At 72.2% G+C, this 55792-nt stretch carries 57 protein-coding genes and 1 riboswitch (1 of these 58 cut by a window edge); of the genes, 32 read left to right on the top strand and 25 right to left on the bottom strand.

Features of this window, described 5'->3' with window-relative positions:
* Both Aau02nite_RS20970 and Aau02nite_RS20965 read right to left on the bottom strand, forming a co-directional pair.
* Positions 1 to 486, bottom strand: the start of a protein-coding gene (locus tag Aau02nite_RS20970; protein ID WP_212990222.1) for an epoxide hydrolase family protein. The gene continues 699 nt to the left of window position 1, outside the view; only the first 486 of its 1185 coding nucleotides appear in the window; the start codon lies at positions 484 to 486; the stop codon falls past the left edge of the window.
* 11 nt (positions 487 to 497) lie between these two features.
* Entirely contained in the window at positions 498 to 1103 is a 606-nt protein-coding gene (locus Aau02nite_RS20965; RefSeq protein WP_212990221.1) for a TIGR03086 family metal-binding protein, read from the bottom strand.
* Between the two features lie 52 nt (positions 1104 to 1155).
* Here Aau02nite_RS20965 and Aau02nite_RS20960 point away from each other — a divergent pair, with 52 nt between their 5' ends.
* Positions 1156 to 1587 (top strand): MarR family winged helix-turn-helix transcriptional regulator, encoded by a 432-nt coding sequence (locus tag Aau02nite_RS20960; RefSeq protein ID WP_246595318.1) that lies wholly within the window; start codon positions 1156 to 1158, stop codon positions 1585 to 1587.
* Between the two features lie 17 nt (positions 1588 to 1604).
* Here the strand turns inward: Aau02nite_RS20960 and rnhA are convergent, their stop codons facing one another.
* The gene (gene rnhA, locus Aau02nite_RS20955) at positions 1605 to 2066 is read right to left on the bottom strand and encodes a ribonuclease HI (RefSeq protein WP_212990219.1); all 462 of its coding nucleotides are present in this window, start codon (positions 2064 to 2066) and stop codon (positions 1605 to 1607) included.
* Positions 2067 to 2455: 389 nt separating this feature from the next.
* Here rnhA and Aau02nite_RS20950 point away from each other — a divergent pair, with 389 nt between their 5' ends.
* The 18 genes from Aau02nite_RS20950 to Aau02nite_RS20870 all read left to right on the top strand — a co-directional run bounded on the left by Aau02nite_RS20950 (position 2456) and on the right by Aau02nite_RS20870 (position 20792).
* Positions 2456 to 3370, top strand: a complete 915-nt coding sequence (locus Aau02nite_RS20950; RefSeq protein ID WP_212990218.1) for an ABC transporter ATP-binding protein — start codon at positions 2456 to 2458, stop codon at positions 3368 to 3370.
* Positions 3371 to 3398: 28 nt separating this feature from the next.
* Entirely contained in the window at positions 3399 to 4166 is a 768-nt protein-coding gene (locus Aau02nite_RS20945) for an ABC transporter permease (RefSeq protein ID WP_212990217.1), read from the top strand.
* 80 nt (positions 4167 to 4246) lie between these two features.
* On the top strand, positions 4247 to 5083 hold the full coding sequence (locus Aau02nite_RS20940; RefSeq protein ID WP_212990216.1) for an ABC transporter ATP-binding protein: 837 nt from the start codon (positions 4247 to 4249) through the stop codon (positions 5081 to 5083).
* On the top strand, positions 5080 to 5901 hold the full coding sequence (locus Aau02nite_RS20935; RefSeq protein WP_212990215.1) for an ABC transporter permease: 822 nt from the start codon (positions 5080 to 5082) through the stop codon (positions 5899 to 5901). Before Aau02nite_RS20940 ends, Aau02nite_RS20935 begins: the two co-directional genes overlap by 4 nt.
* The gene (locus tag Aau02nite_RS20930; RefSeq protein WP_212990214.1) at positions 5898 to 7043 is read left to right on the top strand and encodes a sensor histidine kinase; all 1146 of its coding nucleotides are present in this window, start codon (positions 5898 to 5900) and stop codon (positions 7041 to 7043) included. The genes Aau02nite_RS20935 and Aau02nite_RS20930 overlap by 4 nt, the downstream gene beginning before the upstream one ends.
* Before the next feature lie 32 nt (positions 7044 to 7075).
* On the top strand, positions 7076 to 7693 hold the full coding sequence (locus tag Aau02nite_RS20925) for a response regulator (protein WP_212990213.1): 618 nt from the start codon (positions 7076 to 7078) through the stop codon (positions 7691 to 7693).
* Positions 7694 to 7789: 96 nt separating this feature from the next.
* Complete coding sequence (locus tag Aau02nite_RS20920) at positions 7790 to 7945, top strand: NADH-ubiquinone oxidoreductase-F iron-sulfur binding region domain-containing protein (protein ID WP_212990212.1); 156 nt, start codon at positions 7790 to 7792, stop codon at positions 7943 to 7945.
* The gene (locus Aau02nite_RS20915) at positions 7942 to 8157 is read left to right on the top strand and encodes a ferredoxin (protein ID WP_212990211.1); all 216 of its coding nucleotides are present in this window, start codon (positions 7942 to 7944) and stop codon (positions 8155 to 8157) included. Before Aau02nite_RS20920 ends, Aau02nite_RS20915 begins: the two co-directional genes overlap by 4 nt.
* A gap of 578 nt (positions 8158 to 8735) precedes the next feature.
* The gene (locus Aau02nite_RS20910; protein WP_246595317.1) at positions 8736 to 9929 is read left to right on the top strand and encodes a sugar transferase; all 1194 of its coding nucleotides are present in this window, start codon (positions 8736 to 8738) and stop codon (positions 9927 to 9929) included.
* Entirely contained in the window at positions 9896 to 10252 is a 357-nt protein-coding gene (locus Aau02nite_RS46555) for a sugar transferase (RefSeq protein WP_246595316.1), read from the top strand. The genes Aau02nite_RS20910 and Aau02nite_RS46555 overlap by 34 nt, the downstream gene beginning before the upstream one ends.
* Before the next feature lie 75 nt (positions 10253 to 10327).
* The gene (locus Aau02nite_RS20905) at positions 10328 to 11194 is read left to right on the top strand and encodes a phosphatase PAP2 family protein (RefSeq protein ID WP_212990210.1); all 867 of its coding nucleotides are present in this window, start codon (positions 10328 to 10330) and stop codon (positions 11192 to 11194) included.
* Positions 11191 to 12132, top strand: a complete 942-nt coding sequence (locus tag Aau02nite_RS20900) for a glycosyltransferase (protein ID WP_212990209.1) — start codon at positions 11191 to 11193, stop codon at positions 12130 to 12132. The genes Aau02nite_RS20905 and Aau02nite_RS20900 overlap by 4 nt, the downstream gene beginning before the upstream one ends.
* 179 nt (positions 12133 to 12311) lie before the next feature.
* Complete coding sequence (locus tag Aau02nite_RS20895) at positions 12312 to 14246, top strand: delta-60 repeat domain-containing protein (protein ID WP_212990282.1); 1935 nt, start codon at positions 12312 to 12314, stop codon at positions 14244 to 14246.
* A 136-nt stretch (positions 14247 to 14382) separates the two neighbouring features.
* Positions 14383 to 16065 (top strand): hypothetical protein, encoded by a 1683-nt coding sequence (locus tag Aau02nite_RS20890; RefSeq protein ID WP_212990208.1) that lies wholly within the window; start codon positions 14383 to 14385, stop codon positions 16063 to 16065.
* Positions 16066 to 16072: 7 nt separating this feature from the next.
* Positions 16073 to 17014 carry a glycosyltransferase family 2 protein gene (locus Aau02nite_RS20885; protein ID WP_212990207.1) on the top strand — a complete coding sequence of 314 codons (942 nt, stop codon included), beginning with the start codon at positions 16073 to 16075 and terminating at the stop codon, positions 17012 to 17014.
* A 3-nt stretch (positions 17015 to 17017) separates the two neighbouring features.
* Positions 17018 to 18382, top strand: a complete 1365-nt coding sequence (locus tag Aau02nite_RS20880; RefSeq protein ID WP_246595315.1) for an O-antigen ligase family protein — start codon at positions 17018 to 17020, stop codon at positions 18380 to 18382.
* Entirely contained in the window at positions 18379 to 19908 is a 1530-nt protein-coding gene (locus tag Aau02nite_RS20875; protein WP_212990206.1) for a lipopolysaccharide biosynthesis protein, read from the top strand. The genes Aau02nite_RS20880 and Aau02nite_RS20875 overlap by 4 nt, the downstream gene beginning before the upstream one ends.
* Before the next feature lie 2 nt (positions 19909 to 19910).
* Entirely contained in the window at positions 19911 to 20792 is an 882-nt protein-coding gene (locus Aau02nite_RS20870) for a sulfotransferase domain-containing protein (RefSeq protein WP_212990280.1), read from the top strand.
* On the opposite strand, the gene Aau02nite_RS20865 is transcribed toward Aau02nite_RS20870, so the two are convergent.
* Positions 20789 to 21976 carry an aminoglycoside phosphotransferase family protein gene (locus tag Aau02nite_RS20865; RefSeq protein WP_212990279.1) on the bottom strand — a complete coding sequence of 396 codons (1188 nt, stop codon included), beginning with the start codon at positions 21974 to 21976 and terminating at the stop codon, positions 20789 to 20791. The two genes, Aau02nite_RS20870 and Aau02nite_RS20865, sit on opposite strands and share 4 nt — an antisense overlap.
* An 81-nt stretch (positions 21977 to 22057) precedes the next feature.
* Positions 22058 to 23572, bottom strand: coding sequence for a glycoside hydrolase family 16 protein (locus Aau02nite_RS20860; protein ID WP_212990205.1), 1515 nt, complete (start codon positions 23570 to 23572; stop codon positions 22058 to 22060).
* 388 nt (positions 23573 to 23960) lie between these two features.
* Between Aau02nite_RS20860 and Aau02nite_RS20855 the strand changes: the two genes are divergently transcribed.
* Positions 23961 to 25142 carry a hypothetical protein gene (locus Aau02nite_RS20855; RefSeq protein ID WP_212990204.1) on the top strand — a complete coding sequence of 394 codons (1182 nt, stop codon included), beginning with the start codon at positions 23961 to 23963 and terminating at the stop codon, positions 25140 to 25142.
* Between the two features lie 264 nt (positions 25143 to 25406).
* Positions 25407 to 25486, top strand: a riboswitch (cyclic di-GMP riboswitch).
* Positions 25487 to 25500: 14 nt separating this feature from the next.
* Positions 25501 to 28494: a Calx-beta domain-containing protein gene (locus Aau02nite_RS20850; RefSeq protein WP_212990203.1), complete on the top strand. Its 2994-nt coding sequence runs from the start codon at positions 25501 to 25503 to the stop codon at positions 28492 to 28494.
* 59 nt (positions 28495 to 28553) lie between these two features.
* On the opposite strand, the gene Aau02nite_RS20845 is transcribed toward Aau02nite_RS20850, so the two are convergent.
* The 5 genes from Aau02nite_RS20845 to Aau02nite_RS20825 form a co-directional block, all read right to left on the bottom strand.
* A complete protein-coding gene (locus tag Aau02nite_RS20845; protein ID WP_212990202.1) occupies positions 28554 to 29636 on the bottom strand; it encodes a hypothetical protein in 1083 nt (360 codons plus the stop codon).
* Positions 29637 to 29754: 118 nt separating this feature from the next.
* The gene (locus Aau02nite_RS20840) at positions 29755 to 30813 is read right to left on the bottom strand and encodes a hypothetical protein (RefSeq protein ID WP_212990201.1); all 1059 of its coding nucleotides are present in this window, start codon (positions 30811 to 30813) and stop codon (positions 29755 to 29757) included.
* 67 nt (positions 30814 to 30880) lie between these two features.
* A complete protein-coding gene (locus Aau02nite_RS20835) occupies positions 30881 to 32842 on the bottom strand; it encodes an ABC transporter ATP-binding protein (RefSeq protein WP_212990200.1) in 1962 nt (653 codons plus the stop codon).
* A 61-nt stretch (positions 32843 to 32903) separates the two neighbouring features.
* The gene (locus Aau02nite_RS20830; RefSeq protein ID WP_212990199.1) at positions 32904 to 34640 is read right to left on the bottom strand and encodes an ABC transporter ATP-binding protein; all 1737 of its coding nucleotides are present in this window, start codon (positions 34638 to 34640) and stop codon (positions 32904 to 32906) included.
* A gap of 3 nt (positions 34641 to 34643) precedes the next feature.
* Positions 34644 to 35267 carry a TetR/AcrR family transcriptional regulator gene (locus tag Aau02nite_RS20825; protein WP_246595314.1) on the bottom strand — a complete coding sequence of 208 codons (624 nt, stop codon included), beginning with the start codon at positions 35265 to 35267 and terminating at the stop codon, positions 34644 to 34646.
* Between the two features lie 237 nt (positions 35268 to 35504).
* Here Aau02nite_RS20825 and Aau02nite_RS20820 point away from each other — a divergent pair, with 237 nt between their 5' ends.
* The 5 genes from Aau02nite_RS20820 (at position 35505) to Aau02nite_RS20800 (ending at position 39713) form a co-directional block, all read left to right on the top strand.
* Positions 35505 to 36029: a PadR family transcriptional regulator gene (locus Aau02nite_RS20820; RefSeq protein WP_212990198.1), complete on the top strand. Its 525-nt coding sequence runs from the start codon at positions 35505 to 35507 to the stop codon at positions 36027 to 36029.
* Positions 36026 to 36706, top strand: a complete 681-nt coding sequence (locus Aau02nite_RS20815; RefSeq protein ID WP_212990197.1) for an ABC transporter ATP-binding protein — start codon at positions 36026 to 36028, stop codon at positions 36704 to 36706. Before Aau02nite_RS20820 ends, Aau02nite_RS20815 begins: the two co-directional genes overlap by 4 nt.
* The gene (locus Aau02nite_RS20810) at positions 36703 to 38919 is read left to right on the top strand and encodes an FtsX-like permease family protein (protein ID WP_212990196.1); all 2217 of its coding nucleotides are present in this window, start codon (positions 36703 to 36705) and stop codon (positions 38917 to 38919) included. The genes Aau02nite_RS20815 and Aau02nite_RS20810 overlap by 4 nt, the downstream gene beginning before the upstream one ends.
* Positions 38920 to 38926: 7 nt before the next feature.
* Positions 38927 to 39433 (top strand): DinB family protein, encoded by a 507-nt coding sequence (locus Aau02nite_RS20805; RefSeq protein ID WP_212990195.1) that lies wholly within the window; start codon positions 38927 to 38929, stop codon positions 39431 to 39433.
* A gap of 85 nt (positions 39434 to 39518) precedes the next feature.
* A complete protein-coding gene (locus Aau02nite_RS20800; RefSeq protein ID WP_212990194.1) occupies positions 39519 to 39713 on the top strand; it encodes a hypothetical protein in 195 nt (64 codons plus the stop codon).
* A gap of 54 nt (positions 39714 to 39767) precedes the next feature.
* On the opposite strand, the gene Aau02nite_RS20795 is transcribed toward Aau02nite_RS20800, so the two are convergent.
* Complete coding sequence (locus Aau02nite_RS20795) at positions 39768 to 40046, bottom strand: YggT family protein (RefSeq protein WP_212990193.1); 279 nt, start codon at positions 40044 to 40046, stop codon at positions 39768 to 39770.
* A gap of 83 nt (positions 40047 to 40129) precedes the next feature.
* Between Aau02nite_RS20795 and Aau02nite_RS20790 the strand changes: the two genes are divergently transcribed.
* The 3 genes from Aau02nite_RS20790 to Aau02nite_RS48080 are packed head-to-tail and all read left to right on the top strand — an operon-like array spanning position 40130 to position 41718.
* On the top strand, positions 40130 to 40852 hold the full coding sequence (locus Aau02nite_RS20790; RefSeq protein ID WP_246595313.1) for an MBL fold metallo-hydrolase: 723 nt from the start codon (positions 40130 to 40132) through the stop codon (positions 40850 to 40852).
* 9 nt (positions 40853 to 40861) lie between these two features.
* Positions 40862 to 41410 (top strand): GNAT family N-acetyltransferase, encoded by a 549-nt coding sequence (locus Aau02nite_RS20785; RefSeq protein ID WP_212990191.1) that lies wholly within the window; start codon positions 40862 to 40864, stop codon positions 41408 to 41410.
* Between the two features lie 14 nt (positions 41411 to 41424).
* Complete coding sequence (locus Aau02nite_RS48080) at positions 41425 to 41718, top strand: SDR family oxidoreductase (RefSeq protein ID WP_212990190.1); 294 nt, start codon at positions 41425 to 41427, stop codon at positions 41716 to 41718.
* Here the strand turns inward: Aau02nite_RS48080 and Aau02nite_RS20775 are convergent.
* The 6 genes from Aau02nite_RS20775 to Aau02nite_RS20750 form a co-directional block, all read right to left on the bottom strand.
* Positions 41611 to 42363 (bottom strand): DUF2306 domain-containing protein, encoded by a 753-nt coding sequence (locus Aau02nite_RS20775; RefSeq protein WP_212990189.1) that lies wholly within the window; start codon positions 42361 to 42363, stop codon positions 41611 to 41613. The genes Aau02nite_RS48080 and Aau02nite_RS20775 overlap by 108 nt on opposite strands.
* Before the next feature lie 72 nt (positions 42364 to 42435).
* A complete protein-coding gene (locus Aau02nite_RS20770; protein WP_212990188.1) occupies positions 42436 to 43092 on the bottom strand; it encodes a response regulator in 657 nt (218 codons plus the stop codon).
* Positions 43089 to 44204: a sensor histidine kinase gene (locus Aau02nite_RS20765; protein ID WP_246595312.1), complete on the bottom strand. Its 1116-nt coding sequence runs from the start codon at positions 44202 to 44204 to the stop codon at positions 43089 to 43091. The genes Aau02nite_RS20770 and Aau02nite_RS20765 overlap by 4 nt, the downstream gene beginning before the upstream one ends.
* A gap of 55 nt (positions 44205 to 44259) precedes the next feature.
* The gene (locus tag Aau02nite_RS20760; RefSeq protein WP_212990187.1) at positions 44260 to 45291 is read right to left on the bottom strand and encodes a zinc-dependent alcohol dehydrogenase family protein; all 1032 of its coding nucleotides are present in this window, start codon (positions 45289 to 45291) and stop codon (positions 44260 to 44262) included.
* Between the two features lie 4 nt (positions 45292 to 45295).
* On the bottom strand, positions 45296 to 46159 hold the full coding sequence (locus Aau02nite_RS20755; RefSeq protein WP_212990186.1) for a hypothetical protein: 864 nt from the start codon (positions 46157 to 46159) through the stop codon (positions 45296 to 45298).
* A 58-nt stretch (positions 46160 to 46217) separates the two neighbouring features.
* Positions 46218 to 46796, bottom strand: a complete 579-nt coding sequence (locus Aau02nite_RS20750; RefSeq protein WP_212990185.1) for a DUF1684 domain-containing protein — start codon at positions 46794 to 46796, stop codon at positions 46218 to 46220.
* A gap of 110 nt (positions 46797 to 46906) precedes the next feature.
* Between Aau02nite_RS20750 and Aau02nite_RS20745 the strand changes: the two genes are divergently transcribed.
* The gene (locus Aau02nite_RS20745; protein WP_212990184.1) at positions 46907 to 47239 is read left to right on the top strand and encodes a hypothetical protein; all 333 of its coding nucleotides are present in this window, start codon (positions 46907 to 46909) and stop codon (positions 47237 to 47239) included.
* Here Aau02nite_RS20745 and Aau02nite_RS20740 read toward each other — a convergent pair.
* From Aau02nite_RS20740 to Aau02nite_RS20720, 5 genes are read right to left on the bottom strand one after another with little or no spacing between them, the layout of a single operon-like run.
* Complete coding sequence (locus Aau02nite_RS20740) at positions 47227 to 48279, bottom strand: ABC transporter ATP-binding protein (protein ID WP_212990183.1); 1053 nt, start codon at positions 48277 to 48279, stop codon at positions 47227 to 47229. The two genes, Aau02nite_RS20745 and Aau02nite_RS20740, sit on opposite strands and share 13 nt — an antisense overlap.
* Positions 48276 to 49067: an ABC transporter permease gene (locus Aau02nite_RS20735; protein ID WP_212990276.1), complete on the bottom strand. Its 792-nt coding sequence runs from the start codon at positions 49065 to 49067 to the stop codon at positions 48276 to 48278. The genes Aau02nite_RS20740 and Aau02nite_RS20735 overlap by 4 nt, the downstream gene beginning before the upstream one ends.
* Entirely contained in the window at positions 49064 to 49867 is an 804-nt protein-coding gene (gene modA, locus Aau02nite_RS20730) for a molybdate ABC transporter substrate-binding protein (protein ID WP_212990182.1), read from the bottom strand. Before modA ends, Aau02nite_RS20735 begins: the two co-directional genes overlap by 4 nt.
* Complete coding sequence (locus Aau02nite_RS20725; RefSeq protein WP_212990181.1) at positions 49864 to 50262, bottom strand: TOBE domain-containing protein; 399 nt, start codon at positions 50260 to 50262, stop codon at positions 49864 to 49866. Before Aau02nite_RS20725 ends, modA begins: the two co-directional genes overlap by 4 nt.
* A gap of 58 nt (positions 50263 to 50320) precedes the next feature.
* Complete coding sequence (locus Aau02nite_RS20720) at positions 50321 to 51271, bottom strand: phosphotransferase family protein (protein WP_212990180.1); 951 nt, start codon at positions 51269 to 51271, stop codon at positions 50321 to 50323.
* A gap of 103 nt (positions 51272 to 51374) precedes the next feature.
* Between Aau02nite_RS20720 and Aau02nite_RS20715 the strand changes: the two genes are divergently transcribed.
* Positions 51375 to 52376: a hypothetical protein gene (locus Aau02nite_RS20715; protein ID WP_212990179.1), complete on the top strand. Its 1002-nt coding sequence runs from the start codon at positions 51375 to 51377 to the stop codon at positions 52374 to 52376.
* A 32-nt stretch (positions 52377 to 52408) separates the two neighbouring features.
* Here Aau02nite_RS20715 and Aau02nite_RS20710 read toward each other — a convergent pair whose 3' ends face one another.
* The 3 genes from Aau02nite_RS20710 to Aau02nite_RS20700 are packed head-to-tail and all read right to left on the bottom strand — an operon-like array spanning position 52409 to position 54713.
* The gene (locus Aau02nite_RS20710) at positions 52409 to 53206 is read right to left on the bottom strand and encodes an ABC transporter permease (protein WP_212990178.1); all 798 of its coding nucleotides are present in this window, start codon (positions 53204 to 53206) and stop codon (positions 52409 to 52411) included.
* Positions 53206 to 54138, bottom strand: coding sequence for an ABC transporter ATP-binding protein (locus Aau02nite_RS20705; protein ID WP_212990177.1), 933 nt, complete (start codon positions 54136 to 54138; stop codon positions 53206 to 53208). The genes Aau02nite_RS20710 and Aau02nite_RS20705 overlap by 1 nt, the downstream gene beginning before the upstream one ends.
* A complete protein-coding gene (locus Aau02nite_RS20700; RefSeq protein WP_246595311.1) occupies positions 54138 to 54713 on the bottom strand; it encodes a helix-turn-helix domain-containing protein in 576 nt (191 codons plus the stop codon). Before Aau02nite_RS20700 ends, Aau02nite_RS20705 begins: the two co-directional genes overlap by 1 nt.
* Before the next feature lie 95 nt (positions 54714 to 54808).
* On the opposite strand from Aau02nite_RS20700, the gene Aau02nite_RS20695 reads away from it, so the two are divergent.
* Positions 54809 to 55696 (top strand): siderophore-interacting protein, encoded by an 888-nt coding sequence (locus tag Aau02nite_RS20695; protein WP_212990176.1) that lies wholly within the window; start codon positions 54809 to 54811, stop codon positions 55694 to 55696.
* Positions 55697 to 55792 lie beyond the last annotated feature (96 nt).

Raw genomic sequence — 55792 nt, 5'->3', positions numbered from 1 at the left:
TTCCACTGTCCAGCCGGGCTCGGCGGGACGGTCGCTGAAGCCGTACCCGGGCAGGGACGGGCACACCACGTGGAAGGCGTCCGCCGCCTCGCCGCCGTGCGCGACCGGATCGGTGAGCGGGCCGATCACCTTGGCGAACTCCACGACCGAGCCCGGCCAACCGTGCGTGAGCACCAGCGGCACGGCCCCGGGATGCGGCGACCGCACGTGGACGAAGTGGAGGCCGAGCCCGTCGACGGTCGTCCGGAACTGGGACAGCCGGTTGAGCCGGGCCTCGGCCGCTCGCCAGTCGTAGCCGTCGGCCCAATACCCGCACAGCGCCTGCAACTCCGCCAGCGGCACGCCCTGGGTCCAGCCGCCGACGGTGGCGGGCTCCGGCCAGCGGGTCCGCCTCAGCCGCCCGCGCAGGTCGGCCAGGGCCTCGTCGTCGGCGCGAATCGCGAACGGCGTGATCACGCCGGCCGCTCCCGCTGGGTGCTGATCCATGGTCGGGAACGCTAGCGGCGCGGTACGACATTCCGGCCCGGATCCCGCCCGAGCAGGGCGAGGATGCGATCCAGCGGATCCGGACCGGGGTCCGGCACCGGCGGCGCGAAGGCCGCTCCCGGCGCCAGCCGGGACTCCCCGGTGGGCACGGCCTCCGCAACGGGCAGGGCCGCGGCGAGCACGTCCGGCGGCAGCTCGTACGCGAGGCCGAGCGACCGCGCGACGTCCCAGCCGTGCACCACGTAGTCGACGAGGTGGAACCCGATCGCGAGCCTGCCCGGGATCGGCCGTGGCGTGATCTCGGGCAGCAGGAAGCCCCGATCGAGGACGTCGGGCTGGGCGAAAGCCGCGATGACCGCCTCGGCCGCCTCCGCGTACTCCCGGGCGGGGTCGTCGCCCGGCGGACGGGGCTGCCAGGTGTCGAGGTCACCACCGTGGCCTGCGGCAGCGGCGGCGAAACCGCGGTGCTGGACGGTCATGTGGGCGAGCAACCGGCCGAGGTCCCATGCGGCGCATGGTGTCGGTAGCGACAGGTCGGGCGGGCGCACCTGCGCGACGAGGGGCACGGTCGCTCGGACAGCCCGCGCATGGGTGGCCCGCAGCTCGATAGTATGCATATGCTTACGATCTGCGTGCGTACATGATTTGTCAAGGTGTATGTTCTCGGCCGTGCCCGATCCGGACCGTGACCGCCCCGACCTGGGCGCGATGGTCGTGCGGCTCGGCCGCGCGCTGGTCGCCGCCGAGCGGCCCGTGCTCGCCGCCCACGACCTGTCGATGTGGGGCTACATCGTGCTCAGTGCCCTGGCCGACCAGCCGATGCGCACCCAGGCGGCGCTCGCGCGCGCCATCGGCGCGGACAAGACGCGGATCATCGGGACTCTCGACGAGCTGCAGGAACGCGCCCTGATCGAGCGCGAGCCGGACCCCGAGGACCGACGGGTACGGCTGCTGCGGCTGACGCCGGCCGGGCGGCAGCTGTACGCCTCCGTGAGAACCGGGATCCGCGCCGCGGAGGAGCAGTTGCTGAGCGAGCTGACGCCGGCGGACAAGCGGGTCTTCCTGCGGGTTCTCCAGCAGTTGAGCCCCGAGCCCGACTGACGGGCCGGGCCGGGTGTTCAGCGAGCGGCGAGCGCCTCCTGCAGCCCCCGCGCGGCGAGCCGGTCGGCGCGCTCGTTCTCGGGGTGGCCGGCGTGGCCCTTGACCCAGTGCCACTGCACGTCGTGCCGGGACACCGCCGCTTCGAGCCGCTGCCACAGGTCGACGTTCTTGACCGGCTGCTTGGCCGAGGTCAGCCAGCCGTTGGCCTTCCACCGGGGCAACCACTTCGTGATGCCGTCCCGCACGTAGATGCTGTCGGTGTAGAGCAGCACGGCCAGCGGTGCCCGGTTCAAGCTCTCCAGCGCCTGGATGGGGGCCATGAGCTCCATCCGGTTGTTGGTCGTGGAGGACGCCTCGCCGCCGCAGAGGTCCTTCTCGCTGGAGCCCCAGCGCAGCACGGCACCCCACCCGCCGGGTCCGGGATTGGGGATACAAGCGCCGTCGGTGTAGATCTCCACCGCAGTGGCCGAGCCAGTCATGCGGAGCACCCTACCGACCGGCCCGGGCCCGGCTGCGCCACAGGCCACGCCGGGCGGCAGGCGGAAAAGCGGGAGGCTCCCACCGCAGCGAGTGAGCGTCAGGCCGCCGATCCGGTGCCTGCGTGACGCCGCAGGCTTGCCGGGGGGAACCGGTACCGGACCGGCGGCCTGCCCCCGCAGTGCCCGAGAGCGGTGGGAGCGCTCCCAGGATCAGCGTAGCGAATCGTCCGCCCGGTGCAAAACGGTTCGGAAACACTCACATTCCTCGCCGACCAGTTGCTCTGCGACCTGCGGTTCTTGCTCCACAAGAGGCCGGCCCGGCGCGGTCTGGGCCACACCGCTGTGGACGGGCGGGAGCCGCGGACCGGCCAGCCAGTACAGTTCCGCCCATGCGTGAAGCTGCCGTCGAGGTGCAGGACGTCGTCGTGAAGTACGGCGATGTCGTTGCCGTCGGTGGCGTTTCGCTGACCGTCCCGCGCGGCGCGATTCTGGCCCTGCTCGGCAACAACGGCGCCGGCAAGACCAGTCTGCTGCAGGTCTGTGAGGGCTTCCGGGCACCCGACGCCGGGTCCGCCCGCGTGCTCGGGCTCGACCCGGTCGCCGATCATGACGACCTGATGCCGCGCCTCGGCATCATGCTGCAGTCCGGCGGCGTCTACCCGTGGGCGACCGCCGGCGACATCCTCCGGCTCTTCGCCTCCTTCGCGGCGCACCCGCTCGACACCGACATGCTGCTCGACCGGCTCGGGCTGCGGAAGTTCGCCAAGACCACGTTCCGCCGGCTCTCCGGCGGCGAGCAGCAGCGGCTGTCCCTGGCCGTCGCGCTCGTCGGGCGGCCCGAGCTGGTCTTCCTCGACGAGCCCACCGCCGGGATGGACGTCGGGGCCCGGCAGACCACCTGGGAGCTGGTCGAGAGCCTGCGCGCCGACGGTGTCTCCGTCCTGCTCACCACGCACCTGCTCGACGAGGCCGAGAGCCTGGCCGATCACGTGGTCATCATGGACAACGGCGTGGTCGCGGCGACCGGCACGCCGGCCGAGCTCACGGCCGCGGCCGGGATCGACCTCCTTCAGGTCCGCGCGGACCCCGCCCTCCCGGTCGCCGACCTCGCCGCCCGCCTGGACGCCGAGGTCACCGAGGACAACCCGGGTGAGTACGCGATCGCCGGCTCTCTCGACACCGAGGCCATCGCCGCGGTGCTCGGCTGGTTCGCCACGGCCGGCGCGCAGGTCACCGCGGTCAACACCCGCCGCCGTACCCTCGAAGACGTCTACCTGGCCCTGACCGCCGGAGCCACCCGATGACGCCCGTGACGAATCCTGGAGCTGGGCGATGAGCACCGACGCCGGCACGTTCACCCCCGCCCCCGGCCGGGCACCCATGCGGGCGATCCTGCGCCAGCAGGTCCGCATGGAGTTGCTGCTGACCGCCCGCCGTGGTGAGGCCGTGGTGCTCGCCATGGGCGTGCCCCTGCTGGTGCTGCTCGGGGCCGGCCTGACCCGGGCCACCAACGTGCCCGGCGACGACCGCCTCGGTTTTGTCGTCCCCGGCGTGCTCGCCCTGACGGTGATGTCGACGGCTTTCACCGGGCAGGCGATCACCACCGGCTACGAGCGCAGCTACGGCGTGCTCAAGCGCCTCGGCGCCTCCCCGCTGACCCGCCCCGGCCTGCTCTTCGCCAAGACCGCCGCGATCCTCTGCCTGGTCGCGGTGCAGGTGCTCGTCCTCGCCCTGGTCGGCGTCGCGGCCGGCTGGCGGCCGGAGCTCTCCCAGGTCCTCCCGGCCATCGGCGTGACCGTGCTCGCCACCGCTGCCTACTGCGGCCTGGCCCTGCTCCTCGCCAGCGTGTTGCGGCCCGAGACGACCACGGCCGCGGCCACCCTGATCTACGTGCTCATGCTCGCCGCGGGCGGGATCATGTTCGCGGCGCCCGACCTGGGCCCGGCGGGACATTTCCTGCTGCCGCTCGCGGCGCACGCCGAGGCCCTGCGTAACACCCTGACGAACGGCACCGCGGTGCCGGCGAGCATCTGGCTCAGCCTCACCCTCTGGGCCGCGGTCGCCCTCACCACGGCCGCCCGCAAGTTCCGCTGGGAGTAGCTGTCCGTCGATCGGTGGACACGGGGTGACAGCCGGGCGGTCGTCCCGGGCGGACCCCCTGCTTCGCCAAGCTCGTAGGCATGACAGCGATCGAGGTCACCAGCCTCCGCAAGACCTACGGTTCCCGTCCCGCGGTCGCGGGCATCGATCTCTCCGTGCCGCACGGCGAGGTCTTCGCCCTGCTCGGCCCCAACGGCGCCGGTAAGACCACCACCGTCGAGATTCTCGAGGGGCACCGGCGGCGGGACTCCGGTGAGGTACGGGTGCTCGGCCAGGATCCGGCCACCGGCGGGCGGGCCTGGCGGGCCCGGATCGGCATCGTGCTGCAGTCCGCCACCGACGCCGCCGATCTCACCGTGGCCGAGACCGTACGGCACCTCGCCGGGTTCTATCCCCGGCCCCGGTCCGCCGCCGAGGTCATCGAGCTGGTCGGGCTCTCCGCCCAGGCCAAGGCCAAGGTCCGGGCCCTGTCCGGGGGGCAGCGCCGCCGCCTCGACGTCGCGCTCGGCATCGTCGGCCGGCCCGAGGTCGTGTTCCTCGACGAGCCCACCACCGGCTTCGACCCGCAGGCCCGGCGGCAGTTCTGGCAGCTGGTCCGGGCGCTCGCCGCCGAGGGCACCACCATCCTGCTCACCACCCACTACCTCGACGAGGCCGAGGCGCTCGCCGACCGGCTGGCCGTCATCGCCGCCGGCGCCCTGGTGGCCGAGGGGACGCCGGCCACGCTCGGCGGCCGGGCCGGCGCCGGCGCCACCGTCGAATGGACCGGCCCGAACGGGCGGGAGTCCGAGCAGACCACCGACCCGGCCCCGCTGATCGCCCGGCTCACCGCGGCCGGCGTCGACCTGACCAGCCTCACCGTCACCCGCCCCAGCCTCGAGGACACCTACCTCACCCTGATCGGAGAGCAGCGATGACGACCACCGACACGGCCCTTCCCTCGACCGCGCGGATGGGGGTCAGCCGCGGCTGGGTCGAGACTCTTCAGTTCTTCCGCGACCGCACCGCGCTGATCTTCAGTTTTCTCTTCCCCGCCCTGCTGCTTCTGCTCTTCGGCACGATCTTCGCCGATGACTACGACCATCCCGGGCTCAGCGCCGCCCGGATCTTCTCGGCCAGCATGATCGCGTACGGGATCGTCGCCACCTCGTTCATCACCATGGGGGTCGGGATCGCCACCGACCGGGAGGACGGCACGCTCAAGCGGCTCCGGGGCACGCCGGTCACCGCCACCGCGTACTTTCTCGGCAAGCTGATCATGGTCGCCGTGCTGACCGCCGCCGAGGTGGTCGTGCTGCTCGCCGTCGGCGTGATCCTCTTCGATCTGTCGCTGCCCACCGACGCCGGGCGCTGGTTCACCTTCGGCTGGCTCTTCGTGCTCTCCGTCGTCGCCTGCGGGCTGCTCGGGATCGCCGCCAGCGCCCTGGTCCGCTCGGCCCGGACCGCCGGCGCCGTGCTCAATGTGCCGGTGGTCGCGCTGCAGTTCATCTCCGGCGTGTTCATCCATCCGATCACCCAGCTGCCCGACTGGATGATCACGGTAGCCTCGATCTTTCCGGTGAAGTGGATGGCGCAGGGCTTCAAGTCCGTCTTCCTGCCGGACACCGCGGCCGGCTTCGAGGCCGGCGGCGCCTGGGAGCACGGCCGGATCGCCTTGGTGCTGCTCGCCTGGTGTGTGATCGGATCAGTGCTGTGCCTGGTGACCTTCCGCTGGACGAACACCCGCGACGCATGACCGCGCCGGCGGGTGGCCCGGGCGAGCCCATCGCCCGGCACTCCCGGGCCTGGGTGGTCTTCTACGCCGTCGTCGCCCTCGCGGTGGCGGCGTCGGTGCTCGGCCAGTCCGGGACCGGCCCCGGGCTCCGGGCCGTCGCCGTCGGCGCGATAGCGGTGGTCGCCCTGCTCTACGGCTTCTGGGGGCGGCACGGGCGGGCCGGCCTGCCGTTCGTCGTCGTCGTGCTGGTCGTGTTCGCCGCCGGCACGGTAGCGGTCTCCACCGTGAGCTATCTGCTCTTCGCCCTCTGCCCGCTGATCTTCATGACGCTGGAGATCCGCGCGGCGGTCGTCGCGGTCGTCGGCGCGAACCTGCTGCCGCTCGTGGCCGGATTTCTCCGCGGTGGTGCCGACTGGTCCTTCATCACCCACGTCGGCCCGATCTTCGTGATGACGGCTGCCGTGGCGGTCTGGCTCGGGACCTGGATCGACCGGGTCATCCAGCAGAGCAGGGAACGCGCCGCGCTCATCGCCGAGCTGGAGAGCAGCCGGGCCGAGGTGGCCCGGCTGTCGCACGAGGCCGGGGTCGCCGCCGAGCGGGCCCGGCTCGCCGGCGAGATCCACGACACCCTCGCGCAGGGCTTCACCAGCATCATCACCCTGCTGCAGGCGGCCGATCCGGCGCTGGCCGACGAGCGGCTCGCGCTGGCCGTGCGGACCGCCCGGGAGAACCTGGCCGAGTCGCGGGCCCTGGTCGCGGCCCTGGCGCCGGCCGCGCTGGCGACCGGCTCACTGCCCGATGCGGTACGCCGCCAGGTGAGCCGTTTCGCCGAGGAGACCGGCATCCCGGCGACCTTCCGCCTCACCGGGGACACCCGGGGGCTGCCGACCGTGGTGGAGGTCGTGCTGCTGCGCGCGGCCCAGGAAGCGCTGACCAACGTCCGCCGCCATGCGGACGCGCACGAGGTGGCGGTGCTGCTCGCCTTCGGCCCGGACAGCGTCCGGCTGGTGGTGCGGGACGACGGCCGGGGATTCGACGCCGCGGCCGTGTCCGGCTTCGGGCTGCCCGGCATGCGGACCCGGGCCGAGCAGGTGAACGGCACCCTGACCGTGCACAGCGACCCCGACACGGGCACCCTCGTCGAGGTCGAGGTGCCGGCATGAGAGGGGCAGGCGTGAGCGGTGGAGGTGGCGGCGTGATCCGGCTGATCCTGGTCGACGACCATCCCGTGGTGCGGCACGGCATCCGCGGCATGCTGGAGGCCGAGCCCGACCTGACCGTGGTCGGTGAGGCCTCGTCCGGGCCCGAGGGCGTGGCGCTCGCCGCCGAGCTGCGGCCGGACATCGTCCTGATGGACCTGCGGATGCCCGGCGGCGACGGTGTCGAGGCGACCGCGCGGATCGTGGCGACGATGCCGGGCGTACGGGTGATGGTGCTGACCACGTACGAGTCGGATCGTGACATCCTGCGCGCGATCGAGGCCGGCGCCGGCGGATATCTGCTCAAGGACGCCTCGCCGGCGGAGCTGGCCGAGGGCGTCCGGGCCGCGGCCCGCGGGGAGACCGTCCTCGCGCCCAGCGTCGCCTCCACCCTGGTCCGGCAGGTCCGCAGCCCGGCGCCGCCGACGCTCTCCGCCCGGGAAGCGGAGGTGCTGCGCCTGGTGGCCCGGGGACTCACCAACGCCGACATCGGCCGGGAGCTGTTCATCGCCGAGGCGACCGTCAAGACCCACCTGCTGCGCGCCTTCGCGAAGCTGGACGTGGCCGACCGCACCGCCGCGGTGACCCGGGCGATGAGCCACGGCCTGCTCTGACCGGGAACCTCGCCCACCCTTCACGACGTCACCCCGGCTGGCCACGACGCTGGACGACCTGGCCGGGCACCGGACCCGGCCCGGCCTGCGGCCGAGGTGGGCAGGCTGGCCGCCCTGGTCACCGGTCGCGGCGCCTGCCGCCACCCGGACGGTACGGCCCGCATGATCACCGGTGCGCTGCGCGCGTTCGAGGCCGACGTGGCCGCCCACCTGGCGGGCCACTGCCTGGCCACCGAGGGGGTACGGCGATGAGCACCACCCGGCTGCACGTGGACTGGACGGCCTGCGACGGCCGTGGGCTCTGTGCCGAGCTGCTGCCCGGGCTGCTGGCCGAGGACGACTGGGGCTATCCGGTGGCCCGCGGCGGCGAGGCGGAACCGGCTGTGCCCCGGCACCTCGAGGATTCCGCCCGCCATGCCGTGGACCGCTGCCCGGCGCCGGCACTGCGGCTCGTGCGGCGCTGAACTGCTTCCCGCGCCGCCGTTCCGCACCTCGTTCGGAATGGTCGGTGGTGATCTTTTTCCGACGGGACTCAGTGGATCATCCATTGTCAAGTGGGCCGAACGACGGGCGTGTCTCACATTCGGCTGGTTCTGTCCAACCCGGATGATCGACTAAGCTCAGCCGGACATCGAGGATCGCAACTACGTCGCGCACGCGCTCCGCGCCCGCCGTGTTACCGTGCGATGCCGCAGACGTGCTTATCGGACAAATCATGAGCGCCAATGCGGGGAAACCGGACAATGGTCGGCCGGTGGTCGCCCGGTGACGTCACTGTGGGTATGCCTGTTATTTTGTCCGATGTAGAACCGAGTTCACCGGCAATGCACGATGTTGCCGCCCGCTCCGGTATCCGAAAACTTGGTCCCGCGATCGTAAAGATTGCGACCCGGGGGTCGGTATTTCCCCGGCCGTCGTCTAGCGTTCACCGCCTGAGCGTCCTTGCGCTTTGTTGTTGTGAGGCCAAGGGGTGGGGGGCGTCGTAAGTGGGGTGCACGAAATTGCCGAGTGGGCGTGGGGTCTCACACCGGGCAGGGGCGTCGTGACAACGACGGAAACAACGGCGGACAGCGCCGCGAGCGGACCGATTCCGGCACCATCGACGTATGCGGGAGTCACCGAACGGGATCTCGGTGTCTCCGACGGGCGCGGCCACGCCGACCGCTGGGTCTGGGAGGCGCGTTACGTCAAGCTGCTCCTGGTCATCGACTTCGGCGCGACCCTGGTGGCCACACTGGCCGCCTTCGTGCTGCGGTTCCAGGGCGCGCCGTACGCGGACTGGTATCTGGTGCTGTCCGCGCTCATCCCGCCCGTGTGGGTGGGTCTGCTGGCGCTGACGCACGCCTACGAACGGCGGGTGCTGTTCGTCGGCGGCGAGGAGTATCAACGGGTGCTGCGGGCCGGCGTCCGGCTCACCCTGGGCATCGCGCTGGCCTCCTATGTCGCCAAAGCGGACATCGCCCGGGGTTACCTGCTGATCGCCCTCGTGCTGACCACGGTGTTGTCGCTGGCCGGTCGATTCGTGCTGCGCAAGGTGCTGCACCGCTCCCGCCGGCGCGGGGCCTGCATGCACCGGGTGCTGGCGATCGGGCACGCCTCGGCCGTCGCGCAGATGACCCGTCAGCTGCACCGCCGCTCCCACCACGGATTCCAGGTCATCGGTGCCTGCCTGCCCGCGGGGCAGCTGGCCGATGCGGCGCACACGGTGGACGTGCCGGTGTTCGGCGCCCTGGGCGCGGCGGCCAATTCGGCTGCCGCCGCCGGTGCCGACACGGTGATGGTGATGTCCTGCCCGGAGCTCGACGGCCCGATGCTGCGCCGGCTGGCCTGGGAGCTCGAACGCGACGACATCGACCTGATCGTCTCGTCGTCGCTGGTGGACACCGCCGGCGACCGGATCACCGTGCGCCCGGTCGACGGGCTGCCGATGATGCACATCGAGCATCCCCGGCTCTCCGGCGGCCGGCGCCTGATCAAATCCATGTTCGACGTGTCGGTGGCCGCGCTGCTGCTGGTGCTGCTCGCGCCGCTGTTCCTGCTGGTCGCGCTGGTCATCCGGCTGGACACCGGTGGCCCGGTGTTCTTCCGGCAGGTCCGGGTGGGCCGCGGCGGTGAGTCGTTCCGGATGTACAAGTTCCGCACCATGCACACCGACGCCGAGGCGCGCTTCGAGGCGATGCGGCAGCAGAACGAGCACGCCGGGTGCTGTTCAAGATCCGTGCGGATCCCCGGGTGACCCGGTCCGGGCGGATCCTGCGCCGCTACTCCCTCGACGAGCTGCCTCAGCTGATCAACGTCCTGCTGGGGGAGATGTCGCTGGTGGGGCCGCGCCCGCCGCTGCCCAGCGAGGTCGAGCAGTATCCGCAGGACATGCGCCGGCGGCTGGTGGTCAAGCCCGGCATGACGGGGTTGTGGCAGGTGAGCGGGCGGTCGGATCTGTCCTGGGAGGACTCGATCCGGCTGGACCTGCGGTATGTGGAGAACTGGTCGCTCACCGTCGACCTGGTGATCCTCATGCGGACCGCGATGGCGGTCATGCGGGGCTCAGGAGCCTACTGACGCCTCGCGCGGGGGGCGCTGTTCGACAGCTTGTGCAGGTATGCGGCCGGGACGCCGCAGGATGGGGACTGTTCGGTGGTACTGCTGTATTTCATCGCCGCGTTCGCGGTCATCGTGCCGGCGGTCGCCGGCCCCTTGCTCGCGTACGGGCCGGGCCGGCGGCTGGCGCGCGGCCGGCTGGCGGCGAAGACCCACCAGGCCGTCGCCGGGCTGGTGGTGACGCTCGGGCGGCCGATGACGGCCCTGGTGTTCGTGCTCTTCTGGGCCGCCGTGATCGTCGCCGTCTTCTGGCCGGTCGGCATCCTGGCGCACCGGCTGGAGAACGTCATCGACTGGCCGGTCCTGCTCTGGGTCACCGACCGGCGCAGCCCCGGCTTCGAGGACTTCAACTGGTGGTACACGGCCCTGGGCGACCGTGACCCGCTCAAGATCGTGGTGGTCGTGGCGGCGGTGCTGTTCGCCCCGTTCTGGCGCAAGCGGTTCTGGATCCCGCTGGTGGCGATCCTGGCGAGCTTCCCGCTGGAGCAGTACGTGCAGGCGATCCTGGCCGGCATGGTCAACCGGGGGCACCCGCCGACCGGGCTGGGCTCGTACCCGTCGGGCGGCATCGCCCGGGTGGTCATGACCTTCGGGGCGATCGCCCTGTTCATCGCCCTGACGTGGAAGTTGCGCCGGCGCTGGCACGTGCTGCTGGGCACCGTCGTGCTGATCATGGCGACGTACGAGGGCTACTCGCGGATCTACACCCAGAAGCACTGGCTCACCGACGTCATCAGCGGACTGCTGTTCGGCCCGGCGCTGTTCCTGGGCTACGCCCTGGCCGTCGGCATCCTGGCCGGCCGGTATCCCCGCCCGGTCCCGCCGCCGGCCGCCGCCGAGGCCGAGGTTCCCGTCGAGGCCGCTCCGGCAGCCGCGCCGGTCGTCTCGGCGACCGCGCCGTGACGACGCTGCTCGTCGCCTCGACCGGGGGCCACCTCGCCGAGCTGCACGACCTGACACCGCGGCTCGGCGTGGGGGAGCGCCGCTGGGTGACCTTCGACAGTCCGCAGAGCCGGTCCCTGCTGGAGGGTGAGGACGTCGTCTTCGTGCCCCCGGCCACCAGCCGGGACCTGGTCGGTGCGGTCAAGGACCTGATCGTCGCGGAGCGCATGTTCCGCAGCCGGCGCTATGAGCGGGTGATCAGCACCGGCGCCAGCGTGGCGCTGGCGTTCTTCCTGCCCGCCACCCGGGCCGGGGTGCCGTGCTCCTACATCGAGAGTGCGACCCGCACGGAGGGGCCGTCACTCACCGGCCGGCTCGCCGCTCGGGTGCCGCGCACCCGGCTCTACACGCAGTATCCGGCCTGGGCAGACGATACCTGGCAGTACGGCGGGTCCATCTTCGACGCTTTCGAGGCCGAGCCGCTCGCCGAGCCGCGCCCGGTGAGCAAGGTCGTGGTGACCCTGGGTACGCACGAGCGCTACACGTTCCCGCGCCTGCTCAACCACCTCGTGACCCTGTTGCCGCCGGAATGGGACGTGCTGTGGCAGGTGGGCTCGACCGTTGTCGATAAGATGCCCGCCGGTGCCCGCAAACAGGTGCCGATCACCGAGATGCGCCAGGCCCTCGCCGAGGCGGACGCGGTCATCTCGCACGCCGGGGTGGGCTCCGCGCTGGCGGCGATGCAGGCCGGAAAGCGCGCGCTGTACGTCCCCCGGCGCAGAGCCTTCGGTGAGCACGTCGACGACCACCAGGTCGCGATGGCCCGTGAGCTGGAAGGCAGGAAACTGGTCGTGGCCCGGGAGGCACCGCAGGTGAGCCTGGCGGACCTGGCCGAAGCCGCGGCGTGGAGTGTCCGGGCGAGTCCCGGCGTGGCGCCGTTCCGGCTGGCTCCGTCGTGATCGCCCACACTTCGTCCATCCTCTGTGCCCCTGGACTTTCCGAACAGGCAACGTCTCCGTCCGGACGGTCGATAGCGCACTGACGCCCACCGCACGAGGCTGCGTCAATCTTTAAGTTCTCATTAGGAGGGCCCGTGTCCCTAAAGCGTCGACTACGGTCGCGGCCGGCCGCCAGGATCCTGGCGTCCACCGCGGTGCTGAGTCTGACGGTCGCTCTGACCGCCGTACCGGCCTCCGCCGTGTACGTGCCCCCGAACGACCCCGCGACCATCGTCTCGGCCAACCCGGTGGACTACACGCCGCACGCCCAGAACGGCAGCATCCGCGCGTTCGCGCAGATCGGTAACACGGTCTACGCCGGCGGATCCTTCAGCGGCATCAAGCCCGCCGGCGCGAGTACCTGGTCGCCGGCGAGCAACCTGGTGGCCTACGACGCCGGCACCGGCGCGCTCCGTGCCGGCTTCACCCCGGTGCTCGACGGTGCGGTGCAGACCCTCGCGGTCAGCCCGGACGGCAAGCTCATCGTCGGTGGCAACTTCAGCACCGTGAACGGTGTGTCCCGCAAGAACCTCGTCGAGCTGGACCCGGCCACCGGCGACACGATCACCAGCTGGGTCGGCCGGGCCGACGGCGGTGTGGTGCGCCGGGCCATCGTGCACGAGAACCATCTGTACATCGCGGGTGCGTTCCACTGGATCAACGGCACCGAGCACGGACTGCTGGCCCGGCTCAACGCCACCACCGGCGCGATCGACAGCACCTTCCAGATCGACGCGAGCGGGGCCCGGCCGTACGCCAACAGCACCGAGCTGGTCTGGGGCCTCGCGGTCGCGCCCGACGGTGACACCGTCGTGGCGGTCGGCAACTTCACCGAGGTCAACGGAAACGCCCGGAACCAGGTCGTCATGATCGACACCGCGGGTACGCCCACCGTCGCGGACTGGAACACCGACCGGTACGTGGCCGCCTGTTACAGCAGCTCGTTCCCGTTCTACGCCCGTGACGTCGACTTCAACGACGACGGCAGTTACTTCGTGATCATCGCCGACGGTGGCCGTGGCGACGCGTACTGCGACACCACCGCCCGCTGGGAGACCGCGGACCGGGGCAGCAACGTCCAGGCGACCTGGGTCGACGTCACCGGCACCGACTCGGTCACCTCGCTGGAGGTCGCCGACGGCGTGGTCTACGTCGGCGGGCACTTCCGCTGGCAGAACAACGCCAACGGCAACGACACGCAGGGCCCGGGTGGCGTCAGCCGTTACGGCATCGCCGCGCTGGACCAGCAGAACGGCGTACCGCTGAACTGGAACCCGACCCGCTCGCCGGGCGGTCAGCTGCCGGCCGGCGGGACCAACTGGGGCCCGATCATGTGGGAGCTGTGGAAGGGCCCCAACGGCCTGTTCGCCGGTTTCGACTCCGACGGCCTGGGCAACGAGTACCACGGCCGGCAGGGCTACTTCCCGGACGCCGGTGGGCGCACCATCGCCATCCAGGACGCCCCGCAGGCCGCCTCCGGTTACCTCTACCTGGGCGCCGGCAACGGCCAGGTGACCAAGGTGTCGTACGGTGTGTCCGGAGTGGGCACCCCCGCGACGGTCAGCCAGCCGCAGCTCACCAGCGCCAAGTCGGCGTTCGTGGTCGGCAACAAGGTGTACTGGGCCAAGACGGACGCGAGCGCGCCCAGCGGCAGCCTGCTGAACATCTCCATCCTCAGTGGCTCCGGCGCGATCGGTGCCCCGTGGGTGAGCAGCGGCTACAACTCGTGGTACGCGGCGGCCAGCATGACCGGCGCGTTCTACTCGCAGGGCCGGATGTACTACACGACCTCGTCGAGCAACGCGCTGTTCTACCGTTACCTCACGCCGGACGGCTACGTCATCGGGTGCACCGCCTTCACGCTGCCGACCTCGGGCATCGACTGGCGCACGGTGCGCGGCATGACCTGGGTGGCCGGCAAGCTGGTCTACGGTTCCACCGACGGGACACTCCGGACGGTCAACTTCGACCCGGCCGCGACGACCGCGGTCGACGGCTCCACCGCCAATGTGGTGGCGGCGCCGACGGCCGAGGCGACGTGGTCCAACCCGACGCTGTTCTTCGCCACTTCGTAACACGGATTGTCGTCGGAGCGACGACTCTCTGTTGCGTAACCTTCCCCGGCCGCGCGAGGATGCCGGCCGGGGAAGGTTTCGGTGCGACTCAGATGTACCGACACACAACTGCAGACATGTCGGGGAGAGACGACTCATGGATGTGACTGATTCCGTCGCCGCGAGCCGGCAGCGGGTCGTCGGCTTCGCGGACGTCGTACGGATTCCGCTGCGCCGGTGGCGCATCGTGCTGACCGCGACCGCGGCCGTCACGCTCGCGGTGCTCGCGTACCTCTTTTTCTTTCCGGCGACGTATCGCGCGACAACGGTTGTCGTGCTGCGTCCCGTGGTCACCGACCCGTTCACCCTGCCGTCCAGCGGCGCGGACCGGGCCATCAACATGACCGCCGAGAACGGCATCGCGCTGGGCAACGACGTCATCGACTCGACCGCGCGGATCCTCAACCGTGACCCCGAGGCGGTCCGGGAGTCGCTCACCACCGAGGTGCCCACGGGCGGCCAGGTGCTGCGCTTCCAGTACGCCGGGGACAGCGAGCGCAGCGCCATCACCGGGGCGAACACCGCGGCCGAGACCTACCTGCGCGTCCGGGAGGACATCTACAAGCAGCAGCGGGCCGGGCTGATCCTCTCCTACGACAACACCATCAAGCAGGTGACGGGCCAGCGGCTGGCGGTGCAGAAGGCGCTGCCCAACCAGAAGAGCAGCACGGACACCGCGTCGCCGCGTACCCAGGCGACGCTGGACCAGGTGAGCGCCCTCAACGACCAGATCGCCCAGCTGGCCAACGCGCGCGCCAAGGTGTCCTCGGCCGATCTGAGCCCCGGTTCGATCACTGCCGCGGCCCGCTCGCCGATTCCGTCCAGTCACGACGCCGGCCTGCTCTACCTGCTCGGCGCGGTGCTCGGCGGTCTGCTGCTGGGCATGGTCGCCGCGCACGCCCGGGAGGCCCTGGACCGCCGGGTCCGGTCCGTCGACCAGGCCGCCGACCTGATCGGGCTGCCGGCGCTCGGCGTGGTCCGCGCGGTCGGCCGGCACCACGACGAGGCGGCGGCGGCCGACGCCCGGTACGTCTCGTTGGCCGTGCTGAAGTGGATCGACCGGCACCCCGACCGCGCACTCGTCGTGCTCTCCGGCCGCAACGACGAGGGCCGCACGACGGTGACCGGAAATCTGGCGGTCGCGCTGGCCGAGGCCGGCCAGGACGTCACGCTGGCCGCGCCGCCGGAGAGCCATGAGGAGCTGAAGCGGGTGCTGTTCGCTGCGCAGAAGCGCACCCCGCCGCGCCCCCGCACGTTGTCGCCGTCCGCGCCGGCCGGGGTGAACGGTTCGGCTACCGCCGGTCGGCTCGGCATGGGCGGCACCGCGGCCACCCCGGCGCCGGGCGTCACCCGGATCGCCGGCTCCGGCCTGCGTACCGCGGACGCGCCCACCCAGGTGCAGACCACCTCCGCCGATCCCGAGGCCACCCTGATCATGGAGGCACCGGTCCGGCAGACGCCCGTGGTCGCGGCGGGCCCCAACACAGCGGGCAGCGGCGCGGCTGACCCGGACAGCCGGCTGCTGGTCGTGCTGATCGGTGGCGGCGTCGTCCGGCTGTGCGCCCTCGGCGAGGAGCCCGACTCCGGGGTGGTGGTCATCGACGCACCCCCGTCCGACACCGACGAGCGCGGCGTACGGGCCGCGCAGACCGGGGTGGCGGTGCTCGTGGTGGCCCGCGACCGTACCCGTAACGGCGAGCTGACCCGGCTGGTCGACCGGCTGCGCTCCGCCGGGGCCCAGACCGTCGGCTTCGTGCTCACCGGAGGCCGAGGTGCCTGAGAACGCCATGTCCGACAGCGCAGGGGAGCAGGCCGTGCCACCGACGTACCCGGAGATCAGCGTCGTCGTCGCCACCCGCGACCGGCCCGGGCTGCTGGAACGCGCCGTGGCCAGCATCCTCGGCCAGGACTATCCGGGCCGGGTCGAGTGCGTCGTGGTCTACGACCACGTCGAGGTGCGCGACCTCGACGTGCCGGTCGGCCCCGACCGGGCGCTGAAGCTGATCGCCAACACCCGCCGCCAGGGGCTGCCCGGCGGCCGCAACAGCGGCGTGGAGGCGGCGACCGGCGAGCTGCTGGCCTTCTGCGACGACGACGACATCTGGCTGCCCACCAAGCTCAGCCGCCAGGTCGAGGAGCTCGCCGACCCGGCCGTCGGCGCGGTGAGCTGCGGGCTGCGGCTGCGCGGACCGGGCATCGACAAGGAACGCGTGCTGGACCGCGACCGGGTCGTGCACGAGGAGCTGCTCGCCGACCGGGTGATGGAGGTGCACTCCAGCACGATGCTGGTGCGCCGTTCCACGTGGGCCGCGGCCGGTGAGGTCGACGAGGGCATTCCCGGCGGCTACAGCGAGGACTACGAGTGGCTGCTGCGGGTGTCGGCCCACACGCCGATCGCGGTGGTCCGGCAGGCGCTGGTCATCGTCGACTGGCACGGTGGCTCGTTCTACTTCGGACGGTGGGCGACCATCGTCGAGGCCCAGCGCTACCTCATCGGCAAGCACCCGGAGCTGGCCACCAGCCGGGCCGGGATGGCCCGGCTGCGCGGGCAGATCGCGTTCGCGCTGGCGTCGGGCAACCGGCGCACCGAGGCGGTCAAGGAGCTCGCCGCCGTCGTCCGGCTGAACCCCCGGGAGAAGCGCGTGCTGGTCACGGTGCCGGTGATCCTCGGTCTGATGACCGGCGAGCGGGTGCTGCGGATGGCCCAGAAGCGCGGCAAGGGGATCTGAGCGGTGGCCAGGACGATCGTGCGCGGCCGGCGGCTCGCGCGGGCGACCGCGCCGGCCCGGGCCCGCGCGGTCGCCCTGGTCGAGCCGGGTGTGCTCGAGCCCGGCGCCTGGGCGGTACGCCAGGCCAAGCTCCCGGTGTGGCCGATCGCCGGCATGTTCGCGCTGCTGCCGCTCTGGTGGGGGCTCGGGGTCTTCTACTTCGTCTGGCCGCTGTTCGGCGCGGTGCTGCTGACCCTTCTCACGTCGCGCGGCAACATCCGGCTGCCCACCGGCACCGTGCTCTGGCTGATCTTCCTGGGCATCGTCACGGTCAGCGCCACCCGCCTGGACCATGTCACCAACCTGCTCGTCTTCGGCCTGCGGCTCGGTCACCTGATCACCGGTCTGCTGGTCGGGATCTATGTCTACAACCTGATTCGTGACGGTGTGCCCTGGGCCAGGGTGGCCAACCCGCTGGCGATCTTCTGGCTGTCGATGGTGGCGCTGGGCTGGCTCGGGGTGCTGCTGCCGACGTTCAGCTCCCCGAGCCCGTTCGAGCTGGTGCTGCCGCACGCCGTGCAGGCCGAGCGGTACATCCTCGACATCACCCACCTGGACTCGACGGAGTTCAACAAGTTCAGCCGTAACCCGATCTACCGGCCGGCGGCGCCGTACCCGTACACGAACAACTGGGGTACGGCGTACAGCTTCCTGGTGCCGTTCGTGCTCGCATACCTGATGTCGGTGCGTCGCGGCCCGATGCGCATCGTGCTCCTGGTCTCCCTGCCGTTGTCGCTGGTCCCGGCATTCCTGACGCTGAACCGTGGCATGTTCATCGGCCTGGGTGCCGGGGTTGCCTACCTGCTGTTCCGGGAGGTGCTGCGGGGCCGGGTCCGGCTGCTGCTGCCGGTCGTGGGCATCATGCTGATCGGCTGGATCGTCACGCTGTTCATCCCGGTCTTCGACCTGATCACCAACCGCACCTCGAGCACCGACACCACCTCGGACCGCTTCGACCTGTACGTGCAGACCTGGGCCGCGGTCGTGCGCTCGCCCCTGCTGGGCTTCGGGCAGCCGAACTCGGTCGACACCACGCACGCGTCCGAACCGCTGGGCACCCAGGGCATGATCTGGCAGCTGCTCTACAGCCACGGCATCCCGGCGACGATCTGCTTCTACCTGCTGCTGCTGGTGATCGCGCGCCGGCTGGCGGCCGCCGTGACACCGGCCGGGCTGTGGCTCAGCGCGCTGCCGATCATCGCGGCGATCGTGACGCCGTTCTACTCCTACATCGACCCGAACATGTCGGTGCTGTTCTTCGCCCTCGGCCTCGGCCTGGCGGCCGTGGACGGACCGGTCAACCGCAGCGTGAAGGAGGTGCCGGCATGACGACGGTCGCCGCGCCCGGTCCGGCCGACACCGAGGTACGCCGTAGCACCCGCAGCGGAGCCGTCGGTCTGGTCGGCGCGGCCGTCAACGGCGCCTTCGGTTTTGTGCTCACCACCGTCATCGTCCGGGCCTTCGGCGCCGACGGCTCCGGCGCGCTGTTCAGCGTCATCGGCCTGGTGACCATCGCCGGGGCGATCTGCTGCCTCGGCGCGGACACCGGCCTGATGTGGGCGATCCCGCGGCGCCGGCTCGGCCCGCAGGGTGACGCGGCCCGGCTGCTGCCGCTGGCTGTGCTGCCGACGTTCGGTCTCGCCCTGGCGGTGGCCGGGGCCGGGGTGCTGACGGCCGGCCCGGTCGCGCGGGCGCTGCTCGACGACCCGGACGGCGCCGCGCTGATCCGTCTCGCGGCCGTCGGCGTGCCGCTGGTGGTGGCTTCCACCGTGCTGCTCGCGGCCGTCCGGGCCACCCGCTCCGTGTCGGCGTACGTCGGCGTGCAGTTCCTGTTCGTGCCGATCGCCCGGCCGGTCCTGATGATCGCCGCGGTGCTGACCGGCGGCGGGCTGCTGCTCGGCTTCGGCGGCTGGCTGCTGCCGCTGGGTGCGGCGCTCGTGCTGGCCCTGGTCCTGGTCGTCCGCCCGCTCGGCCTGGGTGCGGGTGCGAGCCTGCGCTCCGGCCGCGCCGACTGGCGGACCTTCTGGGGCTTCGCACTGCCCCGGGCCGCCTCGGTGGCGATCGACGCCGGCAGCATGTGGGTCGGCGTCCTGCTCACCGGTGCCCTGGCCACCCAGGCGGAGGCCGGTGTGTTCGCCGCCGTCGGCCGGTACGTGCTGGCCGGTCTGCTGATCATGCAAGGGCTGCGGGTGGCCATCGCGCCGCAGCTGTCCCGGCTGCTCGGTGCCGACCGGCGCGCCGACGCCGCCCGGGTCTACCGGCGGACCACCCTGTGGATCGTCGCGCTCTCCTGGCCGGCCTACCTGGTCCTGGCGGTGTTCGCGCCGGCCTTCCTGGCGCTGTTCGGCCGTGAGTTCTCCGCCGGTGCCACCCCGATGGCCGTCCTGGCCGTGGCGATGCTCGTCAACGTCGGCGTCGGGCTGGTGCAGACCGTGCTGCTGATGAGCGGCAACAGCCGGGGGCACCTGCTCGCCACCGTCGCCGGGCTGCTGCTCAACGTGGTCGCGTGCGTGGTGCTGATCCCGCGGCACGGTGCCCTGGGGGCGGCGGTCGCCTGGTCGCTCGGCATCGTCTGCGAGAACGTGCTGGCCGCGGTCCTGGCCCGGCGGGCGCTGGGCGAGCCGCTGTTCGGCCGTACCCTCGTGCTCGCCGCCGGCGTGGCGATCGCCGCGACCGGCGCCGCGGCCGGGACCGGTGTCCTGATCGCCGGCCGTGGCCTGCCCGGCCTGGCCGTCACCCTCGGCGTCATCGCCGCCGCCGGCCTCACCGCCCTCGCCGACCGCCGCGTCCGCGCGGCCCTGCACAACGTCCGGGCACAGCTCCGGCCGGCACCGACTCAGGAGGTCTCGTCGTGACCGTGAAGGACCGGATCAAGAGCGTCGCCCCCCGCGGCGCCAAGGAACAGGTCCGCGAGCTGCTGGTCCGCTACGGCGAACGCACCAGCGACCAGCGGCCGCTGCCGGACTTCCTGGTGATCGGCACGAAGCGCGGCGGCACCACGTCGCTGTGGCGGTATCTGATCCAGCACCCGCTGGTGCCGCGGCTCTTCCCCGCGTGGAACACCAAGACCTCGCACTACTTCGAGGAGAACTGGCCGCGCGGTGAGGCGTGGTACCGCTCGCACTTCCCGACGGTGAAACAGCGGGCGGCGCTGCATCGCAAGCACGGCGCTCCGCCGAAGGTGGGCGAGGCCGCCCCGCTGTACATGTTCCATCCCCTGGTGGCGTCCCGGGTCGCGCAGCTGATGCCGCGGGCCCGGATGGTCGTGCTGCTGCGGGACCCGGTGGAACGGGCGTACTCGCACTGGAAGGAACGGCGTACCGAGGGCGTGGAGCCGCTGGACTTCGCGGCGGCGCTGGCGGCGGAGGAGTCGCGGACGGCGGGGGAGCGGGAGAAGCTGCTCGCCGACCCGAACTACTTCAGCGAGTCCTACGACTGGTATTCGTACCGGGCGCGGGGCCGCTATCTGGAGCATCTGACGCCCTGGCTGGACCACTTCGACCGGGAGCAGCTGCTGTTCGTGGCGAGCGAGACGCTGTACCGCGAGCCCGCGGCCACGTACGCGCGGATCCTGGACTTCATCGGGCTGCCGCCGTACGACCTGGGCGCGTACGACGTCTTCAACGACCGGCCCAGCAAGGGTATGGACGACGACGTCCGGGCCGAGCTGACGGCGTACTACCGCCCGCACAACGCGGCCCTGGCCGAGCGGCTGGGTATGACCTTCGACTGGAGCTAGGGCAGCCGCTCGCCGAGGATGTCGAGCAGGGCGGGGTGCAGCTTCGGGTTCCAGCCCGCGCCCCCGCCCGACAGCTCGTACGTCCGCAGCCACAGCTCCACCAGGTAGGCGTCCGCGACGAACCGCTGCCGGACCGGGTCGGCCAGACCCAGGGCGGCCCCGTGGCGCCGCAACGCCTCGTCCACGGCCGCCGCACACTCGGCCGCGGGCCGTCCGCGCGTCGACAGGGTCGTCTGGAACGCCTGATGGGCCAGGTCGAAGCCGATCGGCACGCCCGGCGCGCTGTTCTCCCAGTCCCAGACCAGCAGGCCGCCCTGGTGCCGGGCCATGTTCCACGGGACCCAGTCGCCGTGCCAGTGGCCGAACTCCAGCGTCAGCTCCGGATCGAGCTTGTCGATGACGGCGTGGATGCGGGGATCGGCGCCCTCCGCCCGCGCCCGCCAGCCGGCCAGCAGTGCCGTCACGGGCTGTGCCGCGGTGGCGGGTGATCCCCACCGGGCGACCGCCAGCATCGCGTCCAGGCGGGGAGTGTCGGGTTTGCTGATCCGGCGTACCCGGCGGGGCATCGGCTCGATGACGGCGATCTCCCGACCGTTCCACCGGGTGTGCAGGATCAGCCTCGGTGCGGGCGGGAAGCCGTTACCGGCCGGCAGCTCCGTCAGGGTGGCGGCCTCCGCGCGGACCATGGCCCGGGTGCCGTCGTTCCAGCCGATCTTCGCGTAACCGCGGGGCCGGCCGTCGGCGTCGAAGAGCTGCAGGGTGGGCTTGTGGTGCGGGTCGGGCGGCCGGATGCCGATCGCCGCGTGCAGCTCCGCCTGCCCGAGTTGGTCGGCCAGGAACGAGGAGAGCAGCAGCTCACGCTCCGGGGCGTGCACGGAGAGGACGGGCGCCCGGGTCAGGCCGAGGGCGCCGACGCGGGCCAGCAGACCGACGGCGGCCCGGCCGGCCCGGACCTTGGGCGGCCGCAGGGCGTTGTACGCCAGCAGGGACGCCGCGGTGACCTTGCGGGAGGCCAGCGGCAGCAGGAAGCGGGCGTGGTCCAGGGACGGGATGACCGCGTACCGGACGGTGGCGGCCGGGTCGTCGCCGACGGTGACCCGTAGCCGGGGATCACCGAAGATGGCGCGGGTGACCCAGCCCAGCCCGTCCTGCCGGCCCCGGGGATCGGGGTCCGTCCCGACCAGCGGATCGGATGGGGTCCGCTGACCCGGGACGGACGTCCGTGTTGACTCGTTGACCACGGCGTCGACGATAGGCGATACGTGTCAGCGCTGATAGACCCGCACGTAGTCGACGACGAAGTCGGCGGGGAACTGCGTGCTCGCGTCCGGGTTGCCCAGCCAGCCACCGACCTGGAAGTTCAGGCGCAAGTTGTACGGCTTGTGGAAAGCCTTGTCGAACCAGGGCGTCGTGCTGCTGTCCCGGGTCCACACCAGCTTGCCGTCGATGTACCACTTCAGCGACTTGGCGTCCCATTCGGTGGTGTACGTGTGGAAGCCGTCGGCCGGGTGCGCGCCGCCCGGCATGGCGATCCGGGTGTCCTGCTTGACCGGCGTGTAGTCCCAGAAGATGGCCGCGGTGGACTTGTCGTGCCAGCCGGGACCGCCGGGCAGCTCGGTCACGTCGATCTCGCCGTTGCCGCCGTCGTCGGGGCGCAGCCAGAACGCCGGCCACAGGCCCTTGGAACTCTCGGGCTTGTTCGGCGACTTGGCGCGGATCTCGAAGCGGCCGTACTTGAACGACGCCTTGCCCATCGTGTCCAGGTAGGACTGGGTGTACTGGCGGGTCTGCGAGCTGCAGGTGGAGGACTGCTTCAGCGCGCGTAGCGTCAGATTGCCGCCGCTGACGAAGGTGTTCTTCGGGTCGTCCACGTTGCAGCCGATGTCGATCGACCGGCCTTCACCGTCGCGCAGGTTCCACTTCGACTTGTCGATGCCGCCGGAGGTGAAGTCGTCGTTGAAGACCAGGCGCCAGCCCTCGGGCGTGGCCGGCGTGGTGGGGGCGGCCGGTGGCTTGCTGGTCGCCGGCGCGGTGGTGGCGGCCGTCTTCGTCGGGCTCGGCGCCGTGGTGGTCGGCGCGGCCGTGGTCGGCTTGGTCGAGGGCGCCGGGGGCAGGGCCGTGCTCGGCGTGCTCTTGCCCGGCGTGGGCTTGGCCTGCGTCTTGTACGACAGGACCAGCTCGGGGTGCAGGTTGTCCTTGGAGTTCTCCCGCGAGGCCCAGTAGACCCGGGTGTTGAGGCTCTCCTGGGAGAGCGCGAACGTGTACGTGCCGTTGCGCTGCACCGAGGCCGAGACGTCGAACTCGTTGTAGCCCTTGGCCACCTTGTCCAGTGCCTGCACGCTGCCGACGGCGGCGAGCCGGGCCGGGCTGCTCGCCGCGGCCAGGTCGCCGGGGACGGTGCGGGCCAGGATCCGGGCGGCGAAGTCGTGCCAGGCGTAGACCCGCAGGGTCGCCTTCACCTGCGTGGCATTGGCCGGGAGCTTGTCCACGGCGAACTGCAGCGTGGCGTCACGGCGGCCCCTCGGATTGCCGTCGCACAGAGACGGGCAGCTCGCCAGGGTGGTCTTGCCGGTGGTGTCGCCGTCCTGCGGCACCTGGGTGACGGTGGTGTCGGCCACCGGCCGCAAGGTGAGACCGTCGTCGTCGCCCGCGAAGACGGGCACCAGTGTCCCGGCGGTGACGGCCAGCACCGCGGTGCCGATGATGGTGAGCGATCGGGTGCTGCGAATCCCCCGCCGCGGTGCCGGTGCATGGGCCGGCACGTGCGCCCTGCGCAACATCAACTGTCTACTTTCCTCGGAGTATTCCCTTGTGGTGGATCGACGACCGAGCGTAACGGGAAGACCTCGAAGATCACATCTCCGCAAAACCGCGCCTAATGCCAGCTTAAGACTCCACTAATGCGCGGCCGCCCATTGTCCCGGTGTCCAAATCGGTCGTGTCCGCACATGTCCACCCGCTGCGGCCTGCGCGGACGTCGTGGTCCCGGTTGGCATGAATGCGGGTCAACCTGCCGTTGTGTGGCCGCCGACCGCGCGGAACCGGACGATTCACCCCGGCGGTAGCGTGTTGACGAAATCACGCGCCCGCGCCGGCCATTCCTCGAGCACGTCGTCGTGAGCCGGCACCCGGCCGTGCCGGTGGCGGGGGCGCCCTAGGCTCGGCGCCATGCTCCGCCGGATCGCCGCCGTCGTGGTCACCCTGATCGCCCTGGTGGCGGCCGTGCGGCTGGTCACCCCGCAGGACACCTCGGGGGTACGGCGGCAGCTGACGTTCCTGCGCGCGCAGCTCGACGCCGGCGCCGGCCCGGCCGCCCAGAAGCTGTTCCCGGAGGGCTACTTCTTCTTGTACGCCCTCTACGGCCTCGCCCACGTGGACCTGGGTCGCACCGCCTCGGACCCGGGCGCGGACGTGCGCGAGGCCCGCTGGGCGCTGGCGCAGCTGGAGAGCCCGGCCGGACGCGAGCCGTTCGACGCCGGGCTGACCCCCGCCTACGGCGTCTTCTATCAGGGCTGGACCAACTGGCTCCGCGGCGGCGTGCTGTCGCTGGAGCCGGATCCGGCGCTGCGGCGCGACTTCGAGTCCGCCTCCGCAGCGCTGGCCACGGCCCTGGACGCGGCGGCGACGCCGTACCTGACCGCCTATCCCGGCCAGGCCTGGCCGGTCGACTCGACGGTCGCGGTCGCCTCCCTGCGGCTGCACGACAAGCTCCTGACGCCCCGGTACGCCGGTACGGCCGACCGTTGGCTGGCACAGGTGCGGCAGCGCCTCGACCCGGCGACCGGGCTGCTGCCGCACACGGTCGATCCGGTGTCGGGCCGGCCCACCTCGGGCGCCCGCGGCACGTCGCAGAGCATCATCCAGCGGTTCCTGGTCGAGATCGACCCGGCGTTCGCCCGCGCGCAGTACCTGAGGTTCCGCTCCCTGTTCGTGGTGCGGCCGCTGCGGCTGGGGCCGGCCGTGCGGGAGTATCCCCGCGGGACCGACGGGCCGGCGGACGTGGACTCGGGCCCGCTGCCGCTGGGCGTGAGCCTGTCGGCCACCGCGGTGACGCTGGGGGCGGCCGCGGTGCAGGGCGACGGTCAGCTGGCCGGGGCGCTGGCCAACTACGGGGAGCTGATCGGCGTACCGGTGTCCACGCCGTGGTCCAAGCGCTATGCGGCGGGCGTCCTGCCGATCGGTGACGCCTTCCTGGCGTGGTCGAAGACCGCGCGGCCGTGGGTGGCCGCCCAGCCGGCACCGCTGCCGGGCGTGGTCGACCGTTTCTGGCGGCTGCCGTTCGTGGCGGTCCTGGCGTTGGCCGTGCTGCTCGGCTGGATCCCGGTCGCCCGCCGCTCCGCCCGGCGTTGACGGCCTGACGCGCTCTCGTCCGGTCGTCGTCCGGACGCCGCCCGTGGAGGCGTTTCGCCTGGTAGACAGTCTGAGCGGCCGAGACGAAATAGACACAAGAGAGTACCCACGGGGCTATCCAGCCTAAAAGTCCAATTCCGCCACAACTCGGCAATCCGCTGGTTACAGTACGGACGGCGCAGTTCCGAAGTGCGAGATTTGTCCCGTGCTAGGTGTCCGCGCCACCCGGCTCCTAGCCGGCGCACCACCAGCCGTCGCGTGCGGCACCGAGAAAGGCAAACCCGTCGAGAGGCGGGGACGCAAAGCCAGGGACCTCCCGAGCGGGAGGCGGCCCAGCCGCCGAAGGAGACAGAAACACATGCGCTATTCACCAGCCCATGCGGCCAAGAGCGGCTCGGTTCCGTTCATGCTGCGTGGCCCCAAATCACTGCGGACAGCGATGGCGGTCGCCACGGCCGGCGTCGTCGGCCTGGTGCCGACCGTCATGATCGCGTCGCCGGCTCATGCCGCTGTGACCCCTGGCGTCTACTCGATCGCCGCGGCGTCGGCGAACGAGGGCAGCCCCCTCACCTTCACCATCACCCGGCAGCCGCCCGGCGTCGGCGACACGTTGCCCGCAGAGACGATCAACTGGGAGACCAGTGACGGCAGCGCCGTGGCCGGCGAGGACTACACCGCGGTCACGGCGGGTTCCACTGCCGGTACCGTCAGCTTCCCCGCGTACACCAACACCTCGGTTCCGCAGACGCGCACCATCACCGTCACGACCTTGCAGGACACCGTCGACGAACCGGACGCCGAGACCGTCAACGTCACGCTGACCTCGTCGTCCGGGTCCCCGGCCACCACCTTCACCACGGATGCCGCGATCGGCACGATCGTCGACGACGACAACCCGGCCTATACGCTGATCTCGTCGCCCGCCACGGTCAACGAGTCCACGACCCCCGCGAACCTGCGCGTGGCGACGATCACGGCGACGCTCAGCAAGTCGTCGCCGTTCGACGTGACCATTCCGCTGTCCACCAAGGACGGAACGGCGAAGGCCGGGCAGGACTACACCGCCGTCGACGACGCCATCGTCATCACGGCCGGTGGCACCCAGGGTTCCATCATCGTCGAGGTCCTCGACGACACCATCGACGAGCCCGCGGTACAGAGCTTCACCGTCGATGCGGGCGCGGGCACGAACGTTGCCGGAACCCAGAGCGTCACCGTCAACATCGCCGACGACGACGCCGCCCCGGTAGTGCAGATCGCCAGTGGTGGCACAGTCGCGGAGGGTGGCACGCTCACCTTCAACGCCACGCTGAGCGGACAGTCCGAGAGCACTGTCACCGCACGGTGGGACACCGCCGACGGGCCGGCCACGCCCGACCCGACCCACGGCATCGCCAAGGCCGGTGACGACTACACCGTCACCACGGGCGGCACGGTGACCTTCGCGCCGCTCACCCAGACGCCCACCACGCCGATCACGGTCAAGACCGCGTTCGACGACGTGGACGAGCTGACCGAGGACCTCTCGGTCAAGCTGTCTCAGCCCAGCAACGCGACCGTGGGCTCGCCGTCGGCCGCCACGGGCAGCATCCTGGACAGCGGCACCACCCCCGGCCCGCAGGTCACGCTGACCCCGGTCGAGGTCGTGGAGGGCGGGGCGTCCACCGCTCGGACCCGCACCTTCACGGTCAGGCTCTCGAAGCCGTCCGGTCGTGAGCAGAGGATCTCCTACAACGTCGCCGCGGGTACCGCGGACGCGCCCGCGGGCATCGGCGCCGCCACGCCGGGCGAGGACTTCATCCCGACGCAGGCGCCGGTCAACCTGACCTTCGCGCCCGGTGAGACGGAGAAGACCTTCACCGTCGACGTCTGGGGCGACAACGTCGACGAGGGTAACGGCGAGAACATCGCCATCACGCTCAGCGACGTCAACGGCGGTCTGGCCGGTGGCCTGAGCCTCGCCACCAACCAGGTGACGATCAGGGACGACGACGACAAGCCCGTCCTCAGTCTGACCCGCTCAGCCATCACCATGCCGGAGACCGACGGCCCCGCCGCCGCTCTGTTCGAGGTGAAGCTGTCCAACCCGAGCTCCGAGGACGTGGACTTCGTGGCCGGCCCGGCAGCCTCGCCGGGCACGGCGGACTCGGGCACCGGGTACCCCGGCGCCAACGACTTCGAGGAACTGGCCGGCAGCGGCACGTTGACCGCCGGGCAGACCTCGGCATACGTGCTGTTCATCGTCAACGGTGACGAGATCTATGAGAGCGACGAGACCGTGAACTACACGGTCGCCCGGGCCAACGGGGAGACCGACGCGACCGGCGGCCCGCTGACCGCCACCCTGACGATCCTCAACGACGACGACGCTCCGGAGCTGGAGATCGTCTCGAACGACGTCTCCGAGGGTCAGACCGTCGCCCTGAACGGCGTGATCACCGGGGTCGCGCAGGGCCAGACCCTGCTCAACGTCACCCTGGCCGGCAAGTCGATGGACGGCAGGCAGGCCGCCTCGGCCACCGACTTCAGCCCGGCCACGTTCCAGGTTCCGGTGCAGAGCGGTACACCTTCGGGCTCCAGCGTGCCGGTCGGCAATGTGGTGATCACCGACGACACCGTGGCGGAGCCGGCCGAGACGATTCTCGTCTCCGGCACCGGGTTCGGCAACACCGGTTCGGTCAAGGACGGCGTGCTGACCATCCTGGCCAGCGACGGTGGCACCAACCCGACGGACCCGACGGACCCGACGGATCCGACGGACCCGACGGACCCGACGGACCCGACGGACCCGACTGTCGAGGCGCCCACGCTGCAGGTTTCATCCCCCATCCGTGTCGGCCGCGGTGCCGTCACCGTCAGTGGCACGGCGCTGGCCGGTCAGACCGTCGACCTGTGGGGCAAGCGCCTGAACGCCAATGACAGCTCATACTTGAAGCTCGCCTCGACCACGGTTGCGACGGACGGAACGTTCTCCTTCCTTCGCGGCCTCAACACCTACGGCATGGAGTTCCGCGCTGCCATCGGCGACGAGTACTCCAATTCGGTCCAGATCCTCGTGCGCCAGAACCCGACGTTCACGCTGACCTCGCCCTCCAGGGGCGTTGTACGGGTCACGGTGAACGGAGACCCGGACGTCGCCGGCCTCGTCACCAAGGTCTTCCAGGCCAGGACCGGCGGCGGCTACGTCACGGTTGGTAGCGGCACGCTCAACTCGGCCGGTACCTACACCAGGACCATCACGGGGCTGACGCCCGGCAAGACTTACACCTTCTGGGCCCAGATCCTGGGTAACACCGAGCGCGGTATCGGTTCGGCGTACGCACCGCGCAGTCAGAACATCAGGGTCCGGTAACTTCCCGACGGATCTGAGGCAGGGGCGGCCCATCGGGCCGCCCCTGCCGCCGTTCGTCGCTACAGCCGCGTGACCGTGACGTTCTTGAAGCGGAACCGCGTGTTGTCGCCGCGGATTCCGATCGGCGCCCCGCCCCGGATCGGTGCACAACCGATCCCGGTGTCCACCGCGCTGACCATCGCCTTGCCGTTCACGTACAGCACGACGGTGACCGACCCGCTCGGGTTGTTCTGCACTGTCGCCGCCATCTGGCGCCACTTGTTCCGTGCGATCGGCACCCCCCGGACCTCGGCGCCCAGCGTGTAGTACGTGCCGCCGTTCACCGGCCCGCCCGGGCACTTCTTCTTGATCAGCACCACCCCGTCGCGGCGGGCCACGCTGGCCGCGTACAGCTCGTACTGCGACTTGTGGCGCAGCCAGATGTGGACGCCGTCGTAGCTGCTCGGCGGGGTGTACGACGTCGACGTCTGGTACGCGATGTTCAGGTCGAACGCCACCCGGACGTCCGTGAAGTCGTTCCGCACGGTGTGCATCCGGAAGACGGACGAGCCGGTGCTGACCGCCGAGTGCGGGCCCGGGACGCCGTCGTCGATCTTTCCGGTGTCGCCGGTGCCATTCGTCGCGAACAGCGAGCCTGCGGTCACGTGCCAGACCGCCGAGCGCGCGGCGTCCTTCTTCTTCGGATTGCGGTAGGCGTACGAGTTGGTCACCAGCCCGGACCTCTTGCCGAGGGCCGGGCGGTAGACCTGCGGCCGCTGAGCGGGCAGCGCAGCCGTCACGGCCACGTCACGGACCGCCGGAGTGCCCGTGGCGGCGGCGAGGACGACTCCCAGCCGCTCGGTGCCGGCCGGTACGGCAGGCGTGGTCGTGGCCAGCGGCGCCCACCCGGGCACCGGCCCGTACGGCGTACCGGTGAACCACTTCCGCCAGCCCGCACCGGCGCTGTACGTGTAGGCCACCGCCCGTACCGTTCCGGTCGCCTGGTACGAGCCACTGATCGTGTACGCCCGCCCCGGCGTGACAACGAAGTCGCAGCTGCACTCCGGTGGTGGCGTCGTGGTCACGGACGCGCTCGCGGGAGCGGGCAGGCCCAGCACGGCGACGGTGGTCGTCGCAGCGGCCAGCTTGTGGATCATCGGCACCGCAGGGTCCTCCGGCTCGGTGTCACGCCCTCCCGCATGGGTGGCGTCGCCGGAACCTTCGGGAGCCGGAGGTCGCAGTTGAGGACGCGACCCTGCCGGCAACCGAAAACGCACCGCCTCAGGTGCCCCGGATGGTGAAAGTGGGCGACATGCTGCCGGCGTGCTGTTCGTCGCCCGGCGCGTAGACCCGGTACGACCAGACGCCCACCCCCGGCGGCGTCGCCACGACGGTGAACCGGGAACTGGCCCGCGTCACGCCCCTGCCGACCGTCCGCCATTCGGAGCCGGACAGCCGCTGGAGCAGCACGACCTTACCCTGGATGGCCGGTACCACCTGCCCGTTGACGTCGACGTTCACCCCGGCGGGCACGGACGGGGCGGCGGGCGTCGCCCGGACCAGGAACTTGTAGCGGGCGAACGCGGTGTCACCGCCGATCCGGGTGGACCGCTGCCCGGGTACGTTCGCCGCCGGCACCCACGCGCACATCAGTTCCTGGTGCAGTTCGCCCGCCGGGAGCACCCGCTGGTAGCGGCCATTGCTGTCGGTGCGGGCGTTCGCCGTGCCGAACACGTCCTCGGGGCAGGCGTTGTCACCGGCGAGCACGATCGGCAGGTCGGGCCACGGCCGGCCGGTGTCCCGATCGATCACCCGGACCGTCTGGGTCACGGCACCGTTCGGATAGACCGGGTCGGGCGTCACGGTCAGCTCGACCACCGGCGTGTGCGAGCTCCGCACGGCCACGGCCGGGGTCTCGATGACGGTACGCGGATCGACGTCGAGGACGTTGCCGGCGTCGTCCTGCGCGACCACCCGGACCGGCTGCTCGCGGGCGGCCCAGTCGGAGGTCACCGCCACCACGCCGGTCCACACGCCGTCCTGCGCGGTGCCGGTGCCGAGCACCAGGCTCACCGCGACTCCGCGGCTGCCGAACAGCAGGAACGGCGTGTGCCCGCCGGCGCTGTCGTCGACCTCCGCCACGCCGACATCGTCGGTGAGCCGTACATCGACGGTCAGCAGCTGCACGTCGGTGGCCGCGACAGTGATCGACTCACGGGACAGGGAGATGGCGGCCACCTCGGGTGCCGCGGTGTCCGCTGTGGCCGCATGCGCGGGCATGCCTGCCAGGAGCGGCAGAAGTCCGGCCAGAGCAGTGGTGAGACGTCGAGTGACGCGCATGGGCCGACGCTAGGACCCGTCCGGCCACATCGGCATCGGCCGATGCGGCAGCGTCCGTGCCAATGTGTCAGTCCACCTCGACGGCGGCCTCGGCGAACTGGGCCGAGTACAACCGGGCGTACGCCCCGTCCGCCGCGATCAGGTCGTCGTGGGTGCCCTGCTCGACGATCGCGCCGTGCTCCATCACCAGGATCACGTCCGCGTCCCGGATCGTCGACAGGCGGTGCGCGATCACGAACGACGTCCGGCCGGTGCGCAGGGTGTTCATCGCGCGCTGGATCAGCACCTCCGTCCGGGTGTCGACCGAGCTGGTCGCCTCGTCCAGGATCAGGATGCTGGGCTCGGCCAGGAACGCCCGGGCGATCGTGATCAGCTGCTTCTCGCCCGCGGAGACGTTCGAGCCCTCCTCGTCGATCACCGTCTCCATGCCGTCCGGCAGGGACCGCACGAACCGGTCGACATGGGTTGCCGCGGCGGCCTCGGCCACGGACTCCGGCGTGGGATGGTCGGCCCCGTACGCGATGTTGTCGTGGATCGTGCCGCCGAACAGCCACGGATCCTGCAGCACCATGCCCATGTGCTCGCGCAGCTCCTCGCGCGGCATCGTCGCGATGTCGGTCCCGTCGAGGGTGATCCGCCCGCCGGTCACCTCGTAGAAGCGCATCAGCAGGTTGACCAGCGTGGTCTTGCCGGCGCCGGTCGGGCCGACGATGGCCACCGTCTGCCCCGGCTCCACGGTCAGCGACAGGTTGTCGATCAGCGGCTGGTCCGGCCGGTAGCGGAACGACACGTCCTCGAAGGCGACCCGGCCGCGGACCGTGTCGCCGAGCACCGGCCCGGGTGCGTCCGCGGACTGCTCCGGCGCGTCCAGCAGGGCGAAGACCCGCTCGGCCGACGCCACCCCGGACTGCACCAGGTTGGCCATGCTGGCCACCTGGGTGAGCGGCTGGCTGAACTGCCGGGAGTACTGGATGAAGGCCTGCACGTCGCCGAGCGACAGCGCTCCCGTGGCCACCCGCACGCCGCCGACGACGGCCACCAGCACGTAGTTCACGTTGCTGATGAACATCATCGCGGGCTGGATCAGGCCGGAGATGAACTGCGCGCGGAAGCTGGAGGCGTACAGCTTGTCGTTGTGCTCCCGGAACGTCTCGGCCGCCTCCTGCTCGCGGCCGAACACCTTGACCAGCGAGTGGCCGGTGAACATCTCCTCGATGTGGCCGTTGAGCCGGCCGGTGGTCGCCCACTGGGCGACGAACTGCGGCTGCGACCGCTTGCCGATCAGGGTCGTGACCCAGATTGACACCGGTACGGTGACGAGCGCGATCAGCGCCAGCAGCGGGGAGATCCAGAACATCACGGCCAGCACGCCGATGATGGTCAGCACGCTGGTCACGAGCTGGCTGAACGTCTGCTGCAGCGTCTGGGCGATGTTGTCGGTGTCGTTGGTCGCCCGGCTCAGCACCTCGCCGCGCGGCTGCTGGTCGAAGTAGGACAGCGGCAGCCGGGCGAACTTGGCCTCCACCTGCTCGCGCAGCCGGGACACGGTGGCCTGCACCACCGTCGCGGTCAGCCGGCCCTGGAACACGCCGAAGGCCCACGCGGCCACGTAGAGCGCGAGCACCCAGAGCAGCAGGTGCCCGAGCCGGGTGAAGTCGACGCCCTGGCCGGGGACGACGTCCATCGACGCCAGCATGTCCGCCCGGTTGGTCGCGCCCTCGGCCCGCAGCCGCTCGACGAGATCGGCCTTGCTGACCCCGGCGGGCAGGTCCTTGCCCACGATGCCGTCGAAGATGACGTCGGTGGCGTGGCCCAGCAGACGCGGCGCGATGACCGACAGCGTGACGCTGGTGATGCCGAGCAGCAGCACCGCCCCGACCAGGACCCGCTGCGGGCGCAGCATGCGCAGCAGCCGCAGGCTGGAACCCTTGAAATCCTGCAACTTCTCGGTCGGCATGACCGCGCCGCCCATCATGCGGGCCCCGGGCCCGCCCATCGGCGGTCCAGGACGACGCGTAGGCGCGGTCATGCTGTGCCTCCTGAGACGAAGAGCAGGCCCCGAACGCGATCATGACGCTCGCTTCGCTCGGTCATGCCGCGGCCTCCTGCTCCGTGAGCTGTGACAGAACGATCTCGCGGTACGTCGGGTTGGTGTCCATCAGTTCGGTGTGCGAGCCCGTACCGACGACCGCGCCGTTGTCGAGCACGACGATCCGGTCGGCGTCGCGGATGGTGCTGACCCGCTGCGCCACGATCACCACCGTCGCGTCGGCGATGTGTGCGGTCAGTGCCGCCCGCAGGGCTGCGTCCGTCGCGTAGTCCAATGCCGAGAAGGAGTCGTCGAAGAGGTAGATCTCCGGCCGGTGCACCAGCACCCGGGCGATCGCCAGCCGTTGCCGCTGACCACCCGAGACGTTGGTGCCACCCTGGGCGATCGGCGCCTGCAGCCCGCCGTCCATCTGTTCGACGAAGTCCCGGGCCTGCGCCACCTCGAGCGCGGTCCACAGCTCCTCGTCGGTGGCGTCCGGGTTGCCGTAGCGCAGGTTCGAGGCGACGGTGCCGCTGAACAGGTACGGCTTCTGCGGCACCAGGCCCACCGTCCGGGAGAGCAGGACCGGGTCGAGCTCGCGGACGTCGACGCCGTCGACCAGCACGGTGCCCGCGGTGGCGTCGAACAGCCGGGGGACCAGGTTGAGCAGGGTCGTCTTGCCGCTGCCGGTACTGCCGATGACGGCCGTGATCTCCCGCGGCCGGGCCGTGAGGTCGATGCCGGACAGCACCGGCGCCTCGGCGCCGGGGTAGTGGAAGTCCACGCCGCGCAGCTCCAGGGAGCCGTGCCGGCGCAGCTCGGTGACCGGCTGCGGCGCGATCACCACGCTGGACGGCAGCACGAGCACCTCCTCGATGCGCTCGGCGCAGACCTCGGCCCGCGGGATCATCACGAACATGAAGGTGGCCATCATGATCGCCATCAGGATCTGCATCAGGTAGCTGAGGAACGCGGTGAGCGCGCCGATCTGCATCGAACCGTCGTCGATGCGGTGCCCGCCGAACCACAGCACCGCCACGCTGGAGACGTTGACCAGCAGCATCACGGTCGGGAACATCAGCGCCATCAGCCGCCCGACCCGCAGCGACACGTCGGTCAGCTCGGCGTTGGCGACGCCGAACCGGGCCTGCTCGCGGTCGTCGCGGACGAAGGCGCGGATCACCCGGATGCCGGTGATCTGCTCGCGCATCACCCGGTTGACCTTGTCGATGCGCACCTGCATGGTGCGGAACAGCGGGCGCATCCGGGCGATGAGCAGCGTCACCACGCCGACCAGGACGGGCACGACGACCAGCAGCAGCGACGACAGCGGTACGTCCTGACGCAGCGCCAGCACGATGCCGCCGACACACATGATCGGCGCGGAGACCATCAGCAGGAACGTCATCAGCACCAGCATCTGGACCTGCTGGACGTCGTTGGTGGTGCGGGTGATCAGCGACGGCGCCCCGAACTGGCCGACCTCGCGGGCCGAGAAGTCGAGCACCCGGGAGAAGACCGCGGCCCGGATGTCCCGGCCGACGGCCATGGCCGTGCGGGCGCCGAAGTAGACGGCGGCGATCTGGGCGGCGATCTGCACGAGCGTGATGGCGAGCATCTCGGCGCCGACCATCATGACGTAACCGGTATCGCCGGGCACCACGCCGTTGTCGATGAGGTCCGCGTTCAGCGTGGGCAGGTAGAGCGTGGCGAGCGTGGCGACGAACTGGAAGAGCACGACCATCCAGATCGCTTTTCCGTACGGCCGCAGCCGCGCGCGCAGAAGTCGGACGAGCACCGGTCAGACACCCCCGTGTGAATGGTCTGGTGGGACGAGCAGCCCGTCGAGCAGCAGCGACACCAGCTCGTCACCGTCGAAGCGGTGGTCGGCGAACGGGCCGAAGGTATTGGCTCCGCAGAAGAGCAGAACCAGCCGGGCGACCTCGGCCGGCGTGCGGCGCAGCAGTGCGGCATCCGGCTCGATCAGCTCGGTGAGGGCGGCGAGCAGCTGCTCGCGGGCCCGGTTCATCCGCGCGATGCCGGCGGGATCCTTGGCGTGGTGGCCGTGCCCGGCCGCCGCCATCAGCCGGGCGTTGCGGGCGAACCGGTTCATGATCAGCGTGGCGGCGGCCGACAGCCGGACCCGCAGATCCCCGCCGGGATCGATCGCGGCGACGGCGTCGAGGGTGGGTGCGGGGTCGAAGGCCTGCACGATCGCGGCGCTCAGCAGCGACAGCTTGTCCGGGAAGACGCCGAAGATGGTCCCCTCGGCAACCCCGGCCGCCTGGGCGATCTGCCGGGTGCTGACGTCGAGCCCGTGCTCGTGCAGCAGCGGGATGGTCGCGGCGATCAGGGCGGCCCGCCGGTCCTCGGGGGCCATGGCCGGCACCCGTCGGCGTCGCGGACTCTGGGCGGAAATGCTCACCCATGGAGCCTAATGAGCGAGCACTCACTCAGCCACTGATATTCGTCACGCCTTTCTGCTGCGTCTGTCCGGCCGGCGAGCGGTGCTCGGCCGTGGCGAACGCCGCCGCGGTCTCCCGCGCCGCCTGCTGCAGCGGCGCCGGGCTCGCGGTGCCCGAGACGACCAGCGCCGTCCGGGTGCGGAGATCAGCTGGGTACCTATTCCCTCGGCGTATACTCTCAGCGTATAGTCGTCCGCATGACGGTGCCGCTGACCCTTCTCGGGCTGCTCGAACGTGAACCCAGCCACGGCTACGACCTCAAGCGTGACTACGACGCCTACTTCGGCCGGGGTAAGCCGCTCTCGTTCGGGCAGGTCTACTCCACGCTGTCCCGCCTCGCCCGCGACGGCAAGGTCGTCATCAGCGACCTGGAGCCCGGCGAGGGTCCCGACCGCAAGCGCTACGTCATCACCGATCTCGGTGCGACCGAAGTGGACAGCTGGCTGACCGAGCCCGTCGCCCCCGAGCCGCATCTGCAGACCGTGCTCTTCGCCAAGGTGACCCTCGCGCTCATGCTCGGGCGCAACGCCGAGACCTATCTCGACACCCAGCGCGCCGCCCATCTGCGGCGGATGCGGGAGCTCACCGAGATCAAGCGCAGCGGCGGCCTGGTCGACGCGCTGCTCGCCGACCACGGCCTGTTCCACCTGGAGGCCGATCTGCGCTGGATCGACCTGACCTCGGCCCGGCTCGACGCCCTGGCCACGGAGGTCCGGTCATGACGGTCATCGAGGCGCGCCAGGTCGTCCTGTCCTTCGGTGAGACGCCCGCGCTGCGCGGCGCCGACCTCGCCGTCGCCGAGGGGGAGTTGCTGGCCATCATGGGTCCGAGCGGCTCCGGCAAGTCCACGCTGCTGCACTGCCTGGCCGGCATCCTGGTGCCGGAGTCCGGCGAGATCCACTTCGACGGCCGGCGGGTGGACCGGCTCGGCGAGAGCGGGCGCAGCCGCCTGCGGCGGGACGAGTTCGGCTTCGTGTTCCAGTTCGGCCAGCTCGTCCCCGAGCTCACCGCCCAGGAGAACGTGGCCCTGCCGTTGCTGCTCAACGGGGTGCGCCGCGCGGCCGCGGTGGCCGAGGCCCGCGCCTGGTTCGGCCGGCTCGGCCTCGACGGGCTCCAGGAGCGCCGCTCCGGCGAGCTCTCCGGCGGCCAGGCCCAGCGCGTCGCTCTGGCCCGCGGGCTGGTGGCCCGGCCGCGGGTGCTGTTCGCCGACGAGCCGACCGGCGCGCTCGACTCGCTCACCGGCGAACACGTCATGGACCTGCTGGTCAGCGCGGCCCGCCAGGAGGGCACCACGGTCGTGCTGGTCACCCACGAGCCGCGGGTCGCCGCGTACGCCGACCGGGAGGTCATCGTCCGCGACGGCAAGGTGCACTCGCTGACCGCCGAGGCGATCGCATGATCCGCTTCGGACTGCGGCTCACCCTCGCGGGCGGCCGGGAGGCAGCGGTACGCCTGCTCGTGATCGCCCTGGCCGTGGCCCTCGGGGCGGGCATGCTGCTGCTCGCGCTCACCGGGCTGAACGGCGTGACCAGCCAGAACGACCGGTACGGCTGGGCCAACTCGGCGGATGCTCCGGGCGCCGAGCAGGGTGCTGATCCCCTGTGGTGGCAGCTGCGAGTGGACGGCTTCGACAGCCGTACCGTCGGCCGGGTCGACCTGGCCGCGACCGGTCCGCGCTCGCCGGTGCCGCCGGGCCTGCCCCGGCTGCCCGGCCCGGGAGAGTTCTTCGCGTCACCGGAGCTGGCGCAGCTGATCGCGGAAACCCCGGCGCCCCAGCTGGCCGACCGCTTCGCGGGCCGCCGCCTGGCCGGCACGATCGGGCGGGACGCGCTGCCCGCGCCGGACTCGCTGGTCGCCGTCGTCGGCTACGCCCCGGCGGAGCTGCAGAAACGCGCCGGCGTCGCGCGGGTCGGCACGATCGCGACGACCCCGCCGGAGCAGTGCCCGAACGGCTGCTGGAGAGGCATCCCGACCTCCGGGCTGCAGCTCATCCTGGCCGTGGTGGCGGCCGCCCTGATCTTCCCGCTGTTCATCCTCATCGGTACGGCCACCCGCCTCGCCGCCACCCGCCGCGAGCAACGGTTCGCGGCGATGCGGCTGGTCGGCGCGACCCCGGCGCAGGTCTCCACGGTGTCGGCGGTGGAGTCCACGGTCTCCGCCCTGGCCGGCACGGTCCTGGGCTTCGTCCTGTTCTTCCTCTTCCGGGACATGGTGGCGGCGGTCCCGTTCACCGGCGCACCGATGTTCCCCGAGGACCTGGCGCTCGACCCGGTGACCTTCCTCGGCGTGGCCCTCGGGGTGCCCGTGGTCGCCGCGCTCGCGGCCCGGCTGGCCCTGCGCCGGGTGCAGATCTCCCCGCTGGGTGTCACGCGGCGGGTCACGCCCCGGCCACCGCGGGCGTGGCGGCTGATCCCGCTCGCCGCCGGCCTGGGCGAGCTGGCGTACTTCGTGGGCCGCCGGCCCGGCACGACCAACGGGCAGATCCTGGCCTTCCTGCCGGGCATCTTCGTCATCATGATCGGCCTGATCGTGGCCGGCCCGTGGCTGACCATGGCCGGCTCCCGGTTGGTGGCGCGCCGGGCGAAGCGGCCGGCCTCGCTGATCGCGGCCCGCCGGCTCGCCGACAACCCGCGGGCCGGTTTCCGCTCGGTCAGCGGCCTGGTGCTGGCGCTGTTCGTCACGAGCGTGGCCGTCGGGGTGATGGGCTCGATCGCCGCCGACCGGGACCCGCCCAGCCAGGCTCCGGACGCCGCCGCCCTGTTCACCCTGTTCCGCGACGAGGCGGCAGCGCCGGTCGGTGATCCGGTCCCGGCCGGGCTGGCCGCCCGACCCGGCGTCCGCGGTATCGCCGTGACCCGGATCCCGCCGGCGGATGTGCCCGTGCCGGAGGTCCCGATCGGCTCCTTCGGCTGGCCGTACGTGCTGGCGTCGTGCGACGAGATCGCCCGGCTGCCGGACGTCACCCGGTGCGCCGCCGGGGCCCGCACCGCCTGGGTGTGGCCGGATCTGGCCGGCCCGGACGGGTGGACCGGCGGGTGGCCCGCCGCGGACGTCGACCCGGCCCGGCTGAGCACCTTCCGGACGCAGTCGATCGTGACCCTGACGGACGGCTCGACCGCCGGGCTGGAAGGGGCCCGGACGATCCTGCAGCTCGCCCATCCCATGCTCTACTCGCCGTACTCCAGCGTGGAGTTCGGGGCCGAGTCGGCCAAGGTCTTCGAGGGCTGGAAGCGGCTGGCGAACGTGGTGATCCTGGCCAGCCTGGCCATCGCCGGGTGCAGCCTGGCGGTGAGCGTGGCGGGCGGCCTGAGCGAGCGCAAGCGCCCGTTCAGCATGCTGCGGCTGACCGGCGTCCCGCTCGGCACCCTGCGCCGGGTGGTCGCGCTGGAGAGCGTCACCCCGCTGGTGATCGCCGCGATGGTGGCGCTCGGCTCCGGGCTGCTGGCGGCGCATCTGTTCCTCACCGCGCAGATGAAGTTGTCACTGAGCCCACCCGGGATCTCGTTCTATGTCATCGTGGTCGCCGGGCTCACGGCGTCACTTGCCGTGATCGCGTCCACGATGCCGCTGCTGAGCCGGATCACCGGCCCGGATGCGGCCCGCAACGAGTGAGGAACCTGTGCCGGACGACCGGATCGACCCGCCCCTGCTCGCCGGGGAGCGCGAGACACTGCGGGCGTACCTGGACTACCACCGGGCGACGCTGGCGCTGAAGTGCCGGGGCCTGTCGGACGACGAGCTGCGGCAACGCTCGATGCCGCCCTCGACGCTGACCCTGCTGGGCCTGGTACGGCACCTGGCCGAGGTCGAGCGGACCTGGTTCCGCCGGGTGATCAACGCGGAGGACATCCCGCTGCGCTGGTCGGCGGAGGGCGACTTCCAGGCGGCGTACGACGCGTCGGCGTCCACCCGGGCCGAGGCGTTCGGCGCGTGGCAGGAGGAGGTGGAGCACGCCCGCCGCATCGAGCGGGCGGCCGGATCCCTCGACGTGACGGGCTACCAGGCGCGGTGGGGCGAGCAGGTGTCGCTGCGCCTGGTGATGCTGCACATGATCCACGAGTACGCCCGGCACAACGGCCACGCCGACTTCCTGCGCGAGGGCATCGACGGCGAGGTCGGTGCCTGAGCCGGGTGTCGTCGCGCGGGCCTCCCGGCGCGCCGGGGATCGGGAAGTCCGCGGCCCGGGCCGCCGGTCGGGCACACTGGTGACCATGGTGCAGCCAGGTCCTGACCCGGACAACTACCCGCCGATCGACCCGAGCGAGCCCGTCCCCGACGATCCGGGCGAACTCTCCCCGGACACCCCGGAGACGCTGCCCCCGGCGCCGGTCGAGCCGATGCCCGGCCCCGACGACCCGGGCAACGTGCCCGAGGGTGATCCGGGCAACGTGCCCGAGCCCGCCTGAGCCACGACGGCCCGGCTGAGTGATCAGCCGGGCCGTCGGTGCGTCGGGGCGGGGTCAGCCGATGAGCGAGCGGATGATCACGATGGCCAGGAAGACCACGATGAACGCCAGGTCGAGGGACATCCCGCCGAGACGCAGCGGCGGCACCACGCGGCGGACCGGGGCCAGGATCGGTTCGGTCACCGCGTGCACCGCGGCGGTGAGCCGGGAACGCACGGAGCCGTACGCGGACGGTCCGGCCAGCGCCACGGTCCAGTCGAGCACCGCACGGGCGATCAGCAACACCTGCAGCAGCAGCAACACCAAGCTCACGAGGGCGAGCACGAGACCCATGAAGACCTCCAAGGCCGGACGGGGGCGCTCTCCACTATGCGGCTTTTTGTTGTGAATCCGCTGAGTGGCGGTTGCGGATGCGGATGACCGTGCTGGGGGCCTGCGGTGCGTGGCCGGAACCCGGCTCGGCCTGCAGCGGCTACCTCGTCGAGCACGACGGCTTCCGGCTGGTGCTCGATCTCGGCTACGGCACCATGCCGCGGCTGCCCGGGCCGGTCGACGCTGTCTTCGTCAGCCACGGCCATCTCGACCACTGCGCGGATCTCAACCCGCTGCTGCGCGCCCGGGCATTCAGCGCGGATCCGCCGGCGCCGCTGCCGGTCTACGCGCTGCCGGGCGCCCTGGACGCGGTGCTGGCGCTGGACCGGCCGGGGATGCTGGACGACGCGTACGTGCTGCACGAGATCACGCCGGGGGAGCCGCTGCGGATCGGCCCGTTCGCCGCGTCGACGCGGTTGCTGCCGCACTACGTGCCGAACGCGGGGATCCGGCTGGCGGCCGGTGGGCGGGTGCTGGCGTACACGGGGGACTGCGGTCCGAGTCCCGAGGTGGTGGCGCTGGCCCGGGACGCGGACCTGCTGATCGCCGACGCGACGCATCCGGGCGCCGTACCGCAGGAGGATCTGGGTCTGCTCAGTGGCCCGCGGGATGCGGGCCGGCAGGCCCGGGAAGCCGGGGTGCGTCGCCTGCTGCTCGCCCACCTGTGGCCGGGCACCGATCACAGTGCCGCGATCGCCGAGGCGGCGGCCGAATACCCCGGCCCGGTCGGGGTCGCGGTGCCCGGGCTCGCCGTCACGCCTGGGTAGGCTGCCGGGATGTACGCGATCGATCTTGGCGGGGGAGCCCAGCTGCGGCCGCTGGAACCGTGGCAGGCGCCGGAATTCCTCGCCCACATGGACCGGGCCCGCGAGACCGTGGATCCGTGGATCCCGTGGGCGGGCCTCAGCGCCGACCTGGAGTCCGCGACGGCGACCCTGCAGCGCTACGCGGACAAGGCCGCGAGCGACAGTGGCCGGCTGCACGGCATCTGGCTCGACGGGGTCCTCGTCGGCGGCGTGATGTTCGTCCACTTCGACGTGGCCGCGGGCACCTGCGAGGTCGGCTGCTGGCTGGAGCCGGCCGCCCAGGGCCGCGGCCTGATCACCCGGTCCGCCCGGCTCATCATCGACTGGGCGTTCGAGGTGCGCGGCATCTACCGCGTCGAGTGGCACTGCCGCACGGACAACACGGCGAGCGCGAACATCGCCCGCCGCCTCGGGATGCGCCTCGACGGCGTGCTGCGCGGCGAGTTCCTCTACAAAGGTGTCCGCCACGACACCGAGGTGTGGTCGCTCATCGCCCCGGACCGGCGGGCAGCGAACTGATCAGGTAGTCCTCGATGCTGATCGCGGGCGGCCCAGCAGGTCGGCGGCGAGCAGCCCTGCCGGTACTCCTCGTCCGGGACGACCACCCGGCGGATCGACCGTCCGGTGCGCCGCGTGGTGCCATCGTCAACAACGCTAGCGTGGGAGGCGGACTCGCCCGGCCTGACGGACCGCCTCGTCGCCGGACGCCGCTGCGCCGTTCAGCCGATCCGGCCGAGATCGCCGAGGCCGCGGCGTGGCCGCTCAGCGACCGGGCCTCGTTCGTGACCGGCGCCGTGCTCCCGGTCGACGGCGGCGCCCGGGCGTGACCTGACCGGGCGGGGACGGCGCCGGATGATCCGTTCCGCCAGCACCACGTTGATCACCCAGCCGGCGATCATCAGTACCGCCCGGGTGCCGGTGCCGGGCTGACCGGCCACCAGCACCCACGGCACGTGGGTCAGCACCTGGGTGCCCGCGCCCAGGCCGATGGCGTACGCCCGGATCATCCAGGCCCGGTGCCGGACGATGTCGCGCCGCCGGATCGCCAGGAAGCTGAGCACGATCGCCACCGCCATGACCGTGCCGAAGCCCAGCCGGGCCAGCCCCAGGGCGCCGAAGCGGGCGCCGTCGCCCGCCGGCAGCGGGTAGTACAGGGTCATCCACAGCCCGGTCCCCGCCGCGGCCAGCCCGCACGGCACCAGGACGCGGCCGGCGATCCGGTGCCACCGCGGCCGGCGCCGGCGCAGCCCCCGGTGGAACTGCAGCGCCCCCAGCAGGCAGAAGAGGGAGGCGCTGATGATGTGCACGACCACCGGGAGCGGTACGGCGAGGAAGCGGGCGTTGGCCGGCGTGGCCTCGGCGCCGGAGGCCAGTTCGGCCACCCGGGAGGCCCCGGCGATCACGGGTACGGCGCTGAGCACCAGCAGACCCGCCGTGACCCGCCACTCGGCCGCTGAGGAGGATTTCGTCATAGCCTGATCGTGTCGAGCGGAGCGGGCCGGCTCATCGGTCCCAGGTCCGGTGGCCGTGCCGTACTTTCGGCGTCAGCGCCCGGCCACCCGGTGCGTCTCGTACGCCCAGATCACGATCTCCACCCGGTTCCGGGCGCCGAGCTTGTTCATCAGGCTGGTGACGTGGGTCTTCACCGTGCTGAGGGTGATGTGCAGCTCGGCGGCGATCTCGGCGTTGGTCCGGCCGCGCGCCACCGCGCCCAGGACCTGCTCCTCGCGGTCGGTCAGCGGATCGACGGGCTGCGTCGCCGCCGCGGGTCCCGAGTTGGCGAAGGTCCGCAGCAGGCGCGCGGTGATGCTCGGCGCGATCAACGCCTCCCCGTCGGCGGCGGCGTGCACGGCCTGGGCCAGCATCGCCGTCCCGGCGTCCTTGAGCAGGAAGCCGCGGGCCCCGGCGCGCAGCGCGGCGTACACGTACTCGTCGAGGTCGAAGGTCGTGATGACGACGACCGCGAGCGGATCGGCGACGTCCGGCCCGGCCAGCGCCCGGGTCGCCGCGATGCCGTCGACACCGGGCATCCGGATGTCGAACAGGCACACGTCGGGCCGCAGGTGCCGGGCCAGTTCGACCGCCCGTCGGCCGTTCGCGGCCTGGCCGATCACCTCGATGCCCGGCTGCGAGTTGAGGATCATCGTGAGCCCGGTCCGGACGATCTCCTGGTCGTCGGCGACGACCACCCGGATGCTCACGCCGGCGCCGCGCGGGGCAGCACCGCGGTGACGGTCCAGCCGCCGGCCGGGTCGGGGCCGGCCGTACAGGTGCCGCCCAGCAGCTCGGCGCGCTCGATCATGCCGATCAGGCCGTATCCGGGGGCGTTCCGGCGGCGCGGGCGGGTCTGCCCGTCGTCGCTGACCCGCAGCCGTACCGAGGTGGGATCGGCGCTGACCCGGACCTCGATCCGCTTCGCGTGCCGGGCGTGCCGGCGGGCGTTGGTGACCGACTCCTGGGCCAGCCGGAAGACGGCCGCACCGACCGGCGACGGCACGCCGGTGAGATCGCCGGTGATCCCCACGTCGACCGGCGGGCCGGACCGGGAGCCGTCCGCGAGCGTCGCCAGGTCGGCGAGGCGGGGTCCGGGGTCGCGACCGGCCGGCCGGTCGTGCCGCAGCACCCGCACCATGCTGCGCATCTCGGCCAGCGCCAGGGACGCCTCGGCCTCGATGATCCGCAGGGCGTCCGTGGCGGCGGCCGGGTCGCCCGGCGCGGTGGCCAGGCCGGCCTGGGCCCGGATGGCCATCGCGGACACGTGGTGCGCCACGGTGTCGTGCAGGTCCCGGGCCAGTCGTTCGCGTTCGAGCAGCGCGACCTGCTCCAGCTCGCGCCGGCGGGCCCGGGCCCGGTACCGCGCGGCCAGGCCGAGGGCCACGGTCGCGGAGATGACGGCGGGACCGGCGACCAGGTCGGCCGGGGCGAGTTGCCCGAAGGCCGCGGCGAGCACGCCCTTGGCGAGCACGACGGCCAGCCCGAGCACGGCCTCACGGCCGGACCCCCAGCGCAGCAGGGCGTAGAGCAGGATCAGCACGAAGGCGACCGTGTACATCTCCTGGGCCGGGATGATCCCGCTGACCCCGAAGCCGATCGCCACCATCAGCAGCGGGCGGGTCCGGCGCCACAGCAGGGTCGGCACCAGCGCGACCACCACAACGACCGACACGACCCGCCACGGCATCCCGGGACGCAGCAGTCCCTCGAGCACGGCGAGCGGCACGAGCACGCCGACCAGCGCCCAGTCCCGCCACACCCGCGCCGGCGGGTGCGGGGAACGGGGCTCGTCCCGGATCGAGCGCAGCAGTTCGAACACGTGCTGATCGTACGGATGGGTCACCGCCGCCAGATCGTCCCAAAGTACGAGGGGCTCAGGGCACGATGACCTGGACGCCGGCCGGGGCGCCGCCGTCCATGGCGGCCAGGGCCGCCGGGGCGCCGGCCAGCGCGAGCTCGCCGGTGACCAGCTCGCCGGGGCGCAGTGCGCCCGTCTCCACCAGCGACAACATCTCCGGGTACGCGTGCGCCGGCATCCCGTGGCTGCCCAGGATCTCCAGCTCGTGCGCGACGACCAGCTCCATCGGCACCGCCGGCCGTCCGGTCACCGCCGGCAGCAGTCCCACCTGCACGTGCCGCCCCCGCCGGCGCAGCCCCTCGATCGAAGCTGTGAGGGTGACCTGGCTGCCCAGCGCGTCGAGGGAGACGTGCGCGCCGCCGCCGGTGATCTCCCGGACCGCCGCGACGGCCGGTGTCGTCGCGTCGACCGTGGCGGTCGCGCCGAACCGCCGGGCCAGGGCCAGCGCCCCGGCCGACACGTCGACGGCGACCACCCGGGCCCCCGCTGACACGGCGATCATCACCGCGGACAGCCCGACGCCGCCGCATCCGTGCACGGCGACCCACTCGCCGGGACGGACCCGGCCCTGGGTCACCACCGCGCGGAACGCCGTGGCGAACCGGCAGCCCAGCGTGGCCGCCGCGGCGAAGCCGATCCCGTCGCTCAGGCGCACGAGATTGGTCTCGGCGTGCGGCACGACGACCAGCTCGGCGAACGAGCCCCAGTAGGTGAAGCCCGGCTGCTCCTGCCGGTGGCAGACCTGCTGGTCGCCGGCGAGGCAGGCCGGGCACGTCCCGCACGCGCAGACGAAGGGCGCGGTGACGCGGTCGCCGGCCCGCCAGCCCCGGACACCCGCACCCACGGCGGCGATCTCGCCGGCGAACTCGTGACCCGGCACGTGCGGCAGCCGGATGTCGGTGTCGTGGCCGCGCCAGCCGTGCCAGTCGCTGCGGCACAGCCCGGTCGCGCGGACGGCGACGACGACCCCGCCCTCGGGTGGCTCGGGGTCACGGACGTCGCGCAGCTCGGGCAGCTCACCGAACCGGTCGTAGATCACCGCACGCATGACCTCATCGTCGCAGCCGGCCGTACGACTCCAGCGTGCGGAGCGCCTCCACGGTGACCCGGCCACGCCAGGCCAGCCGGGCCGCGGTGCTCGGCGGGTCCCAGGTGAGCGGCCAGCCACCGTCGGGCTGCTGGGCCCGCAGCAGGTGGTCGAGGTGGCCGTCGAGCTGGGCGTCGGTGAACAGCGGCCGCCAGGGTGAGTCCGCGGCCGGGGCGAAGTGCAGCGGGGTCAGGCCGTAGCCCTCGGCCTCGGGGTCGAGGTGGAACATCGGGGTGGTCATCAGGCGCTCGGTCAGGGCGGGCGCCAGCTTGTCCGCCCGGTCCCGGTCGGGCACGTGGGCCAGGAAGCCGAAGACCTCCAGCAGGGCGTGCGCGTCGTCGGGCGGGTTCTCCTCCAGCGCCTGCCAGCAGTAGCGGGTGGCCGCGTCACGCCACGGGTGGGTGACGTCGAGCTCGTACAGCAGGCCGGCCAGACCGGCGGTCGGGTTCAGCCCGGGAACGTAGGTCCAGTCCGTCATGTGCTCGGCGCGGGGATAGTCCTCGATGACCGGCGCGGCCAGGGACACCGCGCCGTCGACGGCGACGCTGTCGAGGAAGCCGGCCGCCCGGCGCAGCATCTCCGCATCGGTGGCCCGGGCGGCGACCAGCGTCTGCAGGGCGATCTCGACGTCCAGGGGCAGGCTGGCCGGGCCGCACTTGTCCGGCTCGAGCCCGTGGCCGAAACCGCCGTCCTCGTTCTGGTAACCCCGCAGGGCGTCGACGACCCCGCTCGCCGGTGCCCCGTGGAAGAGCGTGTCGAACAGGCGTTGCTCCAGCAGCCGGGCCTCGGCCCGGACGAACCGCTCGGCGGCGGCGAAGACATCATCCATGGCCGCAGCGTAGGAGCCCGGCGGCGGCACCGTCTTGAAGAAATCGGACGCGCCCCGGTCAGTGGTACTTCAGCTCACCGGCGGTGATCGCGGTGGTCAGCCTGTTCTCCGGGGGCGCGAGGGGGCAGAGCCACTGGTCGTCGTACGCGCAGCTCGGGTTGTAGAGGTAGTTGAGGTCCAGCAGGACGCGGGTGCGGGACACCATCTCCAGGCCGCGGCCGTGGGTGCCCTTCACCGTGTCGGTCAGGTAGCGCCCGCCGCCGTACGACTGGGGGCCGCAGGTCGCGTCGCGGACCGGCAGGAACAGGCCGCCGCCGTACGCGGCCAGCCACCACAGCGACAGCTCGCCCCACGGGGTGTCCAGGATGCCCACCCGGTCGTAGTGGCAGACGCCGTCCGGGCCACCCGTGTCGATGTCGATCCCGCCCGGTGCCGGGCGCAACTCCACCTCGGCGCGGAACTGCTCGCTCGGCGGGAAGTAGGACAGACCCTCGAAGTCGCCGGTGCTCGGGATCGGTGACTGGGGGTGGTACGCGAACAGCTCGTCACGCCGGGCGCGGAAGTCGGAGAGATCGGTCGCGGTCAGATAGATCCGGGCCACCGCCGCGCGGTAGTCGGCGAGTTCGAGTGCCTGCACGCGGACCACCGTATCCCGCCCCCCTTGAGTGGATCTCGTGGTTCGGCCGCCACCCGCTACCTGCGCCGCACGTTCACCGCCCGACCGGCCCTTACGCCGATGCCCAGCTGGTGCCGACCGGCGACGACACCGTCGACGTCTGGTTCAACGACACGTACCTCGCCGGCTCCCCACGCGCCGCCGACTCCTGGAAGACCGCCCGCTACGTCGACCTGGCCGCCGCCCTCGGGCCCGGCCGCAACACCCTGACGATCGCCGCGCGCAACACGACTGCGGGTCCGGCCGGCGTCCTCGGCCGGGTCCGGGTCGCCACCGCGCAGAGCACTGTCGACCTGGTCACAACGCGGCCGAAGAGCATCATCCAGCCCAGACCCGGCGTCTTCATCGCCGACCTCGGGCAGAACTTCGCCGGCTGGAACACCTTCACAGCTCAGGCCGGATAACTCGTTGCCTCGGTTGCTTTGAGGCTGGCCCAGACCTCCCGGCCGGGCTCGAGTCCCAGCTGCACGGCGGCCGCCGGCGTCACGTCGGCGGCCACCGTGACGGCCCCGGTCAGCTCGATGCGCAGCGCGTCCCCGTGCCGGGAGACGGCCGCCACGGTCGCCCGCCAGGTGTTGCGGGGACTCCCGTCGGGGCGTGCCGCGTACAGGGCGACCGCGGCGGGCGGAAAGGCCACGAACACGTCGCCGTGCTGCGGGGTGGCGGTGGTCAGGGCGAAGTCGTCGGTGATCCGGACCAGCTCGCCGTCCGCCCGGCCGCGGTAGAGATTGAGCCCCACCAGGCGGGCCACGTAGTCGGTGCGCGGCCGCGACGTGATCGCGGCCGCGTCGCCGGTCTGCACCACCCGGCCGTGCTCCAGGATGACGAGCCGGTCGGCGAGCATCATCGCGTCCAGCGGGTCGTGGGTGACCAGCACGGTCGGCCCGGCGTGCCCGGCCAGGTGGCCGCGCAGGTGGGCCCGGGTGTCGAGCCGGGTCCGGGCGTCCAGCGCGGCGAGCGGCTCGTCGAGCAGCAGCAGGCGCGGTCCGGTGGCGAGCGCCCGGGCCAGGGCCACCCGCTGCGCCTGGCCACCGGAGAGCTGCCGCGGCTTCTTGCCGGTGTGCTCGGCGAGCCCGACCCGGCCCAGCAGCTCGGCGGCGTCAGCGCGGGCCCGCGCTCGCGGCACGCCCCGGCAGCGTGGTCCGAAGGCGACGTTCTCCACTGCGGACAGATGGGGGAACAGCAGATAGTCCTGGAAGACCACGCCGATGTGCCGGTGCTCGGGCGCGGTGAACAGCTTGCCCGCCGGGTCGTCCAGGCGTTCCCCGTCGAGCTCGATGTGTCCGTCGTCCAGGGGGACGAGCCCGGCCAGGGCCCGCAATGCGGTGGTCTTGCCGGCGCCGTTCGGGCCGAGCAGCGCCACCACCTCACCGGCCTCCGCGCGCAGCACGGCGTCCAGCGTGAAGCCGTCGCGCCGGACGACCAGCCGCGCGTCCAGGCTCACGAGGTCCCCAGCCAGCGGTCGCGGAGCCCGGCCAGGATCACCACGCTGACCACGAGCAGCACCAGGCTGAGCACGATCGCCGCGTCCAGATCCTGTTCCAGGGCCAGATAAACGGCCAGCGGCATGGTCTGGGTGCGCCCGGGAAAATTGCCGGCGAAGGTGATGGTGGCCCCGAACTCACCCAGCGCCCGCGCCCAGCACAGCACCGCCCCGGCCGCCACGCCCGGCCCGATCAGCGGCAGCGTGACCCGCCGGAACGCCGTCCACCGGCTCGCCCCCAGCGTCGCCGCGGCCTCCTCGAACCGCGGGTCCGCCCCCCGCAACGCCCCCTCGACGCTGATGACCAGGAACGGCATCGCCACGAAAGCCTCGGCCACCACCACGCCGGTGGTGGTGAACGGCAGGCTGAAACCGAACGTGGCGTCCAGCCACCCGCCGACCAGCCCGCGCCGGCCGAAGACCAGCAGCAGTGCGACGCCGCCGACCACCGGCGGCAGCACCAGCGGCACGGTCACCAGCGCGCGGACCAGCCGGCGGCCGGGGAACCGGGCCCGGGCCAGCAACCAGGCCAGCGGTACGCCCAGCAGCAGGCACACCACGGTCGCCAGGGTCGCGGTGAGCAGGGACAGCCGCAGCGCCGCCAGCACGCCGGGCTCGGTGAGCCGCTGCGGCAGGGTCGTCCACGGCGCCCGGATCAGCAGCCCGGCCAGCGGCAGCACGAGGAACGCCAGCCCGGCGATCGCGGGGATCGCCAGGGCCAGCGGCGCTCGGGACGGTGACCGGCTCAGGGCTGCTGGAACCCTGCGTCGGTGAGGATGCGCTGCGCCTCGGGGGTGCGGATGAAGGTGAGGAAGGCAGCGGCGCCGGCCGGGTTGGGCCCGTCCTCGAGCGCGACGATCGGGTAGTCGTTGACCGCCCCGGCCGATTCGGGGAACTCGACGCCGTCCACGTCAGCCGCGGCCGCCTTCGCGTCCGTGCGGTAGACCAGCGCCGCGTCCACCTCGCCGAGCTTCACCTTGGCCAGCGCGGCCTTGACGTCCTGCTCCAGCGTCACCGGCGTGAGGCGTACGCCGGCTGCGGACAACGCCTTCCCGGCGGCCGTGCCGCACGGCACCTGCTCGGCGCAGAGGGCCACCTTGATGCCGGAGCCGGCCAGGGCGGCGAGCGTGGCGAGGCCCTTCGGGTTGCCCTTGGGCACCGCGATGACGAGCTGGTTGCGCGCGAAGGTGACCGGGGTGCCGGTGGCGGCGCCCGCGTCCGTGACCGTCTTCATCGTGGTGGGGCTGGCCGCGGCGAACACGTCGGCCGGGGCGCCCGCGATGATCTGCTGGGCCAGGCCGGCGCTGCCACCGAACGAGAAGCTCACCTCGGCGGACGGGTTGACCTGCTCGAACCTCGTACCGATGGCGGTGAAGGACTCGGTCAGCGAGGCCGCCGCCAGCACCGTCACCGGTCCGGCGGCGCCGCTGCCGGGACCGGCCGGACCGGACGAGCCGCCACCGATCGGCTCGTCCGCGGCCGGGGAGCTGCACCCCGTCATGGCCAGGAGCGCGGCGACCGCGACTGCTGCCAGTCGTCGTGCCCTCATGCGTCATCCCCTCTTTCCACGACCACGGTCGTGGACTTGATCACCGCGGTCGCCGGAGAGCCGACCTCCAGGCCCAGGTCGTCGACGGCCTCCCGGCTCATCAGCGACACCAGCCGGAACGGCCCGGCCTGGATGTCGACCTGGGCCATCACCGCGTCCCGGGTGATCGCCGTGACGATGCCGCGCAGCCGGTTGCGGGCCGAGGAGCGCCGGGATCCGGTGCCGGGCTCGTCGGCCAGCGAACGCGCGAACGCCGCCAGATCCGCGCCGGCGACCGTGCGGTGCCCGTGGGCGTCCCGCCGGGCCGCCAGCCGGCCGGCGTCGATCCAGCGCCGCACGGTGTCCACGCTGACGCCCAGCAGCTCGGCCGCCTCACCGATCCGGTACGTCGTCACGACCGCCAGCCTAGGCCGCAGATGCCAGGTCGTCGACGCCTTCAGCCTGGCATCTGCGTCACTTCAGGTCGCGCAGTTCCCCTTCGAGCAGCACCGTCAGGTAGTCGTGCCGTTCCCTGCCGACCGGGATGCCGCGGCTCGGGCCCTCGGCCAGCATCAGCGTGTACAGGTGGACGCGGTACAGCGCGAGCCGGGTCCGGGCCGCGTCGTCGAGCACCAGGCCGGTGGCGGCGGTGTACCCGCGCAGGAACGGATGCTCCGGCTCCTCCTCGATGCGGTGGAACAGCGCCGGTGACACCAGGTCCAGCAGCGGATCGCCCCAGAGGAAGCGTTCGCCGTCGACGAGCCCGGTCAGCCGGCCTTCGGCGGCCAGCACGTTGCCGTCCCAGAGATCGAAGTGCAGCAACGCGGGCCGGGTGACCCGGGCCAGGTTCGCGTGGTGCCGGGCGGCGAGCGCGTCGATCCCCGGTGGCAGCGGCACCGCCCAGTCGGCGGCGTCGGCGAGCAGATCGGCGATGATCGCGCCGTACGCGGCGGGCCAGTCCACACCGGCCGCCCGGTCACCGGTGTAGCCGAAGTGCGGCCCGGTGATCCGGTGCAGGCCGGCGATCGCGGTGCCGAGCTGCTCGCGTACCCCTGCCGTCCCGGATGTCCCGCCGCCGTCGGCCGGCTCGCTCAGGCTGCGGCCCGGCAGCATCGTCGTGACGATCCAGTCGTCCGCGACATGCAACACCTCCGGTACGGGCACCCCCGGAGCCCCGGCGCGGACGGTACGGAAGTACGCCGCCTCGGCCGCGATGAGGTCACGCTCGTACCGCAGCAGCCGGGCGCCGGGCGGGGGGCCGATCTTGACCACCACGTCGCGCCCGTCGGTCAGGCGGGCCCGCCACACGGCCGCGAAGCCGCCACCGGACAATTCCCCGACATCACTGACATTCACTCCGAAAACTCCGCTGAGCAGACCGTCGATCGCGGAAAAGTCGAGATTGCGTTGGGTCGGACTGCGCATGCCGCATTGTGCATCTCTCGTGGTTGGGAAAACCTTGGGGTCCACGAAGGATCCAAGCCCGATCGATGGTGGGTCGGACGCCCGGAAGGGTACACACGCTTGCATGACCGTCAGTGACGAACGGCCGGGGTTGGCGGACCTCGGCCGGGACATCACCTCAGGTGACAACGCCGTTCCCCCGGCAACCCGCCCGGTGCCCCTGGCACCGCCGGTCGGCGTGGACGACCTCCCGCGATATCTGCATGCCCTGCGCCGGCTCGCCGACGCGGACGACCTCGCGGCGGCCCATTCCGGCTGCACCCTCGCGATCGACGTGGCCGGCCGGCACGGCTCGGCCGCCGGCCTCGCCATGGCCTACTCACAGCGCAGCTCGGTGGCCCGGCGGCTGGGCCGGCTGGCCGACGCCGCCCGCGACGCCGACGCGTCGGCGGAACTGCTCGCGGTGTCGGGCACCGATCCGGCCGGTCCGGCCGGTTCGCTGGTGCTGTCCCGCCGCTTGGCGGTCCTGCTCGACCTCGGCGACGTCGCCCTGGCGGACAGCCTGCTGACCGCGGCCGGGCTGGACGGCGACCTGCCGGACGATCCCGAGTTCCTGCTGTTGCGCTATGTGCGCGGCCGGCTGCACACCGCGGCCGAGCGGCCCGGCGAAGGGCTGGCCGACCTGTACAAGTGCGGCGAGCGGCTGGCCGTACGGCGTTCCGACCATCCCGGCGTGCTGCCGTGGCGCTCGGCGGCGGCGTCCGTCCTCGTCGGACTCGGCGCCCGGGAGGCGGCCGAGCGGCTCGTCGCCGAGGAGGTCACGCTGACCCGGCGGCACGGGCTGGCCTCGGCCCTGGGCCGGGCCCTGCGGATCCAGGGCCAGGTCCGGCCGGGCACCGCGGGGATGGCCGCCGCCGAGGAGGCGATCCGGGTGCTGCGGGGCACGCCGCGGCGCTTCGAGCTGGCGACGGCCCTGGTCGACCACGGCGCTCTGCTGAACGCGGCCCGCCGCCGGCCGCAGGCCCGCCGGGTGCTGCGCGACGGGCTGGAGCTGGCCCAGGAATGCGGCTCGCCGGCTCTGGTCGCCCGGGCCCGGGCCCTGTTCGCGGGGCGGAACCATCCGTAGGGCCCGTCAGCCCTCTCCTGCGGTGCCGGCGGTCAGGTGATGTCGCGGCGCATGGGGAGGACGATGGCGATCAGGGACGCCGCAAGTGCGTACCCGGTGAGCAGCAGCGCGCCGGCGGCCGGTGGCAGCAGCCGGACGGCGGTGCTGCCGACCTCCTGCGACATGGCGTCGGCGAGATAGGTGAAGTCGGTGAGGGCGGCCGTGGCCCCGCCGGGCAGGACCGGGTAGAGCGCATTGACGCCGGGGATCATCATCAGCAGCGGCTCGCCCAGGTACAGATAGCCGATCACGACGCACACGGCCACGACCTGGTTGCGGAGCAGGGCACCCACGCCGACCCCGATCAGCAGGTAGACGACCATGGCGAGGCCGATCCGCGCGAGCAGCGCGAGCACATCACCGGCCGGCAGGCCGAGCGAGATGCCACGGACGGCGGCGACGGTGAACAGAGCCGTGGCCGCAGTGCCGGCGAGGACCAGCCCGTAGGCCAGCCCGGCGACGCCGTAGGTGGTCAGCTTGGCGACGAGCACCTGCCATCGGCGGGGTGCGAACAGGAACGTCACGGCGGCGGTGCGGTGCCGGTACTCGGACGTGACGGCGAGTGCGCCGACGGCAGCCGGCACGAACGCGGTGTAGCCCAGCATGCCGAGGATGGCGCGCAGGCCGGCCTCGGTGTCCAGGCCGGGCATGGGCGGATCGAAGTTCTCCGGCCCGACCAGGGCCATGGCGCCCATCAGCCCGCCGCCGAACAGGACTGCGGCCAGCAGCAGTCCGGCCCCCACGCGGGTGGCGAACAGCCGGCGGAACTCGGCCTTGATCAGGTGGTGCATCAGCTGGCCGTCCTTTCGGTGGTCAGGTGCAGGAAGAGTTGTTCGAGGCTGGTGGTCTCGGTGACCAGTTCGTGCACCGGCACCTGGTGCGCGGCGGCGAGGTCGGCGACGCCGGCTGCGTCCAGTCCATGGACGCGCAGCCGGCCGTCGCCGGTGGCGTCGACCCGCGGCGGGTCGCCGTCCGGCCGGCTGCCCCGGAGGACGGCGGCCAGCCGGTCGGCGTCCGGGGAGAGCACCAGGACCGCCGGTGGTCCGGCGAGCCGCGACCAGGGCCCGGCGGCGACGAGCTCACCGCGCCGGATCACCACCACGTCGTCCACGAGCTGCTGGATCTCGCTGAGGACGTGGCTGGAGACGAGGACTGTACGTCCCTCGCCGGCCAGCCGGCGCAGGAACCCGCGCAGCCACAGCATGCCTTCGGGGTCGAGGCCGTTGCTCGGCTCGTCCAGCAGCAGGACCCGCGGATCGCCGAGCAGCGCGGTGGCGAGGTTGAGCCGCTGTCGCATGCCGGTGGAGAAGGTGCCGGTGCGGCGGTCGGCAGCCTCGGTGAGGCCGAGCAGGCTGAGCAGGTCATCGGCCCGGCTGTCCGGGTAGCCGCCCATCGCGGCGTACACGCGCAGGTGGTCCCGGGCGGTGTGGCCGGGGTGGAAAGCGCTGGCGTCGAACACCGCGCCGACGGTCCGCGACGGGTTGCGCAGCTGACCGTACGGCCGGCCGGCGATGGTGGCGGTGCCGGAGGTCGGCGTGACGAGGCCGGTCAGCATGCGCATCGTGGTGGTCTTGCCGGCGCCGTTCGGACCCAGGAAACCGGTGACCACACCCGGTTCGACGGTGAAGGTCAGATCACGTACGGCGGTCACCGTGCCGTACCGCTTGGTCAGGTGGGAGACCTCGATCGCCGGGCGGTCGTCGGTTGCCGTGACTGAGGCCATCAGTCACTCCCTTCGTTGGTCGGCTTCGGTGGCGTCGGCTGCTCGGCCGGCAGCAGGATGGTGGCGAGCAGGCGGGGCACCCTGCCGTCGCCGGGCTCGTGGCTGAGCAGGGGCCCGATGATCCGGTTGAGGTCGGCGGCGAACTGCCCCAGCTCCGCGTCGGTCAGGTGGAGCACGATCTGCTGGTATCCGGCCCCGTCCGCGGCGAAGTCGATCCGCTCGCGGGCGAGGTAGCGGGAGAACTCGGAAAGCAGGCTGGACATGAATGCGGTGAAGTACCGGGCGTGGTCCTCGGGCGTCGCCGTGGCGAGAGCCGCCGCGTCCAACGTCGCGCCATGAGCGGGCAGGGCGTAGACCCGTTCGACGGCGCCGCGAATCCGGCGTTGCTCCACCACCTCGATCAGGCCGGCTTTGACCAGCGTGGCGAGATGCCGGTAGAGCGTGGCGTGCGGGATGTCCGGGAGCAGCGCCACGAGGTCGTGCGTCGTCAACCGGGTGCCGGCGACGGCGCGGAGGATGCGGATGCGCACGGGGTGCAGTGCCAGGTCGGCCCAGCGTTCCCTCGGCATCTCCATGAGGCCGAATGGTATCAGTATCGATATTGATAACGTTAGAGCGGTAAGGGTAGCCTTAGCTTTCCTGGTGACCCCGTACCGATCGGACCGGTCTTTTGACGACGACATCGCGCGCCGCCGCACCGACCCTGCGCCCCGCCGCCGAGCCCTACCGGCCGTTCGCCCTGCGGGTGGCTAGGGCGGTCCGGCTGAGCACCACCTTCCTGCGGGTCACGCTCACCGGTGAGTCCCTGGCCGAGTTCGCCGGCCACGGGCTCGACCAGCGCATCAACCTGCTGCTCCTGCCGCCGGACGCCGATCACGAGGAGTTCGCCCGCCGCCCGGACTGGCTGGCCGCCTGGCGTTGCGGTCCGCCGGAATCCTGGGCTCCGCTGCGCGTCTACACGGTGCGGGCGTTCCGGCCGGGCGCCCTCGAGGTGGACGTGGACTTCGCGCTGCACGGGGACAGCGGCCCGGCGTCGCGCTGGGCGTCGGCGGCCCGGCCCGGCGACAAGGTGGTGATGGTCGGCGCCACGCACGGCCACCCGGTCACGGACGTCGCCTGGCGCCCGCCGGCGAGCGCCACCCGGCTGCTCCTGGCCGCCGACGAGACGGCGCTGCCGGCTGCCGCTGCCATCCTCGAGAGCCTGGACCGCCCGGCGACGGCGTTCCTGGAGGTGCCCTCGCGCGACGACCGCCTGCCGATCGGCGGCCCGGCCGACATCACCTGGCTGGTCCGCGAGGCCGGGCAGCGGCTGGAGCCGGTGGTCCGGGCCCACCTGGACCTCGCGGCGCCGTACGGGAAGCCCGCCGCCGTGGATGCCGCCGAGGACGACGTCTGGGACGTGCCGGAGGAAGCGACGGGCGCCTTCTACGCGTGGCTGGCCGGTGAGGCGGGCACGGTGGTGGCGCTGCGCCGGCACCTGGTCGGCGAGCGGGGTGTGGACCGCGCCTCGGTCGCCTTCATGGGCTACTGGAAACGCGGCCGCGCCCAGCGCAACTAGGGCCTAAGGCGCGTTTCATAAGTCGGGCTGGCCGGTGGAAGTCACGGCGTGGCGGTGATCGATAACTGAAGAGGCCTCCGGTATCTGGTTCTGCGA

It is taken from the genome of Actinoplanes auranticolor, assembly GCF_018332655.1.
GTDB classification, from domain to species: domain Bacteria; phylum Actinomycetota; class Actinomycetes; order Mycobacteriales; family Micromonosporaceae; genus Actinoplanes; species Actinoplanes auranticolor.
This window is presented reverse-complemented; position numbering and strand designations above follow the sequence as displayed.

Bases quoted from the DNA above. Each gene is read 5' to 3' on its own strand.
- Aau02nite_RS20965 (WP_212990221.1), bottom strand. From the start codon at position 1,103: ATGCATACTATCGAGCTGCGGGCCACCCATGCGCGGGCTGTCCGAGCG.
- rnhA (WP_212990219.1), bottom strand. From the start codon at position 2,066: ATGACTGGCTCGGCCACTGCGGTGGAGATCTACACCGACGGCGCTTGT.
- Aau02nite_RS20950 (WP_212990218.1), top strand. From the start codon at position 2,456: ATGCGTGAAGCTGCCGTCGAGGTGCAGGACGTCGTCGTGAAGTACGGC.
- Aau02nite_RS20945 (WP_212990217.1), top strand. From the start codon at position 3,399: ATGAGCACCGACGCCGGCACGTTCACCCCCGCCCCCGGCCGGGCACCC.
- Aau02nite_RS20940 (WP_212990216.1), top strand. From the start codon at position 4,247: ATGACAGCGATCGAGGTCACCAGCCTCCGCAAGACCTACGGTTCCCGT.
- Aau02nite_RS20935 (WP_212990215.1), top strand. From the start codon at position 5,080: ATGACGACCACCGACACGGCCCTTCCCTCGACCGCGCGGATGGGGGTC.
- Aau02nite_RS20930 (WP_212990214.1), top strand. From the start codon at position 5,898: ATGACCGCGCCGGCGGGTGGCCCGGGCGAGCCCATCGCCCGGCACTCC.
- Aau02nite_RS20915 (WP_212990211.1), top strand. From the start codon at position 7,942: ATGAGCACCACCCGGCTGCACGTGGACTGGACGGCCTGCGACGGCCGT.
- Aau02nite_RS20890 (WP_212990208.1), top strand. From the start codon at position 14,383: ATGGATGTGACTGATTCCGTCGCCGCGAGCCGGCAGCGGGTCGTCGGC.
- Aau02nite_RS20885 (WP_212990207.1), top strand. From the start codon at position 16,073: ATGTCCGACAGCGCAGGGGAGCAGGCCGTGCCACCGACGTACCCGGAG.
- Aau02nite_RS20875 (WP_212990206.1), top strand. From the start codon at position 18,379: ATGACGACGGTCGCCGCGCCCGGTCCGGCCGACACCGAGGTACGCCGT.
- Aau02nite_RS20860 (WP_212990205.1), bottom strand. From the start codon at position 23,572: ATGTTGCGCAGGGCGCACGTGCCGGCCCATGCACCGGCACCGCGGCGG.
- Aau02nite_RS20855 (WP_212990204.1), top strand. From the start codon at position 23,961: ATGCTCCGCCGGATCGCCGCCGTCGTGGTCACCCTGATCGCCCTGGTG.
- Aau02nite_RS20850 (WP_212990203.1), top strand. From the start codon at position 25,501: ATGCGCTATTCACCAGCCCATGCGGCCAAGAGCGGCTCGGTTCCGTTC.
- Aau02nite_RS20840 (WP_212990201.1), bottom strand. From the start codon at position 30,813: ATGCGCGTCACTCGACGTCTCACCACTGCTCTGGCCGGACTTCTGCCG.
- Aau02nite_RS20835 (WP_212990200.1), bottom strand. From the start codon at position 32,842: ATGACCGCGCCTACGCGTCGTCCTGGACCGCCGATGGGCGGGCCCGGG.
- Aau02nite_RS20820 (WP_212990198.1), top strand. From the start codon at position 35,505: ATGACGGTGCCGCTGACCCTTCTCGGGCTGCTCGAACGTGAACCCAGC.
- Aau02nite_RS20815 (WP_212990197.1), top strand. From the start codon at position 36,026: ATGACGGTCATCGAGGCGCGCCAGGTCGTCCTGTCCTTCGGTGAGACG.
- Aau02nite_RS20810 (WP_212990196.1), top strand. From the start codon at position 36,703: ATGATCCGCTTCGGACTGCGGCTCACCCTCGCGGGCGGCCGGGAGGCA.
- Aau02nite_RS20800 (WP_212990194.1), top strand. From the start codon at position 39,519: ATGGTGCAGCCAGGTCCTGACCCGGACAACTACCCGCCGATCGACCCG.
- Aau02nite_RS20795 (WP_212990193.1), bottom strand. From the start codon at position 40,046: ATGGGTCTCGTGCTCGCCCTCGTGAGCTTGGTGTTGCTGCTGCTGCAG.
- Aau02nite_RS20790 (WP_246595313.1), top strand. From the start codon at position 40,130: ATGACCGTGCTGGGGGCCTGCGGTGCGTGGCCGGAACCCGGCTCGGCC.
- Aau02nite_RS20785 (WP_212990191.1), top strand. From the start codon at position 40,862: ATGTACGCGATCGATCTTGGCGGGGGAGCCCAGCTGCGGCCGCTGGAA.
- Aau02nite_RS48080 (WP_212990190.1), top strand. From the start codon at position 41,425: ATGCTGATCGCGGGCGGCCCAGCAGGTCGGCGGCGAGCAGCCCTGCCG.
- Aau02nite_RS20775 (WP_212990189.1), bottom strand. From the start codon at position 42,363: ATGACGAAATCCTCCTCAGCGGCCGAGTGGCGGGTCACGGCGGGTCTG.
- Aau02nite_RS20760 (WP_212990187.1), bottom strand. From the start codon at position 45,291: ATGCGTGCGGTGATCTACGACCGGTTCGGTGAGCTGCCCGAGCTGCGC.
- Aau02nite_RS20755 (WP_212990186.1), bottom strand. From the start codon at position 46,159: ATGGATGATGTCTTCGCCGCCGCCGAGCGGTTCGTCCGGGCCGAGGCC.
- modA (WP_212990182.1), bottom strand. From the start codon at position 49,867: ATGAGGGCACGACGACTGGCAGCAGTCGCGGTCGCCGCGCTCCTGGCC.
- Aau02nite_RS20720 (WP_212990180.1), bottom strand. From the start codon at position 51,271: ATGCGCAGTCCGACCCAACGCAATCTCGACTTTTCCGCGATCGACGGT.
- Aau02nite_RS20715 (WP_212990179.1), top strand. From the start codon at position 51,375: ATGACCGTCAGTGACGAACGGCCGGGGTTGGCGGACCTCGGCCGGGAC.
- Aau02nite_RS20710 (WP_212990178.1), bottom strand. From the start codon at position 53,206: ATGCACCACCTGATCAAGGCCGAGTTCCGCCGGCTGTTCGCCACCCGC.
- Aau02nite_RS20705 (WP_212990177.1), bottom strand. From the start codon at position 54,138: ATGGCCTCAGTCACGGCAACCGACGACCGCCCGGCGATCGAGGTCTCC.
- Aau02nite_RS20700 (WP_246595311.1), bottom strand. From the start codon at position 54,713: ATGGAGATGCCGAGGGAACGCTGGGCCGACCTGGCACTGCACCCCGTG.